The 57,671-nt window shown below is 38.7% G+C and carries 46 protein-coding genes (1 of these 46 only partly in view); 29 read left to right on the forward strand and 17 right to left on the reverse strand.

What is annotated here, in order from left to right:
* Nucleotides 1-139: 139 nt before the first annotated feature.
* Genes nrdR through ribBA form a run of 4 tightly spaced genes read left to right on the forward strand, consistent with a single transcriptional unit; the run spans nucleotide 140 to nucleotide 3,537 of the window.
* Nucleotides 140-595, forward strand: coding sequence for a transcriptional regulator NrdR (nrdR, locus tag Q4489_RS04855; protein ID WP_074500347.1), 456 nt, complete (start codon nucleotides 140-142; stop codon nucleotides 593-595).
* Between the two features lies 1 nt (nucleotide 596).
* The gene (ribD, locus tag Q4489_RS04860) at nucleotides 597-1,751 is read left to right on the forward strand and encodes a bifunctional diaminohydroxyphosphoribosylaminopyrimidine deaminase/5-amino-6-(5-phosphoribosylamino)uracil reductase RibD (protein ID WP_303477777.1); all 1,155 of its coding nucleotides are present in this window, start codon (nucleotides 597-599) and stop codon (nucleotides 1,749-1,751) included.
* Nucleotide 1,752: 1 nt separating this feature from the next.
* Nucleotides 1,753-2,415, forward strand: a complete 663-nt coding sequence (locus Q4489_RS04865) for a riboflavin synthase (protein WP_303477778.1) — start codon at nucleotides 1,753-1,755, stop codon at nucleotides 2,413-2,415.
* Between the two features lie 9 nt (nucleotides 2,416-2,424).
* Nucleotides 2,425-3,537 (forward strand): bifunctional 3,4-dihydroxy-2-butanone-4-phosphate synthase/GTP cyclohydrolase II, encoded by a 1,113-nt coding sequence (gene ribBA, locus Q4489_RS04870; RefSeq protein WP_303477780.1) that lies wholly within the window; start codon nucleotides 2,425-2,427, stop codon nucleotides 3,535-3,537.
* A gap of 50 nt (nucleotides 3,538-3,587) precedes the next feature.
* On the opposite strand, the gene Q4489_RS04875 is transcribed toward ribBA, so the two are convergent.
* The 5 genes from Q4489_RS04875 to xseB form a co-directional block, all read right to left on the reverse strand.
* A complete protein-coding gene (locus Q4489_RS04875; protein ID WP_303477782.1) occupies nucleotides 3,588-4,442 on the reverse strand; it encodes a hypothetical protein in 855 nt (284 codons plus the stop codon).
* A gap of 97 nt (nucleotides 4,443-4,539) precedes the next feature.
* Nucleotides 4,540-6,081 (reverse strand): amidase, encoded by a 1,542-nt coding sequence (locus Q4489_RS04880; protein ID WP_303477783.1) that lies wholly within the window; start codon nucleotides 6,079-6,081, stop codon nucleotides 4,540-4,542.
* 171 nt (nucleotides 6,082-6,252) lie between these two features.
* On the reverse strand, nucleotides 6,253-8,115 hold the full coding sequence (gene dxs / locus Q4489_RS04885; RefSeq protein WP_303477784.1) for a 1-deoxy-D-xylulose-5-phosphate synthase: 1,863 nt from the start codon (nucleotides 8,113-8,115) through the stop codon (nucleotides 6,253-6,255).
* Nucleotides 8,116-8,136: 21 nt separating this feature from the next.
* A complete protein-coding gene (gene ispA, locus Q4489_RS04890; protein ID WP_303477785.1) occupies nucleotides 8,137-9,027 on the reverse strand; it encodes a (2E,6E)-farnesyl diphosphate synthase in 891 nt (296 codons plus the stop codon).
* A 3-nt stretch (nucleotides 9,028-9,030) separates the two neighbouring features.
* Entirely contained in the window at nucleotides 9,031-9,273 is a 243-nt protein-coding gene (xseB, locus tag Q4489_RS04895) for an exodeoxyribonuclease VII small subunit (protein ID WP_303477786.1), read from the reverse strand.
* Between the two features lie 244 nt (nucleotides 9,274-9,517).
* On the opposite strand from xseB, the gene pomA reads away from it, so the two are divergent.
* From pomA to thiI, 3 genes are all read left to right on the forward strand, one after another.
* A complete protein-coding gene (gene pomA / locus Q4489_RS04900; RefSeq protein ID WP_074500368.1) occupies nucleotides 9,518-10,282 on the forward strand; it encodes a flagellar motor protein PomA in 765 nt (254 codons plus the stop codon).
* Nucleotides 10,283-10,293: 11 nt separating this feature from the next.
* Entirely contained in the window at nucleotides 10,294-11,250 is a 957-nt protein-coding gene (locus tag Q4489_RS04905; RefSeq protein ID WP_074500370.1) for a flagellar motor protein MotB, read from the forward strand.
* A 116-nt stretch (nucleotides 11,251-11,366) separates the two neighbouring features.
* Entirely contained in the window at nucleotides 11,367-12,821 is a 1,455-nt protein-coding gene (thiI, locus tag Q4489_RS04910) for a tRNA uracil 4-sulfurtransferase ThiI (RefSeq protein ID WP_303477789.1), read from the forward strand.
* An 18-nt stretch (nucleotides 12,822-12,839) separates the two neighbouring features.
* Here the strand turns inward: thiI and Q4489_RS04915 are convergent, their stop codons facing one another.
* The gene (locus Q4489_RS04915) at nucleotides 12,840-13,736 is read right to left on the reverse strand and encodes a ketopantoate reductase family protein (protein ID WP_303477791.1); all 897 of its coding nucleotides are present in this window, start codon (nucleotides 13,734-13,736) and stop codon (nucleotides 12,840-12,842) included.
* The gene (locus Q4489_RS04920) at nucleotides 13,736-14,089 is read right to left on the reverse strand and encodes a VanZ family protein (protein ID WP_303477793.1); all 354 of its coding nucleotides are present in this window, start codon (nucleotides 14,087-14,089) and stop codon (nucleotides 13,736-13,738) included. Before Q4489_RS04920 ends, Q4489_RS04915 begins: the two co-directional genes overlap by 1 nt.
* A gap of 137 nt (nucleotides 14,090-14,226) precedes the next feature.
* Between Q4489_RS04920 and Q4489_RS04925 the strand changes: the two genes are divergently transcribed.
* Together Q4489_RS04925 and Q4489_RS04930 are read left to right on the forward strand one after the other, a co-directional pair.
* On the forward strand, nucleotides 14,227-14,709 hold the full coding sequence (locus tag Q4489_RS04925; RefSeq protein WP_303477795.1) for a YajQ family cyclic di-GMP-binding protein: 483 nt from the start codon (nucleotides 14,227-14,229) through the stop codon (nucleotides 14,707-14,709).
* A gap of 482 nt (nucleotides 14,710-15,191) precedes the next feature.
* Complete coding sequence (locus tag Q4489_RS04930) at nucleotides 15,192-16,541, forward strand: sodium-dependent transporter (RefSeq protein ID WP_303477797.1); 1,350 nt, start codon at nucleotides 15,192-15,194, stop codon at nucleotides 16,539-16,541.
* A 22-nt stretch (nucleotides 16,542-16,563) separates the two neighbouring features.
* Here Q4489_RS04930 and trxA read toward each other — a convergent pair whose 3' ends face one another.
* Nucleotides 16,564-16,878 (reverse strand): thioredoxin, encoded by a 315-nt coding sequence (trxA, locus tag Q4489_RS04935; protein WP_303477799.1) that lies wholly within the window; start codon nucleotides 16,876-16,878, stop codon nucleotides 16,564-16,566.
* Between the two features lie 108 nt (nucleotides 16,879-16,986).
* On the opposite strand from trxA, the gene Q4489_RS04940 reads away from it, so the two are divergent.
* Nucleotides 16,987-17,877 carry a LysR family transcriptional regulator gene (locus Q4489_RS04940; RefSeq protein ID WP_303477801.1) on the forward strand — a complete coding sequence of 297 codons (891 nt, stop codon included), beginning with the start codon at nucleotides 16,987-16,989 and terminating at the stop codon, nucleotides 17,875-17,877.
* Between the two features lie 143 nt (nucleotides 17,878-18,020).
* Nucleotides 18,021-18,797, forward strand: coding sequence for an ABC transporter substrate-binding protein (locus Q4489_RS04945; RefSeq protein WP_303477803.1), 777 nt, complete (start codon nucleotides 18,021-18,023; stop codon nucleotides 18,795-18,797).
* Nucleotides 18,798-18,802: 5 nt separating this feature from the next.
* On the opposite strand, the gene Q4489_RS04950 is transcribed toward Q4489_RS04945, so the two are convergent.
* Both Q4489_RS04950 and Q4489_RS04955 read right to left on the reverse strand, forming a co-directional pair.
* The gene (locus Q4489_RS04950; RefSeq protein WP_303477805.1) at nucleotides 18,803-19,486 is read right to left on the reverse strand and encodes a TIGR01621 family pseudouridine synthase; all 684 of its coding nucleotides are present in this window, start codon (nucleotides 19,484-19,486) and stop codon (nucleotides 18,803-18,805) included.
* On the reverse strand, nucleotides 19,486-20,844 hold the full coding sequence (locus tag Q4489_RS04955; protein ID WP_303477806.1) for a Na+/H+ antiporter NhaC family protein: 1,359 nt from the start codon (nucleotides 20,842-20,844) through the stop codon (nucleotides 19,486-19,488). Before Q4489_RS04955 ends, Q4489_RS04950 begins: the two co-directional genes overlap by 1 nt.
* 293 nt (nucleotides 20,845-21,137) lie before the next feature.
* Here Q4489_RS04955 and gshA point away from each other — a divergent pair, with 293 nt between their 5' ends.
* Nucleotides 21,138-22,709, forward strand: coding sequence for a glutamate--cysteine ligase (gene gshA, locus Q4489_RS04960; protein ID WP_303477808.1), 1,572 nt, complete (start codon nucleotides 21,138-21,140; stop codon nucleotides 22,707-22,709).
* Nucleotides 22,710-23,342: 633 nt separating this feature from the next.
* A complete protein-coding gene (locus tag Q4489_RS04965) occupies nucleotides 23,343-23,963 on the forward strand; it encodes a hypothetical protein (RefSeq protein WP_303477809.1) in 621 nt (206 codons plus the stop codon).
* 747 nt (nucleotides 23,964-24,710) lie between these two features.
* On the opposite strand, the gene Q4489_RS04970 is transcribed toward Q4489_RS04965, so the two are convergent.
* Entirely contained in the window at nucleotides 24,711-26,000 is a 1,290-nt protein-coding gene (locus tag Q4489_RS04970; RefSeq protein ID WP_303477810.1) for an HlyC/CorC family transporter, read from the reverse strand.
* 65 nt (nucleotides 26,001-26,065) lie between these two features.
* Nucleotides 26,066-26,863 (reverse strand): inner membrane protein YpjD, encoded by a 798-nt coding sequence (gene ccsA / locus Q4489_RS04975; RefSeq protein WP_303477813.1) that lies wholly within the window; start codon nucleotides 26,861-26,863, stop codon nucleotides 26,066-26,068.
* Nucleotides 26,864-27,359: 496 nt separating this feature from the next.
* On the opposite strand from ccsA, the gene ffh reads away from it, so the two are divergent.
* From ffh to rplS, 5 genes are all read left to right on the forward strand, one after another.
* Nucleotides 27,360-28,754, forward strand: a complete 1,395-nt coding sequence (gene ffh, locus Q4489_RS04980) for a signal recognition particle protein (protein WP_303477814.1) — start codon at nucleotides 27,360-27,362, stop codon at nucleotides 28,752-28,754.
* Between the two features lie 318 nt (nucleotides 28,755-29,072).
* Nucleotides 29,073-29,321 carry a 30S ribosomal protein S16 gene (gene rpsP / locus Q4489_RS04985; protein WP_074497002.1) on the forward strand — a complete coding sequence of 83 codons (249 nt, stop codon included), beginning with the start codon at nucleotides 29,073-29,075 and terminating at the stop codon, nucleotides 29,319-29,321.
* A gap of 15 nt (nucleotides 29,322-29,336) precedes the next feature.
* The gene (rimM, locus tag Q4489_RS04990) at nucleotides 29,337-29,873 is read left to right on the forward strand and encodes a ribosome maturation factor RimM (protein WP_303477816.1); all 537 of its coding nucleotides are present in this window, start codon (nucleotides 29,337-29,339) and stop codon (nucleotides 29,871-29,873) included.
* A gap of 3 nt (nucleotides 29,874-29,876) precedes the next feature.
* Complete coding sequence (gene trmD, locus Q4489_RS04995; protein ID WP_303477818.1) at nucleotides 29,877-30,668, forward strand: tRNA (guanosine(37)-N1)-methyltransferase TrmD; 792 nt, start codon at nucleotides 29,877-29,879, stop codon at nucleotides 30,666-30,668.
* A 14-nt stretch (nucleotides 30,669-30,682) separates the two neighbouring features.
* Nucleotides 30,683-31,036 (forward strand): 50S ribosomal protein L19, encoded by a 354-nt coding sequence (rplS, locus tag Q4489_RS05000; protein WP_074497012.1) that lies wholly within the window; start codon nucleotides 30,683-30,685, stop codon nucleotides 31,034-31,036.
* Between the two features lie 131 nt (nucleotides 31,037-31,167).
* On the opposite strand, the gene Q4489_RS05005 is transcribed toward rplS, so the two are convergent.
* Entirely contained in the window at nucleotides 31,168-33,582 is a 2,415-nt protein-coding gene (locus Q4489_RS05005; RefSeq protein WP_303477821.1) for a S9 family peptidase, read from the reverse strand.
* A gap of 454 nt (nucleotides 33,583-34,036) precedes the next feature.
* Between Q4489_RS05005 and Q4489_RS05010 the strand changes: the two genes are divergently transcribed.
* The 4 genes from Q4489_RS05010 to Q4489_RS05025 all read left to right on the forward strand — a co-directional run bounded on the left by Q4489_RS05010 (nucleotide 34,037) and on the right by Q4489_RS05025 (nucleotide 37,564).
* Nucleotides 34,037-35,152, forward strand: a complete 1,116-nt coding sequence (locus tag Q4489_RS05010; protein WP_303477822.1) for a sensor histidine kinase — start codon at nucleotides 34,037-34,039, stop codon at nucleotides 35,150-35,152.
* Nucleotides 35,149-35,982: a LytTR family DNA-binding domain-containing protein gene (locus Q4489_RS05015; protein ID WP_303477823.1), complete on the forward strand. Its 834-nt coding sequence runs from the start codon at nucleotides 35,149-35,151 to the stop codon at nucleotides 35,980-35,982. Before Q4489_RS05010 ends, Q4489_RS05015 begins: the two co-directional genes overlap by 4 nt.
* 296 nt (nucleotides 35,983-36,278) lie before the next feature.
* Complete coding sequence (locus Q4489_RS05020) at nucleotides 36,279-36,641, forward strand: DUF4870 domain-containing protein (RefSeq protein WP_303477825.1); 363 nt, start codon at nucleotides 36,279-36,281, stop codon at nucleotides 36,639-36,641.
* Between the two features lie 248 nt (nucleotides 36,642-36,889).
* The gene (locus Q4489_RS05025) at nucleotides 36,890-37,564 is read left to right on the forward strand and encodes a hypothetical protein (protein WP_303477827.1); all 675 of its coding nucleotides are present in this window, start codon (nucleotides 36,890-36,892) and stop codon (nucleotides 37,562-37,564) included.
* A gap of 116 nt (nucleotides 37,565-37,680) precedes the next feature.
* On the opposite strand, the gene Q4489_RS05030 is transcribed toward Q4489_RS05025, so the two are convergent.
* Complete coding sequence (locus Q4489_RS05030; protein ID WP_303477829.1) at nucleotides 37,681-39,720, reverse strand: winged helix-turn-helix domain-containing protein; 2,040 nt, start codon at nucleotides 39,718-39,720, stop codon at nucleotides 37,681-37,683.
* 129 nt (nucleotides 39,721-39,849) lie between these two features.
* Between Q4489_RS05030 and Q4489_RS05035 the strand changes: the two genes are divergently transcribed.
* Nucleotides 39,850-41,676, forward strand: a complete 1,827-nt coding sequence (locus tag Q4489_RS05035; protein ID WP_303477831.1) for an alpha/beta hydrolase — start codon at nucleotides 39,850-39,852, stop codon at nucleotides 41,674-41,676.
* A 222-nt stretch (nucleotides 41,677-41,898) separates the two neighbouring features.
* On the opposite strand, the gene gdhA is transcribed toward Q4489_RS05035, so the two are convergent.
* From gdhA to Q4489_RS05050, 3 genes are all read right to left on the reverse strand, one after another.
* Complete coding sequence (gene gdhA / locus Q4489_RS05040; RefSeq protein WP_303477833.1) at nucleotides 41,899-43,251, reverse strand: NADP-specific glutamate dehydrogenase; 1,353 nt, start codon at nucleotides 43,249-43,251, stop codon at nucleotides 41,899-41,901.
* Between the two features lie 51 nt (nucleotides 43,252-43,302).
* Nucleotides 43,303-43,680, reverse strand: coding sequence for a GreA/GreB family elongation factor (locus tag Q4489_RS05045; protein WP_303477835.1), 378 nt, complete (start codon nucleotides 43,678-43,680; stop codon nucleotides 43,303-43,305).
* Nucleotides 43,681-43,749: 69 nt separating this feature from the next.
* Complete coding sequence (locus Q4489_RS05050) at nucleotides 43,750-44,046, reverse strand: GreA/GreB family elongation factor (protein WP_303477837.1); 297 nt, start codon at nucleotides 44,044-44,046, stop codon at nucleotides 43,750-43,752.
* A gap of 751 nt (nucleotides 44,047-44,797) precedes the next feature.
* Here Q4489_RS05050 and Q4489_RS05055 point away from each other — a divergent pair.
* The 6 genes from Q4489_RS05055 to Q4489_RS05080 all read left to right on the forward strand — a co-directional run.
* Nucleotides 44,798-47,689: a glycoside hydrolase family 16 protein gene (locus Q4489_RS05055; RefSeq protein WP_303477839.1), complete on the forward strand. Its 2,892-nt coding sequence runs from the start codon at nucleotides 44,798-44,800 to the stop codon at nucleotides 47,687-47,689.
* Nucleotides 47,690-47,761: 72 nt separating this feature from the next.
* Nucleotides 47,762-50,722: a TonB-dependent receptor gene (locus Q4489_RS05060; RefSeq protein WP_303477841.1), complete on the forward strand. Its 2,961-nt coding sequence runs from the start codon at nucleotides 47,762-47,764 to the stop codon at nucleotides 50,720-50,722.
* 120 nt (nucleotides 50,723-50,842) lie between these two features.
* A complete protein-coding gene (locus tag Q4489_RS05065) occupies nucleotides 50,843-52,087 on the forward strand; it encodes a sugar MFS transporter (protein WP_303477889.1) in 1,245 nt (414 codons plus the stop codon).
* Nucleotides 52,087-54,648 carry a glycoside hydrolase family 3 protein gene (locus Q4489_RS05070; RefSeq protein ID WP_303477843.1) on the forward strand — a complete coding sequence of 854 codons (2,562 nt, stop codon included), beginning with the start codon at nucleotides 52,087-52,089 and terminating at the stop codon, nucleotides 54,646-54,648. Before Q4489_RS05065 ends, Q4489_RS05070 begins: the two co-directional genes overlap by 1 nt.
* A gap of 334 nt (nucleotides 54,649-54,982) precedes the next feature.
* Nucleotides 54,983-56,926 carry an acetate--CoA ligase gene (acs, locus tag Q4489_RS05075; protein ID WP_303477846.1) on the forward strand — a complete coding sequence of 648 codons (1,944 nt, stop codon included), beginning with the start codon at nucleotides 54,983-54,985 and terminating at the stop codon, nucleotides 56,924-56,926.
* A 267-nt stretch (nucleotides 56,927-57,193) separates the two neighbouring features.
* Nucleotides 57,194-57,671, forward strand: partial view of a 3-deoxy-7-phosphoheptulonate synthase gene (locus Q4489_RS05080; RefSeq protein ID WP_303477848.1) — the beginning only. It continues 617 nt past the right edge of the window; only the first 478 of its 1,095 coding nucleotides appear in the window; the start codon lies at nucleotides 57,194-57,196; the stop codon falls past the right edge of the window.

A 57,671-nucleotide genomic window follows, 5' to 3' on the forward strand; every position in this document is an offset into this window, starting at 1 on the left:
AAAAGGTGAATAGATAAAAGCCTATTCACCTAAGTAGATTAAAGCCCAAAGGAAACTTTGGGCTTTTTAGTATTTGTCAGTTACTTCACGGATAAATTCCTTTAAAATAACCTCATCATTGTAAATAGTAGGAACAGGCATGTATTGCCCATTTTGTACGGCGACTGAAACTAAAGTGATAGATTCTCGTCTCGTGGCAGATGGCCACCAAATCAGACGACGTAGAGAATGTATTGCTTGCTTAGAACGCTTTACTACTTTTGAAATGGCTGAACTTGTTATGCCTCGTATTATCAAGCGAGATGGTTCGAGAGAACCGTATCATGAGGAAAAACTTCGCTCTGGTTTAATGCGTGCTTTAGAAAAGCGTCCTGTCAGTGTTGAACAAACTGAAAAAGCAATTAATCGATTAAAATCAAAATTGCGCGCAACTGGCGAACGAGAAGTTTCAAGTGAAATGCTGGGTAACCTAATTATGGAACAGTTGAAAAAGCTTGATAAGGTTGCTTATGTTCGTTTTGCATCTGTGTATCGTTCGTTTGAAGATATTCGCGAATTTGGCGAAGAAATTGCTCGTTTAGGTGATGATAACTAAGATGAGTTGTAACACCTTTACCCTTGATGATCACCGATATATGGCAAGAGCGATAGCACTTGCTAAAAAAGGGTTATATACCGTTTCACCTAATCCTCGCGTAGGTTGTGTGCTGGTGAAAAATGGAAAGGTGATTGGTGAAGGCTGGCATCAACAGGCCGGTTCTGCACATGCTGAAGTTAATGCACTGGCACAAGCCAAAAAACAGGCAAAAGGGGCAACAGCGTATGTAACCTTAGAGCCTTGTTCACACTACGGAAGAACTCCACCTTGTGCTAAAGGGTTAATAGACGCTGGTGTGGTAAAAGTAATTGCTGCCATGGTTGACCCAAATCCACAAGTTTCTGGTAATGGTTTAGCAATGTTAGCGCAAGCAGGCATAGAAACCGCCTATGGTTTACTTGAAGCTGATGCTCGAGCACTTAACGTGGGGTTTATCACGTTAATGACCCAACAAAAGCCCTATGTTCGTTGTAAACTTGCAGCCAGTTTAGATGGCAAAACAGCGATGTCTTCGGGTGAAAGTAAATGGATCACCTCAAATGACGCTCGTTGTGATGTACAGCAACTTAGAGCGCAGAGTTGCGCGGTAATTAGTGGTGCTGATTCCATCTTGCATGACAACGCACGCATGACTGTACGTTGGTCTGAGTTAGGCGAAATTAAACATCATTATGCAGACCAACAAGTTCGGCAACCTGTTCGCGTTGTTATCGATTCAAAAAACCGTTTAACTCCAGATTTAGCACTGTTTGACACTGCATCACCTGTGTTGATATTAACGACTAAACTTGAAAACAGGCATCAATGGCCGCATTTCGTAGAGCATATTTGTGTTAAACAATCACAATGTGGTCACTATGTTGATTTAAGCGCAGCGTTGAAAGTACTAGCGGATAAAGGTTTAAATGACGTTTTAATTGAGTCGGGTATGCAATTAGCGGGCGCATTCATTGAGCAAAATTTGGTTGATGAATTAGTTCTCTATCAAGCGCCCAAGTTACTTGGCCATGCTGGAAAAGGGTTGGTGAATTTTTCTCATATTGATAAGTTAACACAAGCAAAATCATTACATATTCAAGATGTTACTCGAGTAGGTTGCGATATAAAAATTGTCGCACACTTTATTCATGACAATGTAAAAATAGAGAACTAGCATGTTTACTGGAATTATTGAAGCTATCGGCACGATCAAGCAAATACAAGTAGGGTCGCATGGTGCTCGAATTGTTATCGCAACAGGCAAACTAGATATGTCAGATGTAAAGCTTGGCGATTCAATAGCAACCAATGGTATTTGTTTAACTGTGGTTGCTTTTGATAGCACAAGCTTCAGTGCCGATGTTTCTACAGAAACACTCTCACGTACCGGGTTTGCTCATTATCAAGCGAACCAACAGGTAAACTTAGAAAAGGCCATGTTACCTACAACACGATTTGGAGGCCATATTGTTTCTGGACATGTTGATGCCGTTGTTTGTATCACCCAGATCAATAAGGCTGGAAATAGTACTGATTATTGGCTTGAAATGACCGATGATGTTGCCCCCTATATTGCGGAAAAAGGTTCTATTACCATCGATGGTGTAAGTTTAACGGTCAACTCAGTAGATACAACATCGTTTAGATTGACGATTGTTCCTCATACGTCGGAGCAAACTATTATGCCAAACTATCAGGTAGGTAGTCAGGTAAATATTGAAGTAGATGTAATGGCACGTTACATCGAGCGTTTATTGTTGAAAAAACAAGACAACAACACACAAACACTTGGCGTGACTGAATCTTTGTTACGCCAAAGTGGTTTTATTAAAAATTAAGAGGCTGTCATGAATTTACATACTCCGCAGGAGCTAATTGACGATATTAAACAGGGCAAAATGGTCATCCTAATGGATGACGAAGATCGCGAAAATGAAGGTGACTTCATCATGGCAGCGGAGCTTGTCACGCCTGAAGCAATTAATTTTATGGCAACACACGGGCGTGGTTTAATTTGTATGCCTATGACCATCGAACGCTGTAAAAAATTAAACCTGCCTTTAATGGTCAGCAAAAATGATGCACAGTTTTCAACGAATTTTACGGTTTCAATTGAAGCTGCAGAAGGTGTTACAACAGGCATTTCAGCCGCAGATCGTGCTAAAACTGTATTAGCTGCAGTGTCTAAAGAAGCTAACCAACACTCTATCGTACAACCAGGGCATATTTTCCCTTTAATGGCGAAAGATGGTGGCGTACTGAATCGAGCAGGGCATACCGAAGCTGGTGTTGATTTGGCCAGGTTAGCAGGGTTAGAGCCTGCCTCTGTCATTGTTGAAATTCTAAATGAAGATGGCACCATGGCGCGCCGTCCGGATTTAGAGGTAATTGCTGAACGCCATGGCATTAAAATGGGGACGATTGCCGATCTAATAGAGTATCGTAATGCCAACGAAACAACGATTGAACGCGTTTCACAATGTAAATTACCTACTGCTTTCGGTGAGTTCGAACTTACTGTTTTTAAAGATACTATTGACGGCCAAGCACATTTTGCATTAACTAACGGAGTTATCGAACACGAAACCCCTACTTTAGTACGCGTGCACCTAGAGAATACCTTTAGAGATTTATTGTTTAGCCAACGAGAAAGCGTTGCTAAGTGGCCAATTGGTGATGCATTAGCACGAATAGGTAAAGAAGGTGGCGTATTAGTATTGCTGGGTAAGCATGAGTCGCCTGACGAGCTTATTACGCAAGTAAAAAAATACGCTAAGCTTGATGCTGGCGAAGAAGTTAAAGAAGTGCAGCGTCATATTGGCTCACGAAATGTTGGTGTTGGGTCACAAATTTTGGCTAACTTAGGAGTAGGTAAAATGCGCCTATTAAGCTCACAAGTAAAATATCATTCACTGTCAGGTTTTGGCCTAGAGGTTGTGGAATATATTAATGAAGAATAGCGTTAATTATTCTGTTTGTTAACACGTACTTAATGGACGCCTTTTGTCGCTCAGTTGTCAACAAAAGGCGTTTTTTTATCATCAAGATAGTGCGCGTGGTAATATTGCTTTAAGCGTATTTTTTCTTCCCCTTCGTACCAACGTAAACGCGGTGCTAAATAATTAGCTTGTTTTACTTCTTGTGCTAATAACTGATTAATGCGATGAATAACTTGTTTTCCCCAAGCATTATCTGAACATGCAAAGTGTACGGGTAAATAGTTGCTCGATGAGAGTTCGTCTAATGAGATTGTTGAATAATTACTTGAAAGTCCCAGCATATGTTTAGCGTAATTTACCACAGGCGGATATTCTATTAACATATCGAAACGTCGACGAAAAAACATACGTATCAAGCTGTTATAGTTGTTTTGCCAAACAACACGGTTATCTGTTAAATGCATAGCTAGAATATCATTAATGACTTTTGGATAGCGTTGCGTGGCGACACCTATCCTTGTATCACCCGCTTTGAGTATAGAGGCTAAGGAAGCAGAAGGCTGATACTTCAAACTGGGAAAATCATCTTGATGATAAATAAGTTGATGGGGTAATAAAAAACTATTTGTGTGTGATAGTAATGCGGGAGTATTAGACAGTGCGGAAGGTGAGCATACTTTGGTTTTTTTGGTAAATTCTCGACGTAAACGCTGTGTATTCATCACCACTTTTTTATGGTGGTACGATGGCATTTGCAAGATTATTTGATCAAGCAAACTATCGTAAATTCCTTGTCCTTTATCGGGCCCTTGTAAAATATAAAAGGGTGGCCAATCGACTATTCGCCATATAATGGTTTCTTTAGCTTGTGCGCAAGCATGAAAAAACGTTAATACGATGCCAGTCAGAAAAAGTTTATTAATCAATACAGCAACTTATTTGTTATAGATTATCGTAAAGGGTGTAACCATACGCTATCAGAGCGTTTGGTTACATTCAACATTTGAATAACAAAACGAGGCTTTATTTTAATTGCGCCGGATCACGTCTGTGCTGTGTTGCTTGTTCGTAACTGTATGCCGCTTCTATTAATGTACCTTCTTGTAAAAAACCTCCAATGAACGATATACCAACCGGTAAATGCTTAACAAAGCCCATAGGCACGGTGATATGTGGATAACCAGCTATTGCCGGAGCGCTTGAAGCAGCACCAAGATAATGGTCTCCGTTTACATGATCAATTTTCCAAGCAGGGCCTGTTGTTGGAGCAACTAACAGATCTAATTTGTGATCGTTTAATAACTTATCTATGCCATCTTTTTGTGTCGCTTGTTTAGCACTTTTTAATGCCGTGAGATAATCTTGAGCAGTTAATGCGGCTTTTGACTGGGCCATTTGCATTATTTCTTGGGCAAAATGTGGCATCACTTTTTCAGCATTTTTTTGGTTAAACTCAATGATCGCTTCCAGTGATTTGGGTAACCCTTCCGCTGTACTTGCTAAGTATGAGTTTAGATCTGCTTTAAATTCATAGAGTAATACTTCAAATTCATTGCCACCCCATGTATCTTTAGTCTCAAAAGTAACCTCATCGACAATGATTGCGCCTTGGGCACGAAGGTCTTTTATTGCTTGTTCGAAGGTATTATCTAATTGATTGTGATATCCCGTTAAATTTCTAACTACACCAATTCGTTTACCAGCCAAACCGTCTTTTTTAAGATGCTTTACATAATCAATTGTTGAATCAACAGGTGCTGGGTCGTGTTTATCAATAGCAGTCATAGCGCTTAGCATAATAACGGCATCGCTTACTGTTTGTGCCATAGGGCCTGCGGTATCTTGGCTATGTGCAATAGGAATAATGCCACTACGACTCACCGTACCGAGAGTAGGTTTGATGCCGACAATACCGTTAATTGCAGCCGGACAGGTAACTGAACCATCGGTTTCAGTTCCAACGGCTAAAACAGCAAAATCTGCAGCGATAGCAACACCAGAGCCTGAACTTGAGCCACATGGACTACGTGTTACATCGTGTGCATTTTTAGTCTGGCCATACATACTGCTCCAGCCACTAGATGAAGACGTAGAGCGGAAGTTTGCCCATTCGCTCAGGTTAGTTTTGCCAAGAATAATAGCACCAGCCTTGAGCAACTGTTTGACTAAGAATGCATTATTGGCTGGAAAATGTTCTTTAAGTGCTAATGAGCCTGCGCTATTTGACATATCATCTGTGGTATCAATATTATCTTTCAATAACACAGGAATACCGTGAAGTGGGCCGGTTAATCCTTTTTGTTTAAATTGTTCGTCTAAGTCTTTTGCACGGGCAAGGGCATGTGGATTAATTTGCGAAACAGCATTTAGTGCAAGGCCTTGTTTATCGTATTTTTTGATACGTGCTAAATACTGCTTAACCAATTGCTCGCTAGTAAGCGTTCCTTGTTTAAACTGTTGGTGTATGGTGGTAATTTTTGTTTCTGTGGCAGGTAGGGTATTTGTATTTGCTTGTGTAGAAAATATCTGAACTAACAAAAATAGTATAACAGTGAGTATGCGCATGGTGATCCTTAATTATTATTTTGTTTTTTATAACGTAGCGCATGGCTTATTGTCTAGAAAATTGAAAAAATAAGTGCACGACGGAAAGTGAGAATTGTGCAACTAGAGTTACAATAAAACGTTGTGCTTTCGTCTTGATACCAAGGGTATTAGCACAACGTTTTTAATTGATTAGGTGAGAAAGGCGTTGATTTTAGCGATAATTCCTTCGGAGTCTAAACCCAATTCCTGGTGGATTTCCTGTTGACTGCCGTGTTTAATAAATTTATCAGGTAACCCAATATTTAAGATACTGACTTGAATTTTATTTTTAAGTAAGTACTCATTAACTGCTGAACCGGCACCACCTGCTATTGCATTGTCTTCGACCGTCACAATCACATCATGTTGTTGTGCAATTGTTTCAAGTAATTGTTCATCAAGCGGTTTTACAAAGCGCATATCAACAAGTGTTGCATCAAAATGTGTTGCCGCAATGTTAGCTTCTTTGAGCATGGTACCAAAATTAAGAATAGCTACTTTATTGCCTTCGCTGATAAGTTTCGCTTTACCTATTTCAATTGTTTCGGTTAATGCAGGTAATTCAACACCAATAGCATTACCTCTAGGATAGCGAACTGCCGCAGGTTGATTGGCTTTATGACCGGTTGTTAGCATTAATTGGCATTCACGTTCATCTGAGGGTGTCATGATGATTAAATTAGGAATACAGCGCATAAAACTAAGATCAAAGGCCCCTTGATGTGTAGGACCATCTGCGCCAACAATACCTGCTCTATCTATTGCAAATAATACCGGCAAATTTTGTATAGCAATATCGTGAATTAATTGATCGTAACCCCGTTGAAGAAAACTTGAATAGATGGCGACAATCGCGTTATTCCCACCAATAGCAAGCCCCGCAGCAAAGGTGACAGCATGCTGCTCTGCAATGGCAACATCGTAATATTTGTCAGGAAAACGCTGACTAAACTCAACCATACCGGAACCTTCACGCATAGCTGGCGTTATAGCTGCTAGTTTTTCATCCACTTCAGCCATTTTACATAACCAATCACCAAAAATTTTCGAATAGGTAGGTAAGCTTGGTGGGCTTTTCGGTAAACCGGTTTCAGACGGGTTAAATTTTGGTACAGCATGATACTTAATTGGATCTTGCTCTGCTGCTTGGAAGCCTTTACCTTTTTTAGTGGCAATATGCAGTATTTGCGGCCCTTTAAGGTTGCGCATGTTACTAATGGTGTTGACTAAGCCGGTAACGTCGTGCCCGTCAATTGGGCCAATATAATTAAACCCTAATTCTTCAAAAAAGGTGCTGGGCACAACCATACCTTTTAAGTGCTCTTCAGCGCGACTTGCAAGTTCTTTAATCGGCGGAATATTATTTAATAAGCGTTTACTGCCTTCTCTAAATCCCGTGTAAAAGCTACCCGATAGCATTTTGGCTAAATGATTATTTAACGCGCCAACATTTTCAGAAATCGACATTTCGTTATCGTTTAAAATCACCAACATATCTTTGTGAATATCACCAGCATGGTTTAATGCTTCAAATGCCATTCCGGCAGTCATGGCACCATCACCTATTACAGCCACAACTTTTCTATTTTTTCCTTCCTTCTCTGCTGCTACGGCTAATCCTAGTGCTGCTGAAATTGAAGTACTTGAATGACCAACACTAAGCACATCATATTCACTTTCTTCACGCCAAGGAAATGGGTGAAGCCCCTCTTTTTGACGAATAGTATGGAGCTGATCACGCCTGCCGGTAAGAATTTTATGTGGGTATGCTTGATGGCCAACATCCCAAATTAAATGATCAAAAGGCGTATTGTAAACATAGTGCAAAGCAACCGTTAATTCTATTGTGCCGAGGCCAGAGGCAAAATGACCACTACTTTTGCTGACAGAGTTAAGCAAATAGCGACGTAACTCATCACTGGCATTTGGTAATTGATCGGGCGATAACTTACGCAAATTATCAGGCGTATCAATTTTTGAAAGTAGCGGGTAATCGTTTAGATTTATCGTCATAGTTGTTCGTTTTAATAGAACCTAGCTCGTTCGTTGAATTATAAATGTCGCAAAGTCTGACAAATTTTGGGTATTGTAAGGCAATCTACGCAAAGCTTGAAGTGATTGTTGAAACAAGTCGTCTGCTTTTTGTTGCGCACCTTGTAAACCCAACAATGAAGGATAGGTACTTTTGTTTGCTTCTAGGTCAGAACCTGTCGGCTTTCCTAGCTCTTCTTCACTAGACGTTATATCAATAATATCATCGCGAACTTGATAAGCTAAGCCAACATGTTGTGCATATTCTTTTAGTGCCAGTTTTTCATCAGTTGTCACATTAGGTGCACATTCTGCTGCCATTAACACTGAGGCTTGCAATAAAGCGCCTGTTTTTAAATGATGCAGTTGTTCAAGTGCTGCAAGCGTAATGCTGCTATCAGTTGCGGAAAGATCTAAAGCTTGGCCACCACACATGCCTTGATAGCCAGCTGCATCAACCAGTAATTTCATTAAGGTTAACTGTTTTGCTTTTACCTGTTCTGAAAAAGGGTGGTTTACCAAAATATCAAACGCAAGTGTTTGTAAACTATCACCGGCAAGAATCGCGGTAGCTTCATTGAACGCTTTATGACAGGTTGGTTTACCGCGACGTAAATCATCGTCATCCATGGCGGGTAAGTCATCATGTAATAATGAATAGGCGTGAATGCACTCAATTGCTGCTGCAATTCCATCAATATCTTCTATTGAAGCGCCAAGAGACTCACCTGTAATATAAGCAAGAAATGGCCGCATGCGCTTACCACCAATGAGTAAACCGTAGCGCATGGCATCATGTAATTGTTGGTCATTAACGGCAATATTATCTAATGCGTTTATAAGGTATTGATCAATACGTTGTTGGTATTGAGGTAATCCTAACAAGTGTTGCACTGGCTATAGCTCGTTTGATTCAAATGTTTCTAACGCTGACTTTTCTTGTCGTTGCATCAAAATCTGCACTTTTTGTTCTGCGTCTTTTAGTTTTTCTTGGCTAACTTGGCTTAATGCCAAGCCGCGTTCAAATATGGACATTGAGTCTTCTAGATTCAATTCGCCTTTTTCAAGTTGATCAACAATTGTTTCAAGCTCTTTTAACGCTTCTTCAAAACTTAAGTTCTCAATTTTTTTACGTGCCATGATCTCGCTCAAACCGCGCCTTTTTATAAGTAACGCGCAAGATACCTTAGCTGTGCGCTTTGTTCAACTGAGCAACTAAATTACTTTCAATGAAATAAAGTGAAAATATTTGTTAAGTTATTGACAATATGGGCGATAATATAAGTATTCTCGTGATAGATTATAATGCAGTCGCGAATTAATACGCCTTAGGTTATTATCTTTATTGGGCTAGCAATTTAGCAACATTTTTTCGGAGGCTTGTGTGGATTTAGCTACGCTACTAGGAATTTTAGGTGCCATTGGGTTCGTGGTCATGGCAATGGTATTGGGGGGTGACATCAATATGTTTATTGATACCCAATCCATACTTATCGTATTTTGTGGCTCTACTTTTGTTGTACTTGCAAATTATAACCTTGGCCAATTTTTTGGTATTGGCAAGATTATGGGCAAGGCCTTTATGTTTAAAATTGAAAAGCCTGATGAGTTAATTGAAAAGTCGGTTGAAATGGCTGATGCTGCTCGTAAAGGTGGCTTTTTAGCTTTAGAGGAAGCTGAAATATCCAATGCCTTTATGCAAAAAGGTGTTGATATGCTGGTTGATGGCCACGACGCTGATGTTGTAAGAGGCACACTGCAAAAAGATATTAACTTAACAACAGAACGACATGAAACCGGTATAGGAATGCTGTCGGCATTAGCCGAAATTGCACCAGCAATGGGTATGATCGGTACACTAATTGGTCTGGTTGCGATGCTTTCAAATATGGATGATCCTAAAGCGATTGGCCCCGCAATGGCGGTTGCATTATTAACCACTCTTTATGGTGCTTTTTTGGCAAATGTCATTGCTATACCTATCGCGAATAAATTAAAACTACGTATGGCAGAAGAAAAGCTCAACCAAGAACTTATTTTAGATGCAGTGCTTGGCATTCAAGATGGGCAAAATCCGCGCGTAATTGAAGGGTTGTTGAAAAACTACCTTGCTGAAAGTAAACGAGCCGTTAATACAACAGAAGAGTAGGGAGTTAGCAGATGGCAAATCCTCCTGAGTGTAAATGTCCACCACCTGGCCTACCGCCATGGATGGGTACCTTTGCCGATCTTATGTCATTATTGATGTGCTTTTTTGTGTTGTTGCTATCTTTTTCTGAAATGGACGTATTGAAATTTAAGCAAATTGCAGGGTCAATGAAGTTTGCTTTCGGTGTGCAAAATAAAATAGAAGTAAAAGATATTCCCAAGGGTACCAGTATTATTGCGCAAGAGTTTAGACCAGGTAAACCTGAGCCTACGCCTATTGAAGTGATCCAACAACAAACGGTCGAAATGACACAACAAATGTTAGAATTTCAGGCGGGGGATGAAACTTCCGCAGGTGGCCGCCAAGAGCAGCGTGGTACAGAGCGGGGTGGACAATCACAAAGTACGGCTGATGAAATGTCAGCGCAGGCGCGACAAAAAGCGAGTGATGAGTTAGAACAGGCATCGCAAGAACAAGTAAATGAATTGGTTAAAAAAATTGCAGATCAACTTGAACAGCAAATACAAGATGGCGCTATTGAGTTAGAGCAGTTAGGCCAACAAATTATTATTCGTATCAGAGAAAACGGTTCATTTCCCTCAGGCTCAGCTTTTTTACAGCCTCAATTTCGTCCGATCATTCAAGAAATTGGTGAGTTATTAAATACAGTGCCAGGTGAAATTATGGTGTCTGGCCATACAGATAATCGCGGTATTAGTTCTGAGTTATTCACCTCTAATTGGGATTTATCAAGCAAGCGTGCGGTAGCTATTGCACATGAGTTAGTTAACGTTGATGGCTTTGATCCTTCAAGAATGATTGTCGCAGGCCATGCTGATGCTAAACCGTTAGTACCGAATAATAATGCTCTTAATCGTCGTCGTAATCGCAGGGTTGAAATCGCTATTAATCAGGGTAAAGCTAAAGAAACAGAGCCTGTATCAATTATTTCTAGTGAGTCACAATAAGCAAAGAGCTAGGCCAACACACTCTATCTAAAAGGATCGCTAAGCGATCCTTTTTTTTCGCACATTTATCTTGCTTGATGTATAATCCGCGCCACCAAAATTCTGGATAAGTTGTTATGAGATTTATTATTAAGCTTCAGGCTGAAATTGCGATTAAAAGTAGACCTGTACGTAAACGTTTCACAAAGATTTTAGAATCGAATATAAAAAACGTTTTACGCCGAGTAGATGAGCAGGTTACGTCAAAAATTAATTGGGACAGTATTGAAGTAAATAGTAAAAATAACTCTGTAGAAAATCGCGAAAAGCTTGTGAACGCATTAACATGCATTCCTGGTGTAGCGATGATCATTGAAGTGCAACAACGTGAATTTACCGATTTACATGATATCTTTGAAAAAACACTTGAAATTCACGGCAAACATATTGAAAACAAAACTTTTTGTGTACGCGTGAAACGTACTGGAGAACATGATTTTTCTTCATTACAGGCTGAACAATATGTTGGTGGTGGGCTTAATCAAGCAGTTGATTCAGCAAAAGTACAACTGAAAAAACCTGATGTAACCGTTCGGTTAGAAATAAAGCATAAAGACTTGTTTATTGTCACTGAACGTCATAAAGGCTTGGGCGGATTTCCAATTGCCACTCAAGAAGATGTTCTTTCGTTAATGTCTGGTGGATTTGATTCAGGTGTTTCAAGTTATCAAATGATCAAAAAAGGCGCACGTACCCATTACTGCTTTTTTAATCTAGGTGGCTCAGCACACGAAGTAGGTGTGAAAGAAGTAAGCCACTTTCTGTGGAATAAATTCGGAGCATCACATCGGGTAAAGTTTTTTGCTGTTGATTTTGAACCCGTTGTTGCCGAAATCTTAGAAAACATTGAAAACGGCCAAATGGGCGTGATTTTAAAACGCATGATGATGCGCGCTGCGGCAAAAATTGCTGAAAAACGTGGTATACAAGCACTGGTTACTGGTGAAGCATTGGGCCAAGTATCTAGTCAAACTTTGACTAATTTAAATGTCATTGATCGTGTGACCGACACGTTAATATTACGTCCGTTAGCTGCTTACGATAAACAAGATATTATCGACATTGCACGCGCAATAGGCACCGAAGATTTTGCTAAAACTATTCCTGAATATTGTGGTGTGATCTCTAAAAAGCCAACAGTTAAAGCGGTACTTTCGAAAATAGAAGCGGAAGAAGAAAATTTTGATTTTTCCATTCTTGATCGTGTAGTTGAAGAAACTCGAATTTTTGATATTAAAGACATAGGCGAGCAAACCGAACAAGAAATTCGTGCCGTTGAAGAAGTATCTGAGCTAGGTGAAGGTGCTATTGTATTAGATATTCGAAGCCCTGAAGAAGAAGACGAACGCCCGCTTGAGATAGAGCATGTAACCGTGCAACATTTGCCGTTTTTTAAATTGGCCACCCAATTTGGAGATTTAGATCAAGCCAAACAATATTATTTGTATTGTGAACAAGGAGTAATGAGCAAGTTACAAGCTCTATATTTGATTGATATTGGTTTTGAAAACGTTAAAGTTTACCGACCATAATAAGAAAACGTTTTGTTATCAGCTATAATGCTGGTTAACTTGTTGATAAAGTAATGAGTTCTGCGGCACTTCTAATTGGTGTTGTGCTGCCAACTTAACAATATAGCCATTGATATGTTCAATTTCAGTGGCTTTATTTTGTTGAAAATCCGCCCGCATTGAAGAACAATTTTTAGCAGTAACCGATGCCACCTTAAAAACATTGTTGATCAGCTGCTGCAATTCTAGTTTGATATTTTCCGCTGCAGCGACCTGCGTAATTTCAAAACAAATTTTATGTATCAACTCTTGATACTGAGGTTTGAGTAATTCACCATTATCTATATTGTTAAGTGCGGTAATTGGATTGATCACGCAATTGATGGCTAATTTTATCCATTGATGATAACCAATATTATTGTGCCAAACGACACTCGGTAAGGCTTGATTCAATATAGTCGTGAGTGTTTTATGTTCTACTTCCGATGCCTGTTGCAATTTACCTAGTTGGCTTTGACCATTACCTGTATGAGTGATAGCAAAGTTATCTGTTTTTTTGCTGCCATGGGTAGTAAGCAAGGTAAGAACACTTTGCTTAGGTAGTACAGCATGAATATCGTTTGGTGCAATAATGCCGTTATGGCATAAAATGATCGTTGCTTTTTCATTTAAGTAAGCTTGATACTGCTTTAATGCAGGTAAAATATCGTAAGCCTTTAAACACAAGAGTACGACATCCGCAAGTTGAAGTTGTTCTTTGTTTATAATGTTAAGTGGTATCACCGATAACTGATTATCGTAGGTGGTCAGTGACATATTAGTATCAGTAGTCACTGCGCGTTGTGAACATAACAATGCCGGGGAATGCTCAGTGCTTACTAGGTGTGAATACCATAATAAGCCGATTGCACCTTGTCCTATTACGACTATTTTCATTAACGAACTCGCTGGAAATACATTAACTTGAGCCATTTCAATGTGATAAAGGTTAAAATCCCGACAGTATCGGCGATAAAATCACTTAACTCAGGGTTTCTGAAACCTAGATACCATTGCCCTATTTCTGTTAGCGCAGCATAAAAAATTAATGCGATAGATAATGTGATTAAAGGAAAGCGACAAGCGCTATGTAAAAACCAAGTTAATAGAAAAAATCCCAGCATATGACCAATAGAGTCAATATCAGTGCCTCGGCTAATAATAGCTTCTAAATCTTTAGCGAGTAAGCTAACACCAGTGATTATGAGAATAAAAACAAATAGAATAAGCAAAAGCTTTTGGCTGTTCATGTTGTATGATTATGATTTGTCGCACGAAAGTTACATCATATCATGAGAGATGAATAAAAAAATGCCATGGATATTGGTTTTTAGCAATTCTAGATTTTGTTATGATGTCATTAACGATGATTAAATGAGAAAATATTATGCCATCAATGGATATTGTATCTGAGATTAACATTGAAGAAGTACGTAATGCATCTGAGAATGCAACTAGAGAATTAAGTACACGTTTTGACTTTAGAGGGGTTGAAGCGAGCTTTGAATGGAAAAGCCCAAATGTGGTGGTAACTGCAGAAGGTGATTTTCAAATTAAACAATTAGTTGATATGTTACGTAATCAATTAACGAAACGTAACGTTGACCCACAATCAATGTCTGTGGGAACTCCTGAATTTTCAGGGAAAAAATGCTCGGCGACTTGTAGTTTTAAAGAAGGAATTGATCAGCCTACAGCGAAAAAAATCGTTAAAGCAATAAAAGATAGTAAGCTCAAAGTGCAGGCTGCAATTCAAGGTGAGCAGGTACGTGTTACCGGTAAAAAACGTGATGATTTGCAATCTGTAATGAAGTTAGTAAGAGAACAAGAATTAGAACAATCGTTTCAATTTACCAATTTCCGCGATTAATCCTGCTGCTCCTATGTATTAGCGCTTATTTTAAATCCGTTTAAAAAGCGCTAATAATCCACTGCTGTTGAAAAAACAATCTATTTGGTATCGTCTACTTTACAGCTGTTCCGAGATTCTGAAAAATAATCCTTATTATTGAACTTAAAAAGCTGTTTTTATTGGCTGAGATTAAGTAAATTAATCCGAAGTCTAGGGCTTATTAGTTTTAAGTGTATTTTTTACTGAAACAATCTTTGCATGATTTTACTTTTTTTACTGATTTTTTAAGTAGAAATTGAGAACTTAAGTACTGATTAGATAATAAGAACATTAACGAGCAGCTTGCATGTTTAACTGAATGCACTCAAATGTTTCGTTCTTTTAATTAAGCATGTAAGTTTTATTACGCAAACTGCATACTTAATTGATGTAAATTAATATCATCAATAGTTAACACGCCCTAATTATGAATATATAAATAACAATAAAGAAAGGTTTTCATGGCTACGTCTCGTGGAGAGTTCAGCTCTCGTATTGGTTTTATTATGGCTGCTGCTGGCTCAGCAGTAGGATTAGGGAATATTTGGGGATTTCCAACTCAAACAGCAAGTAATGGCGGCGCAGCTTTTGTTTTTGTGTATCTGATTTTAGCGTTTTGTTTAGCCTATCCTGCGTTTATGGCGGAATTATTAATTGGTCGGTATGGTCAAGCGAATGCAGTCACTTCTTTGCAAAAAATGTCGCGTACGAAAGGCCACAAACAGTTTGCTTTTCTTGTTGGTTTTGGTGGGGTTATTTGTGCAGCGCTTATTCTAAGCTTTTATGGCATTATTGCCGGCTGGATGATGTCTTATGCCATAGAGCCTGTCGCTCATTTTGTTGGTGCAGGAAATAGTGCTGAATGGGTGGTCTCGCAATCTTTGACACGAAATGTTCTGTTTACAGCTTGTTTCATGTTTTTAACCATTTTTGTTATCAGACGCGGCGTTGAAGACGGCATAGAGAAATGGTCAAAGCGCCTGATGCCATTATTAATCGGTTTACTGGTTTTACTGATAGGTTATGTTTTTACCTTAGAAGGCGCTAGTGAAGGACTCAATGCGTATTTAAATCCTGATTTTAGTCGCGTGTTAGATCCAGGGCTTTTGATCAGCGCAATGGGACAAGCCTTTTTCTCGTTATCACTTGGTACCAGTGTGATGGTTATTTATGGCTCATATATTTCTAAGAAAGAAAATTTAGTTTCGTTAGGAGCACAGGTAACGTTAATAGATGTGAGCATTGCGTTTTTAGCAGGGTTACTCATTATTCCAGCGATGTATGTTGCACAAGCACAAGGTGTTGCTATTTTTGCTGATGATGGCAGCCTAATATCAGGTTCAGGATTGGTGTTTGCTGTATTGCCGGCACTTTTTGATACGATGGGTAGTATGGGGTTAACGGTTGGTTTTGCTTTTTTTGTACTGATGTCAGTTGCTGCATTAACATCGAGCATTTCAATGCTAGAGGGGCCAGTATCATACGTTGTTGAGCGCCATAACATTGAACGTAAAAAAGCGACAACGTTTATTGGTATTCTGATTTTCTTAATGAGCGTTGGTATTATTAGCCAATTAAACGTAATGCTAGATTTTGTTGCAACCCTTGCCACAGAGTACGGTCAACCCATTATTGCGATGCTTTGTTGTATATTTGTCGGTTGGATTTGGCACCGAAATGATATACTTAAAGAAATTCAATCAGGCAATGAAAAAGTTGAGCACTCAATTTTTTGGAAAATTTGGCCTTGGTATACTAAATTTGTTTGTCCTACGGCGATTGCAATCGTATTTATTCATTCTTTACGTTAATAAAAGGCGCAATGCGCCTTTTTTATCCATCAACAAATTCAGTCACTTGCTGAACAGAGGCTGCACCTACTTTTCGATCAACAAGCTCACCATCATTTAATAAAAGTAAAGTAGGTATGCCTCTTACGCCATATTGCGCCATTAAATCTGGTGCTTCATCGGCGTTCACTTTTATCACTGTTAACGCTGAATTTTCATTCGCAACTTGTTCGAGTACTGGTGCAATCATTTTACATGGGCCGCACCAAGGCGCATAAAAATCTACTAGCACTTTACCTTTGGATGTTAGCACTTGTTGTTGAAAATCTTCTGATGTTATTTCTTTCACACTGCTCATGTTCTTCCCCGTTTATATAACAATAAATGAAGAGAAGATTATATTTTACTTGATATTGTTTTATTAGTCGGCTTAAATGGAATTTATTGTTCTATTTATGAGATAAAAGTGCAGAATAAACGGAATTCACTAGCACTCGATAACTATCGTTTTTTTGTCGCGATTGTTGAAGCTGGTTCATTAACGAAAGCGTCCGCGGATCTAGGTATTCCAAAATCAAAATTAAGCCGACGATTGGCTCAATTAGAACAGCAGTTGGGAAGCCAATTGTTGATCCGAACTACGCGCACAATAACACTCACAGAATCTGGTCATTTATTATATCAACAGTGCCAACCGCATGTAGCAGCGCTTACTGATGTAGAACAGTTTATTTATGACAGTCATCATCAGATCAAAGGCGAATTAAAGCTATTACTCCCATTAGAGTTTTTCAACCAAGTTATTGGTGAATTAATTACAACATTTGCAACGCAATATTCTGATTTACAAATCCAATGTCAGCATTATACGGGGACAACCCCACCATATGATCACCAATTCGATTTGGTGTTTGTTTTGCATGAGGGTTCCCTACCAAACTCAAATTGGATCAGCAAAAGTTTATTAAGTTTTTCTCAATCCATCTATGTCAGTGAACGGGATAGTTCTGTCTCGGTGAATGAGATTGCACAACTTAATAATATTGATGCTATTCTTGCTGACAGATCAGAAACATGGTTACTTCGAGAGCATGGAAAAGTGACTGAATTAAACCCGAAGCCTGTCATGATGCTAGCGAGCCCTGAAATGCGCGCAAAAGCCTGTGAGCAAGGAATTGGTGTTATTAAGCTGCCTGACTACATTGGTAAACAAATAAAAGGGATTAAAACGTTGAACGTTTCTGCACCAGTTGTTGCTCAACAATTATCAGTACTTTATCACAGTAGGAATATTCCTCTTAAAACGCGGATTTTTTTAGATTTTTTCCAAAGTAAAATTGGCTGTCTTTCTTCATGACTATGATTAATAACAATCGAAACTATTGTTTAAATACAATTTGATATTATCTTCGCTTTTGTTATTTATGATATACTTACACGTAGCTTGTATTTGCTCTTTTCTCTGCATTTAGAAGAATTCAAACAACCAAGGACGACTGCTTGAAAAACGTTTTTAAAATAGCTTTATTCATCTGTATCACCACTCACTTTTCTGCGCAAAGTCAGCAAACAGCCTTGTCTGTTGTAAACGTAGTCGGTGAAAACTTACCGCCGTTTACGTTGCCTGATGGCTCTGGGCAGCAATTTGATGTGGTTCGCGCTATTTTTGAACCATTAAATTTGTCAGTAGCGATTGAAGTGTATCCTTACAAACGGGCTGTTGCTTTAGTTGAGCGCGGTGATGCTGATATGATGATTGGTATGTTAAAAGATGATAATCATCAATTGAGTTATTCGGCATATCCTCATGATGTTGATATATTAATAGCAATATTTAAAGAAAATAATGTTGATAAATGGCAAGGTATTTCAAGTTTACATGGTAAAAATGTCACCATGGTAACGGGTTTATCTAAACCTATTAAAGCTTACCTTCCAGAGGTTGAATTTGATATGTCAGAAGTGGGAACACGTGAACAGGCAATCAGTAAACTAAAGCATTCCCGAACTGACTACATGATTGATTCTGAAGGTTCATATCTTACCGAAATGACTGAAAACGCTTCTGCCATTAATTTTATCACTAAACCAATCGGTGTTTTACAAATCCATGTTGCTTTTGCCACCACCGATCGTGGACAACGATTAAAGACGCTCTGGGATAAACACTTTATTGACTTTATTCAAAGTGATAAAGCAGAGGAAATATATCGAAAATGGCATCTATCGAGAGAGTATAACAATACCAAACGCTTTTTTGCCCAGCAGTTAAATTAGTACCGTTAATACTTTTTAGGCCATGGAAGTTGCCAAGGGTCTCGAATTGCATTAATAGCAGTTAAACAGCCAGTGGTTAAAAAATGTGCACCTGAGTTTGGTTGTACTTGATACTTGTATTGCTGTTCATTGAGAGTAAACGATAAACCAAAAGCATGAAGATAACCTCGATCCGCTGTAGATTTAGCGTAATAATTGTCACCTAGAATAGGGCTACCAATGCTTGAAAGTGCTACTCGAATTTGATGCGTTTTTCCTGTCAGTGGTTTTATCAAAAATAATCTCGATTGAGGTGTCAGTGAATAACTGAAAAATTGTGATTTGGCAGGGTTATGCATCGAGCGAGTTAATTTCCACATACCACGACGGCTTTTCTCCATATCGCCAGCGATTAACCCTTGTTTTTTCTTCGGTTTTTTATCGGAAATTGCAAGATAAAATTTAGTAATTTCTTTGCGCTCAAAACGCTGTTGGAACCTCTGCGCAGTTAATTTATTTTTTGCAAAAATAAGTAAACCTGAAGTTATTTTATCCAACCTATGCACAGGATAAAGATGTGCTAATTTCACATGCTGTTTTACAAGATTGTGTAAGCCTAATTCATTGCCTTCATCGTGAAAACTAACATTTGCAGCTTTATTAATGATAATAAAGTCTTGCTGCTCATCGACAATGGTAAACGGCTCCATTAGAAGTTTAAGCCTATCAGTGTATAGATGATCAAAGTGAGGCTACCTGCCGTTAGTGCATAAGGTAATTGTGTTTTTACATGTTCGTAGTGGTCACAACCACTTGCAATAGAAGCAACCACGGTGGTGTCTGATATTGGTGAGGCGTGATCACCAAAAATACCGCCACCTAATACGGCCGCGACAAGAAACTCGATCGGTAAGCCAGTTTGTTGCGCTAAAGGAACCGCGATTGGCACTAAAATAGCAAATGTTCCCCAAGATGTTCCTGTCGCAAATGCCATAAACCCGGCAGCGAGGAATAGAATGGGGGCAATAAAATACAGCGGAACTTCAACGTTAAGCAATTGGCTAACATATATACCTGTGCCTAGCGATTTTATTGCATCGCCAAAGGCAAAAGAAAGTATCAAAATTGCTACGGCAGGAGCCATATGTTTGATGCCCAGTAAAGCATGTTTAGCGATATTTTTCCAAGACATCACACCGTAAACTTTGATCATGGTAATTAAAATAATCACCGCACTTACGATCGCCCAAAAAACAGAAAACGAACCTGATCCTTGTCGCATATCACCGTTACCGGTAAACCAAAGCAAAGATAGAGTAATGGTTAACAAAGATAACAGTGGTAACCACATAATAATGGCAGGAGATATTTTTTGTTTTTCTGCTGTTTTTTGATCAATAATGCGTGATTTAGCGTATTTAAGCGGGCCGAAAGTTCTACCACTTGCCGCTGTATAATAAGCAAATAATACCGCTATGATCGCGTAAAAATTATAACTAATCGTACCAACAAGTATACCAACAGGGTCGTTTAATTGGTGGCCATCAAGTAAACCAAGAACATACGCACCCCAACCATTAATTAAAAAAAGAATACTGATAGGGGCACAAGTTGAGTCAATAAGATAAGCTAACCTAGCACGACTAAGTTTATATTTATCAAATAACGTTTGGCTTGCCATTCCGGCGGTAAAAATACTTAAATTAGTATCGGTAAAAATACTAGTGCCAACAAAGGTAGGCAGTAATGCTGCTTGTTTTGAGTTTTTGACTAAATTAACTTTTGCTAAAGAATCAATAAAACCATTTACGGCTCCTGATTGGTTCATTAGTGTTACCAGAGCACCAATAAGCAAACTAAAGCTTATGATATATATGTTGCCAATTGAATCAAACACACCAGCTAAACCGAACGCTGTACTTGTGACGCCATTGATTGGGTGCCAGTTTTCAATCATGATAAAGCACAAAACAATACCGCAGAATAATGCCAATAAGGCATTTTTACGCCAGATTGCGATTACGATGGCGACAATGGGGGGAAGTAAGCTAAGTGGACTGTCTTGCATGAGATTACAACGATTATTATTTTGCGACCAACTTTACCTTATGTTGCTATTATTAGAAACAGTAGAAGGAATATTTGCGAGAAGTTTGCCGCCAATTGGAATTTTATGAGTAAACATGCGGTCATGGTATCTAGCATGAATAACTACTTTCGTATAAACGTTTTTACAAAAGCTATTACAGCAGAATATAACAAGCGGATTATTTTATTTAACAATTATTAAATAAGCATTGAAAAGCAATCTTTTAGCCATACATCTTTAAGCAGAAATCGCTCGATGCAATAGGACCCATTTTGACACTATCTTTTCAACAGAAAATTAACGTTCTTAGCGAGGAACGGAATAAAGCTGCGCTAACAGAAATAGGACGGGGCATCGAACGCGAAGGGTTAAGGGTACTCGCTGAAGGTAAGTTATCACAGCATGGTCATTATCAGGCATTAGGTTCAGCCCTAACTCATCCAAATATCACCACAGATTATGCAGAAAGCCTATTGGAATTTATTACTCCAGTAAGTCATTCTGTAGAACAAACAATTGCGCAATTAAAAGATATTCAGAAATATACTTTTACACATATAAATGGTGAACTTATTTGGCCGACGAGCATGCCGTGCTTTGTTGACGACGAAGACAATATCGCCTTAGCGTATTTTGGCCAATCTAACATCGGTAAAATGAAAACCATATATCGACAAGGTTTAAAAAACAGGTATGGTAGTATGATGCAAGTAATTGCAGGCATACATTTTAATTTTTCATTTCCTAAATCGTTTTGGCAATTATTTAAAGCGACAGAAAGCTCGTCAATGAATGATCAGGATTATATTTCAGCTGGTTATTTTTCTTTATTAAGAAATTATAAACGCTATTGTTGGTTGATCCCTTATCTGTACGGAAGTTCTCCGGCAATATGCCCGTCTTTTTTACAAGGCAAAAAAACAAAATTACCCTTTAAAACATCTGAGAGTGGTTACATTTATCTAGAGCATGCAACCAGTTTACGCATGAGTGATCTTGGTTATACCAATAGTGAACAGTCGGCATTAAGGATTTGTTACAACAATATTGATGATTATATTTCAGGCGTGCAAGAAGCGATAAGTTTAGGCTCAGATAAATTTGCAGAAATAGGCATAAAAGTTGATGGCATCTATCAGCAGTTAAATGCAAACGTATTGCAAATTGAAAACGAGCTATATGCGCCTGTGCGACCAAAACAAGTTGCTAAATCTGGCGAGAAACCTTCTCAAGCGTTAAGTCGCCGAGGAGTTGAGTATGTGGAAGTTCGGGCGCTTGATGTAAATCCTTTTGTCGATACTGGCATCAGTGAACAGCAAATTTATTTTCTTGATATATTTCTTACCTTTTGTGCGCTTAAAGAAAGCCCAGAGCCACTTTGTGAAATGCAAAAAATCTGTGATAAAAACATGGATGATGTAGTGATGCGTGGTAGAGATCCTGCGTTATTACTCGAAAATAACGGCGAAAAAGTATCGTTAAAGGCATGGGGTAGAGAACTTTTTGCTGAAATGCAGCACGTTGCAGCGTTACTTGATGATGCCAACAATACTGCTAAATATCAGCAAGCGTTAACGATTGAGCTCGATAAGATTAATGATCCTGAAAAAACGCCATCGGCTAAATTACTGAAAATTGTTCAAGGTAATCAGCAAAGTTTAACGGAGTTTACCCTACAGCAAGCAATCAGTTATCGTGAAGATGCGTTAAAACGTGATTATCAATATTATGATGAAGCTTATTTTAATGAACAAGCTGATAAATCAATTGCTCAACAAAAAAGTATTGAACAAAGTGATACTTTACCTTTTGATGAATTTTTAACACAGTATTTTGCGCAATAATTTTCAACACATCGATTTATAGATACAAAGGAGCTTAAATGCTCCTTTTTTTATGGCAAAAAAAAAGCGCGTTAGGGTAACGCGCCTTAAATACAAAGAAAGCAGTCCAGGGAGGTGTTTTGCTCTCATATCATGAGACATGCTCGTTCTTTTAAAGTTCAATTTTTATTCAATTAGTATTAATAAATATCTGTTGATGCGCTTATAAATTGAATAAGCCTTTAATAAACATAAAAAAACGCGTTAATAAAAAATTAACGCGCGAATCGTTCATGAAACATAAGGGAATAACACCTTCACCCTTTTTGAGTACTAAAAAATGGTTAAGTTCAAAAAACAAACAAAAAAAAGCGCATTTATATAAATGCGCAAACTAAACATGAAACACTAAGGGAATATCACTTCTTAATAGATTCGAGTGTAAAATAATAATAAAGTTCAAAATTTAAATAAAAAAAAGCGCATTAAAAAATGCGCTTATAAGATGTTCAAGGGAAACACAATATGAAAGTCTTGTAATATAAGAGTGGGTAGTTTTAAAAAAGTTCAAAGAAAAATAAATTTTTTTTCATTTTGGTAAAATAATGTTTTTCTGGCATTATAAAAGCGTGAAAAACGTAGTTATGTGGCCTTATGAATAAAATACCTGTTTTAATTTTTGTTATCCTTTCAACGTTGTTATTAAGTAGCTGCGCTACACCACCACCCAAAAATCCAGAAAACCTGTGTGAGATATTTAGAGAGCACCGTGATTGGTACTTTGCTGCTAAAGATGCTCGTGATCGATGGGGAACCCCAATTCATGTTCCTATGAGTATGATGTATCAAGAAAGTTCGTTTCGAAATGATGCATTGCCGCCTAGAGATTATTTACTTGGTTTTATACCTTGGGGCAGAGTAAGTACTGCTTACGGCTATTCACAGGCCAAAACGATGACTTGGAAAGATTATGTAAGAGAGACTGGTAATTCAGGTGCCGATCGTGATGACTTTGACGACGCTATTGATTTCATGGCGTGGTTTATTTTTAAAACAAACAAAATTAATCGCGTGTCAAAGTGGGATGGTTATAACCAGTATTTAAACTACCATGAAGGGTGGGGTGGTTTTCAAAGAAAATCTTATGTAAAAAAGCAGTGGTTAGTGAAAGTAGCAAGAAAGGTTGATAATCGTGCTCGACGTTACAGTGGCCAATTAAAATCATGCGAAGCTGAACTAAATGAAAGTAGTTTATGGCGTTGGTTGTTTGGTTAACAACGTGGCATAGCTCAACGTTTCACCGCCCTTTGGATAACTTTTAGACGAAGGGTGTGTTTTCTCAGCATCTGCGACTTTATTTAGCGAAAAACAGGTGGTTTTGACGTAAATAAATTAAGATGTTCTCTTGTTATATTTACAGGATTTAATACCTAGTTTTTCGTAGAAACGTACAAATATTTAACAATCTTATCACTTCCCTAAAACTGCAATGACTGTAGCATTTTTCTTGCCAAAGACGTTATTTTTATTGAAAATTGCTGCAAGTGCTCGTCGGGTATGGTTTTAAAAAAAATGTTAAAAAAACTTCATTTTTTTCATAAATAAATATTGCAAAAACGAAGTCCTCATTTCTTATGGCTTCGCATTTGTTTTCCACAGAAATTGTGGAAATGTTAATTACAGTAAATGTCTGTGGATAACTTTGTGTTTAACTTTATGCACAGTTTCTTTTGCTTGATACAAAGCAATATGAATGACGTTTGATTATTTCGACTAAATTTATTCAAATGTCGCGATCATGAACAATATTCGTTTAAGCGGTTTCTGCTATCATCAGAGTGATTAAATACAGGTAACAGCCCTTAACTAAAACCAATGAGGTTTATACCTTGTGTAGCGTTATGAGCAAGTCAGTATTGGATCACAATTCTACTTAGCTAATAGCTAACACACTGGTGATGATTAGGGGGGATTTTTCGCGTTTGGTTCGAACAACACTTAATCTCGAAAGAGCAACAGACCCTAATCTCTGTGATCAGATTTTTGCTGGTAGAATTCTGGCATAATACGAACTGTTTTGATCATATTATCGGTTACATCAACAATCTCGAGTGGATAGCCAGAAATTCTTACACTGAGTTTTGCTTCAGGAATATCTTCTAAATATTCTAACACTAAGCCGTTTAAGGTTTTCGGGCCGTCAGTAGGGAAGTGCCAATTCATTTCTTTATTTATATCTCTTACTGTAGCGCTACCGTCAACTAAATAACTACCATCAGGTTGAATATGCACTTCTTCTGAAGGGGCTGGTTCTTTAGTTGTCGTAAAGTCCCCTACAATTTCTTCAAGGATGTCTTCTAAGGTTACTAACCCTTGAATATCGCCGTATTCATCTACCACTAAACCAAGTCGCTCTTTGGCGTGTTGAAACTTTAAAATTTGCACGCTTAACGTAGTGCCTTCAGGAATAAAATAAAGTTCTCTGACTGCTCTTAGCAAAGTGGCTTTAGTAAATTGGTTTTTAGATAACAATTTTAATGCATCGCGCATGTGAATGTAGCCAACTACGTCGTCGATGGTATCTCTATATAATAAAACACGTGTGTGTGTGGCTTGAGTTAATTGCTTTTGAATTTTTTTCCAATCTTCATTTATGTCAATACCTACGAGCTCACTGCGTGGGATCATAATATCTTCAACGGTCACTTTTTCTAAATCTAAAATGCTGACCAACATGCTTTGATCGCGTTCAGCTAACAACGCACCTGATTCATTCACAACAGTGCGGAGCTCTTCAGAACTTAAGCTATGTAACTCTCGTTCTTCACGACTCACACCCAATAAAGTAAGTATGCCATTGGTGATCCAATTTACTGCGACTACGATGGGGTAAAAGATTTTCAATAAAAACGATAAGATAACAGAACTAGGAAACGCTACTTTTTCTGGATAAAGAGCGGCAAGTGTTTTTGGCGTAACTTCGGCAAAAATTAATACCACAAGTGTTAAGATAATGGTCGCTGCTAATACGCCTGCAACATCACCTAAAAAGCGAATTCCTATTATGGTGGCTATAGCAGAAGCAGCTATGTTAACTAAGTTGTTACCAATTAAAATTAGGCCAATCAGTTGATCTGGGCGCTTTAATAGCTTACCTACACGTTTAGCGCCTTTATGTTTTTGTTTTTCTAAATGCTTAAGCTTATATCTGTTTAAGGACATCATGCCTGTTTCTGAGCCAGAAAAGTATGCAGATATCAGAATAAGTAAGCCTAAAATGAGAAAGAGCGTACTGGTTGAGATGGTATCCAATTATGGGTCCTAAATTGCCAAAAACATGTGCTTTATCAAGCCGAATGCTAGTTATACCTTAAATATTAAGATAATAAAAATTCTTTCACAAAACGACTGCCAAAATACGCGAGTGTAAGTAGCGTTGTCGCTGAAATAATTAACATTAATACTCGGTGTCCTCGCCAGCCTTGTTTGAAATGACCCCACAAAGTAAAGCAGTAAAGAACTAACGCAAGTAATGACAATACTGTTTTATGTGCATTATTTGTTAAAAAGTCTTGTAAAAAGATAAAGCCGACAAGTTGACTTAATACTAATCCTAGTGTGCCAATCGCTAAAATTGCAAATAATTGTCCCTCAACTTGCATTAACGGTGGCAAGTGATTTACAGCAAGTAAATTTTTATCTTTTAATTTCATATTGATATAGGTAACTTGGAAGGCAAATAACATAGCAATAATTAAAATACAGTAGGCGATTAACGCTAAAATAACATGACTAGCAACCGCAAAATCTGTCGTGACTAAGGGCATATTACTTTCATGCGGAATGAATAATGAGGCTAATTGCCATAAGCCAGCGAATACATAGGCAACAGGTAGCAGTAAGTTTACTTTATATTTTAGCGCTAGTGCGGTGATCGACAAACAAATAATCAGCGTTACTAATGAAATAACATTTGGCAGTGCAAAATTGACACTTTGTGCTGAAAATAAAAAATGCCCTGTAGATAACGTATGACTAATAATCGCGATAGAACCAATAAACAATACTTTAACAATATTTGGTCCTTTGGGATGAAATAAACGAACAACTACTGCTATAGATGCCATGATATAGCAAACAAAAGCAGTTAAGCTGAAAATTGATGAAAAATCCAAATATCTATTCCTTTAAAAATAACACTGAATACGAGTGAATTAACCTTACGACAAATAAAACACAAGTTATTAATTTAGTCTTTACTTTTTAACCTAACACTGAATTATCAGCAATAAACTGTTGCAAAAAATAGGTTAAATTTCAACTGACTTTAGGCATTTTGCTGCAAAGTGTATACGTTATTGATGTAACCGGTATTGTTGATTTAGCCTATAAATAGTTAACGAAGCCATCATAATCAAATTAACCTTAGCATGCTACGTTTATCTAAGTATTTGGCATTTATATCTTAACTCGTTAAATCGTTTGCTTAATTCAGCCAATTATACCGATTATTAGTTTCGCCAATGGGCGCTTATAAATTAGTAGAAGCTAGGGAAACTCAGGTTAATATTGAAAAATAAATCCTTGCCTCCATTTTATACTTTCGCTTCTTAACCTCACAGGTATAATGTGGGTAAGTTTTCTCTTTATCGCAATTGGTCAGAGTAATACATGTTTGAGAATTTATCAGATCGCTTAACGAAATCCCTTAAGAACATTAGTGGTCGTGGCAGACTAACTGAAGACAACATTAAAGACACCTTACGAGAAGTACGTATGGCTCTTTTAGAGGCTGATGTTGCTTTACCCGTAGTTCGCGACTTTATTGCTAAAGTGAAAGAGAGTGCAGTAGGACAAGATGTTTCTAAAAGCTTAACCCCAGGGCAAGTATTCGTAAAAATTGTTCAAAAAGAACTTGAAAGTGCGATGGGTGAAGTCAATGAAACTCTCAATTTAAAAGCCACACCGCCTGCTGTCGTATTAATGGCTGGCTTACAAGGTGCGGGTAAAACAACCTCTGTTGCTAAGCTGTCGAAATATTTAAAGGAAAGAGAAAAGAAAAAGGTGCTTGTGGTCAGCGCTGATGTTTATCGCCCTGCGGCAATAAAACAATTGGAAACGCTTGCTGGCGAAGTAGGCGTTGAATTCTTTCCAAGTGATATCAAACAAAAGCCAATTGATATTGCAAATGCTGCGATAAACCATGCCAAAAAACATTATTTTGATGTATTAATTGTTGATACCGCAGGCCGTTTGCATATCGACAGTGACATGATGGATGAAATAAAAGCATTACATGCGGCCATTTCACCCGTTGAAACACTGTTTACTGTTGATGCGATGACAGGTCAAGACGCTGCAAACACTGCCAAAGCATTTAATGATGCATTAGCATTAACCGGTGTGATACTAACTAAAACTGACGGTGATGCTCGCGGTGGTGCTGCCTTATCAATTAGGCATATTACTGGTAAACCTATCAAGTTCATGGGTGTTGGTGAAAAAATTGAAGCCCTAGAGCCTTTTCATCCTGAACGTATCGCTTCACGTATTTTGGGTATGGGTGATGTTTTATCACTCATTGAAGAAGTAGAGCAAAAAGTTGATCGAAAGCAAGCTGAAAAACTGGCTAAAAAGGTTAAGTCAGGTAAAGGATTCTCTCTAGAAGACTTTCGTGACCAGCTTGTACAAATGAAAAGCATGGGCGGCATGATGGGCCTAGTAGATAAGCTACCTGGCATGGGAAACATGTCTGATCAAATGAAAGGCCAAATGGACGATAAAGTTACTGTGCGCATGGAAGCTATTATTAACTCCATGACACCGAAAGAGCGCGAACGTCCTGAGATTATTAAAGGTTCAAGAAAGCGTCGTATAGCTGCAGGCTCGGGTACTCAAATTCAAGATGTGAATAAATTGCTCAAACAGTTTACCCAAATGCAAAAAATGATGAAAAAAATGTCAGGTAAAGGTGGCATGCAAAAAATGATGCGTTCAATGAAAGGCATGATGCCTCCGGGAGGCGGAGGCGGTGGTATGGGCGGTTTCGGTGGTTTTGGCCGTTAACGATTATATAATTTTAACGCAAAAGGTAACTGTCGTTGCCTTTTGCGTAAACCAAATGTAATGGCTTATATTTCCGCACCATAATATAAGTTGAGCAACGATTTTATCAGTACTCTACACCGGTTGAATATTTCTACAAACTAACCTACTAAATTAACTATTAACGCTTCTAACATCTTTTCGTTAAAGATAAACCTAAAACCATTACTATTACTTGCTTTCTAAGTTAAAAAGCGTAGAATACGCGAGCTTTTCTGCCTCATTTTGTCGCAGAAAGTGTCTGGAAATTCGTTTTAACATTAATATATAGAGGACGATATGGTTACCATTCGTTTAGCCCGTGGCGGCGCAAAAAAGCGTCCATTCTATCAGATAGTTGTTGCAGATAGCCGTAACTCTCGCGATGGTCGTTTCATCGAGAAGATTGGTTTCTTCAACCCTTCAGCACAAGGTCAAGCGGAAAAATTACGCTTAGATCTTGATCGTATCAACCACTGGGTTGGTCAAGGCGCTGGTTTATCTGATCGTGTGGCAAAGCTTGTAAAAGATGCTCAAGCTGCAGCATAAGATAAGTGGATAGACATGACTGAAGTAACAAGTAATGAACAAATCGTTGTTGGCAAAATAGGCGCTGTCTATGGTGTTAAAGGCTGGTTGAAAGTTCATTCTTTTACCGAAGAACAAGAAGCTATCCTCGACTATTTTCCTTGGTCGTTAAAATTAGGAAATAAAGTACAAACAGTCGAAGTGACTGATTGGCGAAAGCACAATAAAGGCTTAGTAGTTAAAATTGACAATATTGATGATCGCGATGTTGCACAAACATTAGTGAGTTCAGAAATATTTGTTGATAAAACTATGTTGCCAGAGCTGCCTGAAGGGGAGTTTTATTGGCGTGATCTAATCGGCATGACCGTTGTTACTGACAAAGGTTATGATTTAGGTGAAGTTTCTGATTTATTGGAAACTGGCTCTAACGATGTACTGGTTGTAAAAGCAAACCGAAATGATGGTTTTGGTAAGAAAGAGCGGTTAATTCCGTACCTTGAAGATCAAGTTGTTAAGTCGGTATGCGCTGAAAATAAACAAATTTGTGTTGACTGGGATCCAGGTTTTTAACTCGTGAGTAACAGCAAATTATGGATTGGGGTGATAAGCCTTTTTCCAGAAATGTTTGATGCAATAACCGAGTATGGGGTGACAGGCCGCGCGATACGTAATGGGTTAATTGAATTTCATACGTGGAATCCAAGAGACTTTACCCATGATAAACATCGTACTGTTGATGACCGACCATATGGCGGTGGTCCAGGCATGTTGATGATGGTTGAACCATTACGTGAAGCTATTGAAGCCGCGAAAGCTGAAGCAGATAAATCTATTTCAGAAAGTGGCGGAAGCCGCGCAAAGGTTATTTATTTGTCACCGCAAGGGCGTAAGCTTGACCAAACTGGTGTAAGTGAATTAGCACAACATGACCGACTGATTTTTATTGCAGGACGTTATGAAGGCATAGATGAGCGACTTATTGAATCACATGTTGATGAAGAATGGTCGGTCGGCGATTATGTATTAAGTGGCGGTGAATTACCCGCGATGAACATGATCGATGCCATAGCACGCTTTGTGCCGGGTGTATTAGGACATCAGCAATCTGCAGAACAAGACTCGTTTTCAGATGGCTTACTTGATTGTCCACATTATACAAGGCCTGAAGTACTCGACGGTAAGTCGGTACCTAAAGTGTTGCTTAGCGGTAATCACGAACACATAAGACAGTGGCGTCAGTTAATGTCTTTAGAAAGAACTTGGCACAGACGACCAGAACTTTTAACTGGCCTAGCTCTGACGGCTGAACAGAAGAAATTGCTTGAAAAAATTAAGCAAACCTCTGTTGAAGACCGTGAACTCTAGGAAAAGGTATGATTATGAGCAATATTATTAAAGCTCTTGAACAAGAGCAAATGAAGCAAGATGTACCAGCATACGCACCAGGCGATACTGTTGTAGTACAAGTAAAAGTTAAAGAAGGTGATAAAGAGCGTCTTCAAGCGTTTGAAGGTGTTGTTATCGCTGTTAAAAACCGTGGCTTACATTCTGCCTTCACCGTACGTAAAATCTCTAGCGGTGTAGGTGTTGAGCGTGTATTCCAGACACATAGCCCGTTAATCGATTCAATCGAAGTTAAACGTCGCGGTGATGTTCGTCAAGCTAAACTTTACTACTTACGTGAGCGCTCAGGCCGTTCAGCACGTATTAAAGAGAAGTTGGCTAAGAAGTAATGATTGCGTAAGCAATACCTTCTTCAGCTTGACTGAAATAAAGAAAACCCGCTTGGTACGCCAAGCGGGTTTTTTCTTGTCTGCTTATAGTTGGGTGAAAACAGCGTTATGTCGTTAACGCTGTTTTATGATTATTCAACGATTAGTTTATTCTCTAACCAGCGTTCCTGCTCCCAAAGTACATGTAAAATACTTTCACGAGCTCTGTAGCCGTGTCCTTCGTATGGTAGCATCACTAATCTAGCATCTTTACCTAGGCCTTTTAGCGCGTTATACATACGTTCTGATTGCATCGGAAATGTTCCTGAATTTGGGTCTTCTTTTCCGTGGATCATCAGCATAGGCTCGTTAATTTTTTCAGCATGAAAAAACGGCGACATCGTGGCATAAACATTTTGTCCTTCCCAGAAGTTGCGTTCTTCGCCTTGGAAACCAAACGGTGTAAGTGAGCGGTTATAGGCACCACTACGAGCAATACCTGTTTTAAATAAATCGCTATGTGCTAGCAAATTAGCAACCATGAAAGCACCGTAGGAATGACCAGCAATAGCAATGTTCTCTTTGTCAGCAACGCCTTTTTCAACTAGAACATCAACCGCTGCTTTTGCGCTTGAAACCAATTGTTTACGGAAGGTGTCGTTTGGCTCTTTGCCATCGATTCCGACAATAGGCATTTTTGGGTCATCAAATATTGCGATACCTTTTGCTAAGTAAGGCATTGGGCCCCAATAGCCAATGTAAGTAAACTCATAAGGAGATTCACGTACTTGGGATGCAACGGTTTTATCTTTGTACTCTAGCGGGTATGCCCACATCAATACGGGTAGCGTACCATCAGATTTTTTATAACCTGGTGGAAGGTAAAGCGTACCGCTAAGTTCAACGCCATCATCACGGGTATATTTTACCAGTTCTTTTTTGACACTCGTAAAGGTTGGGTATGGATGCGGAAAATCAGAGAACTGCGTAATAGACTTTTTAGTTAAATCTCGAATAAAAAAGTTTGGCTGTTCGGTTTTAGACTCTCTAATAGTGATGAGCTTTGTACCAGTATCGTCTAACACACCACGAACTCGTTCATAGTAGGGCGCTTCACTGTGCCATAAACGTTCTTTTTTCTGGGTAGTAATATCGTATTTATCTAGAAAAGGAATATTACCTTGATCAGATGCGCCAATGCCAGTAAGTAATAAGTAACGATCGTCTTGAATAGATAGTGTGTATCGACCAAAGGCATTTTGTTTTTGAACAACGTTACCTGGGTCATTATAAGCATCATTATAAGAGCGATCTTCGAAAATAATACGGTCTTTATCGGCGTTATTTGGATTGATGATAAACGTACGTACTTTACGGTCACTAAAGCGCCAATCAGAAAGCATAGCTACCTGATCATTGCCCCAAGTAATACCGCTGTAACGGCGATCTAATTTTGCAAATAACGTAGGAGATTCAGTAAAAGGTGCCGCTTGTGTGTAGATAAAGTCATGAAATTCAACTTCGGTTTTCATTGAGCCTTTATCTTGCGCTTCAGCCCACACTAATGTTGCCGGCTTATCATCGCGCCATGAAAGTGAGCGCTTGCCGGTACGAACACTGTCGAAGCCTTGTGGAATATTTTCAGCAAGTGGCTGGCGAACAATCTCTTTAACTAACTTGCCATTAGTGTCAATCACTTGCCAAGAGGTTGCAAAGCGAGAATAGGGTACTAAATATGAAAACGGTTGTTGAATGTGTCCAACAAGTAAATGCTTGGCATCAGGGGATGATCTAAACGCTCGAATTAAAGCGGGTTCACCTACCTTAGTAATGTCACCTTTGAGTGACACTTTAACTAACTGGCCTAACCCATAATATTTAAACAGAGCTTTGTCATGTGGTGTTGCCAATAAGTTTTGATAGGTTCGAGCTGGCGCTTTTTCACCTGTTGTTTGCGACACAATTGGGATCGCGCTAGCTGCACTGTCTTGAGGGGCATCAACTGTAATGTTGACCGCTTTATTGGCAATAATAGCTGAACTATCAGGTAGCCAACGATAAGGTCTTGAAGTAATAACTGAATTTAAAGCTAAATTTTTAACTTTTTGTAGCGTGTCAGTGTTGATGGAGTAAATAAACAAGTTTGCTTCTTTAGCCTGTTCAACGAAAAAAGCGAGGTGCTCACTATTAGGGGACCATGACGGTGATAAAATTCTTCCCTTAGGTAGATTGTCTATTGTGATCTTTTTATCTGTTTTTAAATGCTGAAATGCAATAGATAGATACTTTGAGCGAGGCCGAGCTCGTGAAAAATTATCAGGATTTAGTTTAATACCGGCTAACTTTAACTCTGGTTTAGCTAACTCATCTAATGATGCGATTCGTTGCCTTTCAAAAAATGCCATCCATTGCTTATCAGGAGATAATCTTGTACTCGGCGCGAGCTTAGCATCAACGATTGAAGCAATAGATTTAGAAGGCGTTTGGTAGCCATCATCCGCGAACGCTGATGTTGCTATAGGGAGTATTATACTACCTGCAATAAAAGCGATTATTTTGTTATTCATTGTTATTGTCCTTGTTGAATAGGTCATGTGTATGTAGGTTAGTAACCGAAAAACACTGCTATGGTAGTGTCGCGAAAAATCCTGAAGGTTGCAAAAGCTACACGAGTAAAAGTGTTAAAAGATATGTATCAATATGTAAGAATATTAAAAAATGTTTAGGATCTGCTGATCTTTAGAAATTAAATTTAGTTGAACCCGAAGGGCTGCGTTTTTATCCTTTAAACGTCGTTATTGCTTTTTCATGTGGAATAACCACACATTAATCGCAATGCCTTAGTCTAAATACCATTAAACTGCTGCAAAAATAAACGCGAAAGTTCTATAGACGCTATATTAATACGGCGAATTAGCTGATGTTCTTGAACGAATAACTTTTATTATGTGAATTAAATTACTTGATTAATGGTAGGGTTTAATTAGACACTAAGTACTAAAAATTAGTGCTAGGTACCTTATGCAAACAGTGATGCAAGATGCTACCCTTCAAATTGAGCCTCAAGGATTTTCTAAGCAAAGTCAGCAATTTTGGATGTTACAGCTAAGTGGCTGGGTGGGGTATGCGATAGTGGTTTTTATTGCCATTATTCGACCGCAATTTGACGATCCACACTTTAACTTATCTGGGCAGATTTTAAATTTAGGTATCGAAATACTGAGTGGTTTTGTACTAAGTTATGTTTCTTGGTTAGTGATACAGCGTACGGTTCACTTGCCGTTAAAGAAAACCTTAACAATCAGCTTTGGCAGTGCTGCATTGCTCGGCATTATTTATAATGTCATAAAGCTTGCCTCTTATAAAACCGTGGTATATCACCAAGTATGGTATGAAAAATGGAACATGCTTGAATTTGGTGGCTGGTTTTTATTTTCACTTTCTACGATGTTTATTTGGACAGCAATATTTTTCATTATGCTGTACAACAATAAGCTACAAAAAGAACACGAAATGTTGCTACGTGCACAAACCTCAGCGAAAGAATCACAATTACAAATGCTGCGTTATCAGTTAAACCCACACTTTATGTTTAATACTATGAATGCCATTTCTACGTTGATTTATAAAAAAGATAACGATACTGCTGGAGAGATGTTGGATAAACTTTGCACATTTTTTCGTTACTCTTTAGATCAAAAAGCACAAGTAGAAAGTACCTTATTTAAGGAAGTTGAATTATTAGCATTGTATCTTTCCATTGAAAAAGTTCGTTTTGGTGATCGATTAAGTGTGAATTTTGATGTTGATAATGATGCAAATAATGCCAGAGTGCCCGCTTTATTTCTTCAGCCGATTGTAGAGAATGCCATTAAATATGGCATCGAAAGTCAAAAAGAACACGGTATTATTACTATTAAAGCGAATGTCGATGAAGCTAAACTCATTGTTTGTGTTGAAGATCAAGGTAGCGGTGATACGCGTGAATCAACACCAGGTTTTGGTATTGGTCTACCTAATACAAAAGAGCGGTTAGCGACAATGTTCAATGAAGAATGCCAAATTACCATTAAGCAAAGCTCTGCTGGTACGAGTGTAAAAATCGTTATGCCTTTTGAAAAAAGTAACATCAAATGACTCACAATCACATTACCGCATTAATTGTTGATGACGAACCTTTAGCGATAGAAGGGCTGAGGCTACGGTTAGAAGCTATTGAAGACATTGTTGTAATAGGCGAAGCAACTGACGGAGACGAAGCGATAAAGCTTTGCCAACGTTGCCAACCTGATGTGTTATTTATCGATCTTAGGCTCCCAGGGATCAATGGTTTAGAAGTTGTGCAACTTATACAAGCCGATATTATGCCTCTTGTCGTTTTTGTCAGTGCTTACAGTGAATATGCGCTTGATGCATTTGAATTAAATGCCATAGATTACATTTTGAAACCGGTGAATATCGGCCGTTTGCAAAAAACGGTTGAGCGCATTCGCGAACGTCTTACCCCACAACAACGTGATTTAGAAAAATTTAGGCTATTAAAAGCATTAGGTGAAACATCTGGGCTGGAGATTTCTGAACTCGAGGAGTGGCTAGAAGGCAGCAGCGCGAAGTTACCTTCTCAATTTCGTCAGGAATTAGTGATTAAAAACGATAAAAACGAAAAAGTCTTTGTACCTGTAAAAAATATTCGATGGATAGATGCTGCGGGCGATTACATGTGTATTCACACCACCGAAGAAAACTATATTGTACGTATCACCATGAAGAAACTTGAAAGTGAATTAGATAGCAGTATGTTTCAGCGCATTCATAAATCAACGTTAATTAATATAAATTGTGTTAAAAGCATTCAAGCACTGAAAAATAATGAAAGCTTATTAGACATGGGCGATGAAGTTAAGTTAAAGGTTAGCCGCAATTTTAACGAGGCAGTTGGTAATATTATCAACTCAAGAGCAAATTGATAAACACTCAATATTTAATGGCAGATGTTTAAAACATGACGTGTTTGTGTGACACCTGTTGCATCTAGGTAAATGTTTATTAAAATCAAGGGTCTTGTTGTTAAGCTTGCCTTTGAGATACACTGTGTTGCGTAGACGTTTCAGCGATACGTAACTATCGTTTTGAGCACGCATTATTTGCTGATAGTGTGCGAAAATAATGGGTATAGGCATTTAATTACCAGGTTTTTCCAACTTTGCAGGTAGAGCAGCGCTCTCTATCACAATTTTTAAAGAACATGACATGGAGAACATTTATGGATAATAACAGAGAAGAATACTGGGGCATGCCTTTAAACACTTATTGCATGCTAATTCATTTAAGTCAGCTAACAAGTATCATTATTCCAGGGCTTGGGTTTATCTTGCCTATTGTCATGTGGGCTACGAATAAAGATAAAAGTAGTGCGATTGATAATCACGGTAAAGTAACGGTTAATTGGTTGATTAGTTTGTTTATTTACTCAATTGTCTGTGGCATTTTAGTGTTTGTTGTTATTGGTATTGCTGGCTTTCTTGTCTTGGCCATCTTAAATTTTGTTTTTGCGATTATTGCGGCATTGAAAGCAAATAATGGTCAATTGTGGGTTTATCCGTTTAGTATAAAATTTTTAAAGTAATAAGCACTTTTCAAGAAGAAAAATAATTTGCACGACGACATGTTTGTCGGCTATTGCCTTTGTTCGTGAAAAATACCTGTCAAAGGCTCTGCTTTGTGAAAATTATCACTGATCTTTGCATACTAAATGCGGTTTAGATTTGTTGAAGTATTAACCAAGCGCTATCGGTTCAACCTATTTGCATTCAGCTTATATTAATTTTTGAGACGTTATTTTAAGTAATACACGACTATTGATGAGGGATAATCATGAAAATAAACACCATTTTGTTCATTCTAGCTACGTCATTGCCTTTTACTGCGTTAGGCGAACTTATCGATAAAAATGGCAACGTTCTTTCACAGCCCGACTTGGCAAAACTATCTAATATTTTGGGTGTGTCGATGATGAGCACAAAAAGCGACATCGATAACATGATCGCCACCAAAGGTAAAAATTGGCAATGTAAGCGATTGGATATACCTGAAAATACAAGAGGACACTCAACTACCTTTGCTCGTTGGAGTAGAACATGTACCTATCAGAACCCATCTAACCTTATGCAATCACAGAGATTTGTGGTTAAAGCTGTTGGTGATACGATTTATCATTTATCGTTTGAAGATCGTATCTTCGATGTTGTCAGTATTGATGAGTGGAAAGAGCAACCTGCAAAACTAAAAGCAGCTTATGGTGCAGATATTGACCAAGCGCATATAGAAGTACTAAAAATACAAGATAGTTCATCGAAGCTAGCATATAAAGAAATTGATTCTGGTTTGAAAGTGTCAAGCAAAAGCTATTGTTTCGGTAGACCGTTTAATGTTGTTGCCTCTACTAATGTCATTAAGCAAACGAATGTTACCACAGCACAGTTTATCGCTGAATATACTGGTTATGAGAACATGTGCTTTGAAAAGTTTCGAAAAAGAAATAAACGGTAAATAAGATAGTAAAGGGGCGGTAACTTTAATTGGAGTTACCTCCTTTACTCTGATCTATCACTTTAAAAGGGGGAGCTAAATAAAAATATCAGTAAAATCTTTTTAGGTTTTTAGCGTTATGGCGAAAGTGTCAGCTGATACTGATAAATATCGCCTTCAACGGGTCGGAGTTTCACCCATAAAATAACGTTTTCATTGGGAATTACGGTGTATTGGTGAACAAAATTATCTGGCTTTGTCATCAGTAGCTTTTCATCTTTGTTGGTGATTGAATATTGCCAAATACCAGAGTCTGCACGATAAAAATAAATATGATCACCTACAAGCTGCCAGTTTAACCAATTTAATAAACTAAAATCTTTGAGTAGCAATTGTTCTTCCTGGCCGCTAAGGTTTTTTGTCCACAAACCATCACGAGAATATTTAGTGAAATAGAGCGTGTTATTGATAACACGACCACTATAACCGCCATTTTGCGTAATTTGTTGATGTTTTTTACTTGCACGATCAAATAGCCACAATTGCCACTGGCCAGATTTATTACTGCTATAGATAATGTTATCTGCTTGGTCTGAAAAATAATTACTGACATAGCTTTTATGTTGCTTCGAAAATAATTGAGTAATTGATTTTTTATAAAGGTCTATTTCATAACTAGCGCCTAAATTAGTTAATAAAATATTATTGCCGTTGGGCGATAATTCATAACGCGTAAACTGCAATTCAAAGGGAAGTTCAATATCTAGTAATACGGGTTCGTTGTTTTCAATTTGCCAGAAATGGTGGTTTTTGTAACGAGTTGATAATATGAGATCATTACCGTTTGCGCTTCTCGGAAGTAATTCTACTCCGGCACTTTGTTGCCAAATATGATCAGTATTATCATCAATGTTGTGACTCATGATGTCGCTAGTGACTTGCTTGCTGCTTAACAATAAATAGTGACTTTGGTGTTTAGAAGCGACTGCTAACGAATTTATATCGATTTCAAGTTGTTTAATTATGTTAAGCGTTTGAGCATCAGGGGAGTAATGATAAAGCGTTGAGCGATCAGCTAGAATGATACTGTTAGTTTGCGGTGACCACGCTAGGCTTGTTATTCGTTTATTTAGTGTGTGCTTTTCTTCTGATGAGTCAGGCTGCTGTATAATTAATTCGGTTTGATTTTCATTTAAATATCTTAATATCGCTAATTGTTGAGTCTTATGATTATGGGCAAAATTAAAGTCCCCCTTCAGGTTGTTGTTGCTTTTTGGGTTGCTAATTTGCATTAATCTATGAGTGGCTACATCAAAACTGAATACTTGATACGGATGTGATTTACTTAATCGTTTATTGAAATAAAAGTGCGTACTGTCTTTCCATACTAATTTACTGGGAATTTCATCACAGTTGAATAGATGTTTAATTTGCTGACTTGCTACATTGAAAATATTAAATGAGCACATCTCAGTATTTTTTTGAGCAAAAATAACGGCATCACCCTTGGCATTGATTGCCGCCCGAGCATTTTTAAGAATCGCTTGCTTTTTATGTGTATCGGTATTGTATAAATACACTCGTTGAACGCCATCTTCCGCTTGATGGTGGAAGAGTACTTTATTGCCTGTCGTCGTAGTAGAAATATCATATTCCCATCCTTTCAAACCCACCAAAGGATCGTTAATTAAGGTGGTATTTAAGTCAGCATGTTGTTGGTTTTTAGCAGAGAAAAACCAGCTTAATAACCCGATAATTATCGTTAACAATATAAGTGTCGCTAGCTTTATCGATAGTGCAACCTTGTTTTTATTAGGGCGCTGACGGTTATCGCCGGTAGCGTTTTTAATGCTGTTGCTGCTTGTGCTTTCAATTAATTCGGTTTGAGCGACTAGACGATAACCCTGAGTTGGCACCGTTTCAATGACATCTTCTGAGGTGAGCGCTAAAAAATGATTTCTTAATAACGAAACAGTACGGTTAATCGCACCGTCACCAACAACGCGATTATTCCATACAAGAGCAATTAATTGATCCCGAGTAACTATCTCACCAGATGCATTTAACAACGAAGTAAGTAGGGTAAACACCTTCGGTTCTAATTTTCGGCTGCCATTTATGTGTGAAAGTGTACGTTGTTTAGCGTCAAAGACAACGTCAGCAATTCTAACCTTCATTCTCTATCATCTTGAAATAACGATATATTTTTAAACATAACATAAAAGTAATGAAAACATAAGCTACTTATGTGTTGTTGTTTTTACTTCAATGGTTAGCTATGGGCAACATTAACGAGGAGAAAAACAATGCAACCTAAGTTTGTACTATCAATCAGTATAATTTTCATTAGCTTAATGATGATTGGCTGTAATGGAACCAACAAAAATAATAACGATAATGACCTTTTACCACCAGTTGATAATAATGGTGTTGTTAAAACATCAATTAATGGGCGAGATTATTACTTATCTCAGCCTACAAATGGAGTAGATCCTAATAAAGCATATAAGTTACTGTTAGCATTTCATGGCTCTGGTGGTAATGCCATGGGGATGCAGGCAATGACCCAGTTAGCGTCATTTTCAAAAGATTATATTGTTGTTTATCCGCAATCAAAAGTTGAAGAATGGAACGAAGGCTGTGACTGTAATAAACCTCACCGCCTAGGTATAAATGACCTAGCTTTTGTTGAAGATGTAGTCACCGATGTTAAACAAAAATTTAGTATTATTAACGAAGAATTATATGCCGTTGGTTATTCTCAAGGTGGATTATTTACGCAAAATTTAATGTGTAACAGTAACCTATCGTTCAAAGGTGTAGCTTCAGTTGCTTCTCCCATGTCAGAGCAATTATCATTGTCGTGTCAGGTTCAACACCCCACTAATTATATGATGGTTCATGGAACGGCTGACAAAACGCTGCCATATCAAGGCTTGTCGCATAGTAATTTTGGGCTGATTGCTAGTGAAGTAGCAATCGATTTGATTGCAAAGCAAAATAGTATTGATACCGAGAAAGAAATCGTTGAACAAGACGGCATTCAAAAACACGTATACCAGAACGAAACCAATATTAATCAATTGATCGCTATACAGTCAGGACAGCATTCATGGCAGTTCAGCGATTTTGATACTTCGGCTGAAATCATTGAATTTTTTGATTCAGTCAGTGATAAGAAGTTAGATAATTTTTCAAGCTTATATCGTGTTGAGCAGTCTCAGCAAGAAGAGCTAGTACATGTGCGTAGCATGGGGTTAGAGCATAGCGGCCCCGCAGTTATTTTACTATCAGGGTTTAATAAAAATTATCATAGCGACAGTGCTTGGTTTGCATTACTACAACCATTAATTGCTAAAACACATCGAGTACACGTTATCGAGCGTTTTGGTAATGGTTTTAGTAGCGATATAGCACAACCTTCTTATTCATCATTTGTTGATGCGTTAGATAAAACGTTGCTCGCGTTAAATGAAGATCGCATTGTGATGTTGAGCTTTGCTAGCAGTAATATTCTTTCTCACTTGTGGCAACAAATGCCGGATAAAGTCAGCCAAAGTGAATTAATGGGGATGCTATGGGTAGATCCTGATATTTTACTGCCACACTCAATAAGCTTCTATCAAGATTGGCCTGTCACTTGGTATCGTGGCCTTGGTGATGAATTGCTCAATTACATCAGTGCAGGAAAAATGACGGCGAGTTCAGCAGACAAACTCAGCAAAGAAAGACTAACAGTTGAAGCGTTAATACCTGAAAAGTATAACGAACTTATGGATTGGCAGTATTTTGATTTAATTAGCCAAAACCGTTTAATGATTAATAAGCAGCTAACGCGAGCTAAAGAGATTATGAATTATCATGATGATCTTGAGCTTGTTAGACAAAGCAATATATCAACAGCTGTTCCTATTAGTGTGATTGATACTGATTTTGAGCAAAATGAAATCGATAATGCTGAACCTGAGTATCTTGATGGTTTAATAAAGTGGCAAACAGAAGGAAGCCAATGGAGCAAGCAGGTGAGTGAGCAATCATTAGGACAGTATATTCCGTTATCAAATAGTGATCATATGGCGGTGTTTCAACGCCCAGATGAAATTGTTAATGCGATTAATTTTTTAATCCAATAAGGGAAATATGATTACTTCATTTCTTAGCTAAGAATTATGAACTTTGTGCAATACATAAGTGATGTTTACGGTTGAATATGATTTCATGAAATAAATACAACGAAAATAGTGACCATAAATAAACAAATGTTTATGGGTATATCTATAAAACCCTCAACGCCGATTTAACAGAATAAACGGTTAGCGGTAGTTGAGGGTTTTATCATTGTTTATCTTGTAACCTTAAACAACACCTTGTTCAATCATGGCATCAGCAACGCGGCGAAAACCAGCGATATTAGCCCCAAGAATTAGGTTACCGGGTTGGCCGAATTCTTTACTGACTTCATTTGAATTGTTAAAGATATTTTTCATTATGCGTTGTAATTGTTCATCAACGGCATTAAAAGTCCACCTTTGCATACTCGCATTTTGTGCCATTTCTAGCTGACTTGTTGCAACGCCGCCAGCATTAGCAGCTTTCCCCGGTCCGTATGCAATGTTTGCCTCAAGGAGAATATTAATAGCTTCGCGCGTTGTTGGCATGTTTGCACCTTCACTAATCAAAGTGCAGCCATTATTAATTAAGGTAATCGCATCTTGTTCAGTTAATTCATTTTGAGTCGCGCATGGAAATGCAGCATCAGCCTTGTAGCGCCAAATGGCATGGCCATCTTTTGGATAATCAGAGATCGGTGTGTATTTCGCATTTGGGTAAGTGTCTAAATAATGGATTAAGCTGTCACGTTTAACTTCTTTTAATCTTTTTAATAGCTTAAGGTCGATACCTTCATCATGATATATAGTGCCACGTGAGTCGCTACAACTTAAAGGAATAGCTCCTAATTGATATAACTTTTCTATTGCATAAATTGCAACGTTACCTGCCCCCGAAACTAAACACTTCTTACCTTGTAGGCTGTCTCCCTTATCATTAAGCATATAATTAGCGAAATACACAGTTCCATAACCTGTTGCTTCTTTTCTCACTAATGAGCCGCCCCAAAGCAAGCTTTTACCGGTTAATGCACCGTCGTACCGACCGGTTAGCCTTTTATATTGACCAAACATATAGCCAATTTCACGAGCCCCTACACCTATATCTCCAGCGGGAACATCAACGTGAGGACCAATATGGCGATAAAGTTCGCTCATAAAAGATTGGCAAAACCTCATAATTTCACCATCAGACTTCCCGCTTGGAATAAAGTTGGCTCCACCTTTTCCTCCACCAATGGGGAGCCCAGTCAATGCATTTTTAAATATTTGTTCAAAACCAAGAAATTTGATAATACTTGCATTGACTGATGGGTGAAATCGCAAGCCGCCTTTATAAGGGCCTAAAGCTGAGTTAAATTCGACCCTATAACCTTTATTGACTTGAATGTCACCTTGATCATCAACCCATGGTACGCGAAACATAATTTGCCTTTCAGGCTCAACAATTCGTTGAATTATCGCTTCTTCTCTATATTTACTATTGCTTTCTAATATAGGGGCTAATGATGTTAAAACCTCTTCAACAGCTTGATAAAACTCTGCTTGTGCAGGGCTACTTCGCTTTAGATGTGATATGGTCTCGTGAGTGTAATTCATCTATGTTTCCTTTGTTATTTCAATGTCTAATCAATAAAAAATGTTGTAAAGCTATTGAGCAACACTGATTATTTCAACGGTTTGATTTGCGCGCTGAACTTGCCAGTTAATCCGTTGGCCAACACGTAAACCAATAATTGCGGAGCCGATAGGAGCAAAAATTGAAATTGCATCTTCATACTTATTTATATCGGTGGGTAAACATAGTGTTTTTGTAAAAACATTATTCGTTTCAAGTACTTTAAAGGTAACTTGAGAGCCTATCGCCACAACATCTTTGGGTAATGCGTTATTAGCGACTAATGTTGCTCTACTTATCTCATCTTCTAATGCCGATGTCAGCTCTTCTGGTAAACCTTGTTGAGTAATTTGATATTCAATTTCAGCAACGTCGGATCGAGATATGGTAATTTCTGGTTTATTTTCCATAATAATACTCTTTGGTTAATGAGTGTTAATGTAAACGTTTAAGGATAATTGCTTATGTTTTTGTTGATATTAATCTCCTACTTTTAATACTTGCCATAACTCTTGTCCATTTGGTGTATCTATTGTAAATATGGCACCTTGTTGTTGACCTAATAATTCTGCCCCAATGATTGATAAACATGATATTTCTCCCTTCTGTGGTCGAGCTTTTTCAGCGCTGACAATTTTTAAGGTGAATGTTTTTTGGTTTGCTAAATTTTTCAATACCACTCGAGTGCCAATGGTAATTAGGCTATTAAATCGAGATGCTTTCGATTGACTTATTGCTAAACGAGCGAGAAAAGCATTTAACCTCGTTGGGTTCATTAAAATTTGAAAACTTATATCTTTAAAAGCGGGGTTTGTGCTGCAGTCGACTGACCTGCAAAGACCACTAAAATATTTGAGCACGGTAGTATCTCCAACCGAACTAGAGCGTATTGTTTCAGCGATTAATCAACGCTTGTTGAATAATTTCTTCGCTATCATTGATGTATTACACAAGAAGAAGCAATACGCCCTTATGACTATAAATAAAATTCAGAAAATAAAGTGCCAGCCGAACGTAAAGGGTACGTTCGGCTTAAATTGGGAAGGTGAGTGCGTTACTCTTGATGATGTTAATACTATCTTTTTTAGACATATCTACCTCAAAGTCGACATTCTAGTATAGACCTAGAAAATTTTAAAACAAGCTTTTCATGTTTACTGAAACACTAAATATGAGCAAGCAATGTGGATACACTTCTACATGTTGTCGTAAAAATATCTCCTTTTGTCGCAACGGCCTAATTAACTCGCATATTATTCCCGTGATGGCGCATTTCTATTGTGGCAATTCCTTGCATATTCCACTATTAGTGCGTACTTGGGTCTGTTGACCTTTCGCGTTTAGTTCGAACAAAGTTTAATCACGAAAGTTCAACAGACCCAAGTCAAAAGCCTAAATTAGCAAAGTCATGTGACTGCAAGATAAATAAAAACTAAGTCACAAAATTGGTGGGGGAGACGCTCGGTTTACTATGCTAAATAGAAACACGAACGAAAAGCCTGCTTTGTCTAACGTGGAAATGACAATATGAATACAACAATTAGAATATTAAAAACATTACTTGCAAGTACTGCAACTGTAGCCCTCATTGGTTGCGGTGGTGGTGCAGAAACAAGTACAACATCAACAAGTGTTGAACCAACACAACCAGTGTCAGACTGGGAAATGGTCTGGAATGATGAATTTGATACCGATGCCATTGATAGTCAAAAATGGAATCATGAAATTAACTGTGTTGGCGGGGGGAATAACGAAAAACAATGTTATACCGACAACCCAGAGAACTCTTACATTGAAGATGGTATTTTACATATCGTCGCGTTACCAGCCGAAGAAAGTGCTGATTTACCTTATACATCGGCACGATTAAATACTAAATACAAAGGCGATTTTAAATACGGTCGTTTTGAAGTGCGGGCAAAACTACCGAGTGGCCAAGGTAGTTGGCCAGCGTTTTGGATGCTACCCACAGATAACGTGTATGGAGGTTGGCCAAAGTCTGGTGAAATAGACATCTTGGAAGCGGTAAACTTAAACGTTATTAATGCTGATGGTGAAGTTGAAAATAATGTTCACGGTACACTACATTACGGAAAAGACTGGCCAAACAATGAATCTAGCGGTAGAGCATATCAATTACCAAGCGGTGCTAGCCCCGCAGACGATTTTCATACTTATGCCATAGAGTGGCAAGAAGGTGAAATTCGTTGGTATGTAGATGATTATTTATACCAAACACAACGACGATCAACGGTACGGTATAATAGTAAAGATGAGCCAGTTGGTTTATCTCATCGTGGTTGGTTTACTGAATTTTTCGATCAAGGTAGTGGTGAGTTAATTACGCATTGGGATAATTCGCCGTTTGATCAAGAATTTCATTTACTCCTTAACTTAGCTGTAGGCGGCGACTGGCCAGAGAATGTCAATAATTTAGGGATTGATGCCACCGCATTTGCCGAAGGGCAGCATTTCGAAATCGACTATGTACGTGTGTATCAATGTCAACAAAATCCAGATACAGGTAAAGGTTGTGAAACGGTTCGTGGCGGTTATGACAGCCTCGATGATGCATTAGAAGAAGGCAAAGCGCCGATTCCTTCCCCGCCTTCTACAGGGATACCACAAAATTTAACTATTTTTGATGGTAGTGAAAACCCAAATTGGCCAGCATGGGATTGTTGCGGCGGTTCAACCCCTACGGTTGTAGAAGATGCTCAACAAGGTGATGTGATGGAGTTCGTGGTAGGGGCAACTCCTACGGTTAATGGCTTTACTTCTCGGGAAGAATTTATTACCGACCCTGACGGAAAACCAACACCTTTTGATGCAAGCCCAATTGCAGAAACAGGCACACTTAGTTTTATGATGAATGCGGTTTCATTACCAAATACGGCTGATGCACCATGGATATTGAAAGTCGAAAGCCAAGGTGCTAGCACTGCGGCGGAAATTCCATTAACTGATAGTGTAGAGGGCGTTGCGCCTGTTGCAGGTCAGTGGCAAACCTTTACTTTTTCGCTGCAAACACTTGCTGATGCTGGTCTTGACCTTAGTGCTATTGATGTGGTGATGATATTTCCTGCATGGGGTAGTGGTGAAGGAGCGGTATATCGGGTTGCTGATTTAACAATAGGTGCTGATTTTGCTGCACCCTCATTCACCGTGTTTAGTGATGAAGCAAAAGCGAGCTGGCCGTTATGGGATTGCTGCGGAGGCTCAACGCCTATGGTAGTGATTGATGAAGATGATGCTCACGGCGCAGTAGCTGAGTTTTCTATTGGAGCATCGCCTACAGTAATGGGGTTTGCGTCGCGCGCTGAGTTTATAACCACACCTGATGTACAACCTGAACCGTTTGATGCGAGCGCTATTTTAGCAAATGGTGTTATTCAATTTGATATGAAAATAACATCAGCTCCAAATGTGGCTGATGCTGCTTGGCTGTTCAAAGTAGAAAGTGACAACGCATCTTCAGCAGCAGAAGTTGAATTAACTGCAAGTGTCGAAGGTGTTGCACCAGTTGTAGGTCAGTGGCAAACCTATACTTTTAACCTTGCTGATTTAGCCGATGCGGGTTTAGATGTTAGCGCCTTAGATGTTGTGATGATTTTTCCTGCTTGGGGCAGTGGTGAAGGTGCTACTTACCGAGTAGATAACGTAAAAATCTATGATCCGAATGCTTCGTCAGGCTTCAATGGTCATGTACTTTTCGCTGACCAAGCGCTAGAGCAGTGGTCAATTTGGGATTGCTGTGGCGGTTCAACACCAACGATTGAGAATGATGATACTGAACATGGCTTAACAGCAGAGTTCATTATTGGTTCAACACCAACCGTAATGGGCATTATGGCTGACGATGATGTTTATTTAGATGCCTCAAACCTGTTGTTAAACGGTGTTGTACAGTTTGAAATGAAAGTTGAATCGGCGCCAAATGATAGTAGCGCTGCGTGGTTGTTTAAAATAGAAGCCGGTGATACCACCACTGCTGTTGAACTTGAGCTAACCGCAAGTAAAGAAGGTATTGCGCCAGTTGTGGGTCAATGGCAAACCTATACTTATTCACTACAAGATTTATTTGATGCAGGCCTTGATATTAGCCAAATTGACGTGCTCATGGTGTTTCCTGCCTGGGGCAGTGGAGAAGGTGCCGTGTATCGTTTAGATAATGTCATGATCTATGACCCTAGCAGTGTACCGCAAGCACAAACGCAAACAATATCACTGACATCAAATGGTTTTTATAACCGTGCAACAAAGGAGCATAATTTGTTGTCTTCATTTACCTTTCCGTTACCTGACGTTCTTAGCGTAACCCCAGTTGTTTTCGCTAAGAACACAATGTTGTTATCGCTAGATATAGCAAGAGCAACAAGTAATGAACAGCACTTACAACGAGCTGTGAAAACGTCGTAACACTTGGACATTAACGATTTGATTGCTCAAGCATGATCAAATCAATAAAAATTATTGAATAAGTAGGTAAAAATGAACATGACAAATTTTACAAAGTCACCAATCGCGCTTGCATTAACCGCTATGTTAACGACAATAACTAGCCCCATTGTATTCGCGCAAGATGCTGCTTCAAAAAGTAATGAAGTAGAAATTATTGAAGTTAAAGGCATTAAAGGCAGTTTAACACGTGCAATGAATGTTAAGCGTGATATGTCAGGCGTAGTGGACGCAATTTCCGCAGAAGAAATGGGTAAATTTCCAGACACCAACCTTGCTGAATCATTGCAACGTATTACTGGGGTTTCGGTAAGCCGAAGTAATGGTGAAGGTAGTCAAATTACGGTACGGGGCTTTGGTCCAGATTTTAACTTGATCACCTTAAATGGCCGTCAAATGCCAGGCACTGGTAACACGCGCTCTTATAGTTTAGAAAATCTCGCCTCAGACGGTGTATCAGCACTTGAAGTTTACAAAACCGCTCGGGCTGAGAACCCCAGTGGTGGCTTAGGTGCAACGGTAAATATTGTCACTCGCAAGCCGTTGGCAAGTCCTGGAGAGCGTTATAGTCTCTCGGCGAAAGCAATTCACGATAGTTCAAATGAAGAAGGCAGTGATGTTACGCCTGAGTTTTCAGCGCTATATTCCAATACGTTTTTAGATGACACCTTAGGGGTTGCATTTTCATTTACTCATCATGAACGCGATTTTCAAAAACAATTGGCGAATATCCAAGGTTGGCAAGCTAATGTTGCACTGCCAACTAATTTAGCTGACGACAAGGTGGTCGATCCGCGTGCGATTGATGATGAAGGAAATCGCATTGGAAATCATTTCTTCCCGCGCGATATGAATTACGGTATTGAAAACATAGAACGCGATAGAACCAATAGTCATGTCGTTGTGCAATATATGCCAATCGATGCATTGATTGTTTCATTAGATTATACGCGCACAGAAGCCACAACGGGTATAAATTCAATTGGTTGGGGGCTGTGGAACGATTACGGTGGTAACATTAATGCCTACGAAATTGATGACAACGGTACGGTTGTTTACGCCGATATTAGCGGTAATGACGGCTCTTATACTGCATCGCGAGGCACAACTGATGTTGAAGAAGAATCTATTGGCCTGAACCTAGATTGGCAAGTCACTGATACGTTCAATTTAGTGCTTGATTATCATGACTCTTCTAGCGATATCGACAATGGTGGTGATGAAGGAATGGGCAGTTTTGGCTCGTTGGTATTAGGGTCAGATCAACTTACAACGAAAACCTATGATTATCGCCAAGGTGATATTCCACTTGCTGAGATATATTGGAATAATGGCACAACAGAATTAGCGCCAGGTGAAATTGACTCACATTTTAGCCAATTTATACACTCACCAGGTAAGTCTGAAATAGAACAGGTGCAATTACATGGTACTTGGGAAAATGACCTATTTGATATTCCACTTGTTCAAGTGAAGTTTGGTGGTGCTTATACAGATCAAACCATGGGAGGGTCAAATGCGTGGAGTGGACTCATTGGTGGCTTCTTGTTTAATCCTTCTTGGCCTGAAATGTTTCCAGATGGCATGTTTGTTCGCAATAGTACCGATAATTTCCTTGATGCATTTAGTAGTGGCGGCGCTAATTTAACCCCTAACTATTATTACACCTTTGATTTTGATGAAGTGGTTGCTCGTTCAGAAGCCTTTTTAACCAATGAAGTGCTTGGGGGTGATGATTATTTTGCCACTACCGCTTACCATGATATGGGCACGCTTACCCAAGGTTCAGTACAAGAAGAAACCCAGAGTATTTATTTGCAATCTCAATGGGAATTTGATGTTGCTGAGTTGCCAGTGCAAGTAAATATTGGTGTTCGCTATGAAGAAACAGAAGTTACCAGCCATGTGTTACAACCAGTGCCAACTACTGTTTGGTGGAAAGGTGGTAGTGAATGGCACACGCAGTATTTACCAGGTGATGCAAACTTTTTAGAACAAACAGGCGAACATGATGTGTTCTTGCCTATGATTGATGTAAAAGTTGATTTAACTGATGAATTGGTTGGCCGTGTATCATGGGGTAAAACAATCACGCGTGCACCATTAGGTGATTTAGCTGGTGGCAGAAGTTTATCTGGCAGTCCTAAAATTGGTTCTCGAAATGGTGGCGAAGGTAATACAAACTTAATGCCGTTTGAGTCCACCAATTTTGATCTGAGTCTTGAGTATTACTATGGCGATGCCAGTTACGCATCTGTAGGTTACTTTCGAAAAGACGTTGAAAATTTTATCGGTAGCCAAATTGTTTCAACAACCATTGAAGGCTTTCACGATATTTATTTGGGGCCTCGCTGGAATCAAGCGGTAGCTAACATTGAAGGACGAGGTGAGCAAGCGACTAATGATGCAATATTTGCTGAAATACAAGCCAATGGTTCACCGTTAAATGAACAAGGTTATTTAACTCCCTCATCTGATGACCCGTTAATTTCGTGGGATATTCGACGACCATTTAACGCACCTGATACGAAAACGGTAGATGGAATTGAAGTTGCTTTTCAGCACTTATTTGGCGAAAGCGGATTTGGTTTGGGCATCAATGGCACGATTGTAGATGGCGATGTTGAGTTTGACGTTGACAGCTTAGCACAGCAAACACCGTTAACCGGTTTGAGTGATTCTGCAAATTTTCAGGCTTTCTACGAGAAACATGGGCTGTCTGTCAAGGCAACGTATGCTTGGCGAGATGAGTATTTAATTGGTGTAGGACAAAATGAAGGTTCTTCTGATAATCCTCCGCAGTTTGCAAAAGCTTTTGGCCAATGGGACTTAAGCGTCAATTATGACATCGATGAGCAAACAACAGTCTTTTTCGAAGGTATCAATATCAATAACGAAACGGAACAAGGTTTTGGGAGGTATGAAGAGCAGTTCTTATTTGCTCGCCAATATGGTCCTCGTTACGTTGTAGGAGTTCGATATAGCTTTCAATAAGGTGGTGGTTGTTCGGCGGTAAGTCACCGCCGAACTTTTTTATTGTACGAGAAATTCTCGTGAATTTTTGAAATTTTTTGATAACAACAGATGAAGGAGCGCTTTATGGCTGAGTTTTCGATGTCAGCAAAGCCTGTAACAGAGCCATTACCACCAAAAGGTACTAGTAACAACACATGGGCATTGTGTTCTCTTACTACGCTATTTTTTATGTGGGGTTTTATAACCTGTTTAAATGATATTTTAATTCCTTACTTAAAAGGCGCATTTGAACTGTCTTATACCCAAGCCATGCTGATCCAGTTTTGTTTTTTTAGTGCCTATTTCATTGTGTCGATACCTGCGGGCAATTTAGTGGCAAAGATTGGTTATCAAAAAGGGATTGTTACCGGGTTAAGTATTGCTGCGTTTGGCTGTGTATTATTTTATCCTGCGGCAGCAATGGAAGTGTATTTATTATTTTTAATTGCGCTATTTGTGTTAGCGGCTGGGATCACCATTTTACAAGTGTCAGCGAATCCTTTTGTTAGTGTATTAGGGCCTGTTAAAACGGCGCCTTCACGCTTAACAATGACCCAAGCGTTTAATTCATTGGGTACAACCTTAGCACCATTCTTTGGGGCGTATCTTATTTTTTCAGGCGTAGAAACAACGGCTGAGTCTGGGGCATCTGCTGTTCAGTTGCCTTATTTATTACTTGCAGCTGCGTTACTTTTACTCGCTGGTATTTTTGCGAAATTAACCTTGCCTAAACTAGGTACTGTCGAACAACGTAGTGCAAATTATGCTGATGCACTTAAATTTTCACATTTAAAACTCGGTGCAATTGCTATTTTTCTTTATGTCGGTGCTGAAGTGGCGATTGGAAGCTTTTTAGTGAGTTACTTAAATGATCCTAATATTGCCGGTTTAACAGAAGCCGAAGCATCTCGGTTAATTGCGTATTACTGGGGCGGAGCCATGATAGGTCGCTTTGTTGGGGCTATTGTGATGCAACACATTAGCGCGGGTAAAGTCCTTGCCTTTAATGCTGTTGCCGCCATTGTACTTTTACTATTAACTATTTTTTCTTCTGGTGACATTGCCAAATGGTCGGTGCTGGCAATTGGGCTGTTTAATTCCATTATGTTTCCAACCATTTTTAGTCTTGCTATTAGCGGATTAGGACAGCATGCAAGTCGAGGTTCAGGTGTGTTGTGTCTAGCGATTGTTGGCGGTGCAATTGTACCGCTACTGCAAGGGGTAATGGCTGATGCTATAGGTTTACAGTTAGCATTTTTCTTACCATTACTTTGTTATATTTATATTGCTTTTTATGGCATTAAGGGCTCAGTGCCTACTCAAGTTGAAGGAGTTAAGGAATAATGATGAATGTGTTATTAAAAAATTGTCTGGCGCTGTCATGCATTAGTTTGCTTGGTGCTTGCCAACAAACACACAACACTGAGCAGCAGTACTATGCTGAGAAAGATAAAGCAGCTGAAATATGGCCCAAAATTGTTTCTGATGTAAAAAAAGATCCTGCTATAGAAGAAAAAGTTAACGCGCTATTGTCAAAAATGACACTCGAGCAAAAAGTCGCGCAAATGATCCAACCTGAAATAAGAGATATTAGTGTTGAAGATATGCGTCGTTATGGCTTTGGATCGTATTTAAATGGTGGTGGCTCTTTTCCTAATAATGAAAAACACTCTACTGCGCAAGATTGGATTACTTTAGCGGAACAGATGTACCAAGCTTCTGTTGACGATAGCCTTGATGGCACTTCGATACCAACAATGTGGGGTACTGATGCAGTACATGGACATAACAATGTTATTGGTGCGACATTATTCCCCCATAATATTGGTCTTGGTGCGGCAAACAATCCTACACTGATCGAAAAGATCGCAAAAATAACGGCCACGGAGGTGATGGTCACGGGGATTGATTGGGTATTTGCACCAACAGTTGCGACCGTGAGAGACGACAGATGGGGGAGAACTTATGAAGGATATTCTGAAGATCCTGACATTGTTAAAAAGTATGCCAATGCGATTGTAAAAGGGTTACAAGGTCATGCAGATAAAGATTTTTTGGGTGATGATCGTGTGATCAGTACTGTAAAACACTTTATTGGTGACGGTGGTACGGTGGGCGGAGATGATCAAGGTGATAATATTGCTACTGAACAAGAGCTCTTTGATATTCATGGCCAAGGCTATGTTGGTGGGCTTACTGCTGGTGCTCAATCAGTCATGGCATCATTCAACAGCTGGCATGGAAAAAAACTCCATGGTCATAAATACTTACTCACCAATGTGTTAAAAGAGCAAATGGGCTTTGATGGTTTTGTGGTGGGAGATTGGAATGGTCATGGACAGATTGAAGGTTGTACTAATGATAACTGTCCCCAAGCCGTGAATGCTGGTTTAGATATATATATGGTGCCAACGGATGCTTGGAAACCGTTAATGGAAAATACCATTAAACAAGTCAATCAAGGTGTTATTGCCCAATCAAGAATTGACGATGCAGTGCGTAGAATTTTACGGGTGAAATTTCGAGCAGGTTTATTTAATAAGCCTAGCCCTAAAAATCGTTTATTTTCTGGTAAAACAGCATTAATTGGTCAGCCGTCACATCGCCTTGTGGCTCAGCAAGCAGTTAGAGAGTCATTGGTATTACTTAAAAATAAAGGGAATATTTTACCGCTTAACCCAAACCAACATATTTTAGTTGCAGGCGATGGCGCCGATAATATAGGCAAGCAATCAGGTGGTTGGACAATCACTTGGCAGGGAACAAACAACACCAATGAAGACTTTCCAGGCGGCAGTTCGATTTATCAAGGAATAAAATCGCAGGTGACAAAAGCTGGTGGAAGCGTTGAGTTACATGTTCAAGGTGAATTTAATCAAAAACCAGATGTTGCCGTTGTTGTGTTCGGCGAGGAACCTTATGCAGAAGGGCATGGTGATCGATCAAACTTAGATTATCAACGTGGCATAAAAAGTGACTTAGCGTTATTGAAAAAGTTAAAAGCACAAAACATTCCTGTTGTTTCTTTGTTTATTAGTGGTCGCCCGATGTGGGTAAACGCAGAGCTTAATGCAAGTGATGCTTTTGTCGCCGTATGGTTACCAGGTTCAGAAGGTAAAGCGGTTGCTGATGTGTTGTTAACCGATGAAGAAGGGCAAGTTCAGCATGATTTTAAAGGCAAACTTTCGTTTTCTTGGCCGAAATCGGCTGATCAGCTAGTTAATCGTTTTGATGAAGATAACGAACCATTACTACCTTATGGATTTGGTTTAAGCTATGGCGATAAAAACATACTTTCAGATCAGTTAAATGAACAAACTGCTAAGCTCAGTGAAGATCAAAGCCATGTGAATTTGTTTAATGGACAAATTTCTAAATTATGGCAATTCAATTTAATTGGTGGTGATGAGCAAAAAGTCGTGAATTCTAATACCACCGAACTACCACAAATATCTTACCGCACTATTGATCGCAATGTACAAGAAGATGCTTTTTCTCTAACGAGTAAAGCGGCGAAGCATGCGGGTATTTCAATGACAACCAGTAATGGCTTTCGAGAAGATTTAACTGCTGCGCATGAAGCAGATAATTATCTTGTCATGTCGATGCGTCGAAATAACGATAGGCTAAAAAGTGCTAAGGTCCAGCTAAGTTGTGAAAGCATTGGCGACAAGCCAGGCAGTTGTAGCGGTAGTGTTGCCATTGATACAGTACTTAATCGTTTACCGTTAAATACGTGGCAGAATATAGCCATTCCTTTAGAATGCTTTGCAACACAAGGGGTTAAATTTAGCCAGATTGTTTCCCCTTTCGCTTTATTTATGGCTGGTAGCGGCACTATTTCAGTTAGCGATATTGAATATCGCGCCAGAAAAGACACAGATCAAATGGTTATGTGTCAGTAATTACTACTCAAGCGCTTTATGCTAAAAAAGATAAAGCGCTAGTCTCTTCAAATTTCCCCACCCTCATGACTATCGTTATTATTTATTTTGTCATTTGAATACTCATACTAATAATGACAGCGTTGTCAATTATGTTCAACGGTGATAATGTAAATGTAGGCTAACCTATTTTGTTTATCGTGTAATAAACACTATTCGACTTTAGTTGAGTATGCGAAACGATTTACATGCTATATGATGTTGCCACTTATAAAAAATACAATTGTTGCTAATGGCGTATGCGGTTAGTAGATAAAGCAAGAATATCTCAAGTTATATTTATGAAGGACTTATCATGCAAGAACTAAAGAGTCGTTATCCAGTATCTGCGAGTGCTAAAGCACACACGCATATTGATACAGAAACTTACGAGAAAATGTATCAGCAATCAATCGAACAGCCTGAAAAATTTTGGGCAGAACAAGCTAATCAGTTTTTAGACTGGTCTAAACCGTTTGATACGGTAAGCAATGTTGATTTGAAATCTGGTGATATAAAATGGTTTGAAGGTGGCAAGCTTAATGTCAGCTATAACTGTATTGACAGGCATTTAGCCACAAAAGCAAACGATGTTGCCATTATTTGGGAAGGCGATAATCCAGAAGAAGATTTAAAAGTTACTTATCAAGAGCTGCATGATCATGTATGTCGTTTTGCCAATTTATTAAAGGCGCGTGGTGTTGAAAAAGGGGATCGTGTGTGTATTTATATGCCGATGATCCCTGAAGTTGGCTATGCAATGCTTGCATGTGCGCGCATTGGTGCTGTTCATTCTGTTGTTTTTGGCGGTTTTTCTACAGAATCTATTCGTGCTCGTGTGGACGATGCAGATTGTAAAGTGGTAATTACTGCTGATGAAAGTTTACGTGGCGGCCGTGTTATTCCATTAAAAGCTAACGTAGATGCCGCTGTTGCAGATTGCCCTAACGTACATTCAGTGATTGTTGTTGAGCGTACAGGCGGCGATGTTGCCTACAATGATGCGATTGATGTTAAATATGGCGCTGCCGTCGCTGATTTACCTGCTGTGTGTGAGCCTGAAGAAATGGATGCAGAAGATCCACTGTTTATTCTTTACACTTCAGGTTCAACAGGTACGCCAAAAGGGGTATTACATACCTGCGGTGGGTATTCATTGTATGCAGCAATGACACATAAATACGTGTTTGATTATAAAGATGGTGAAATTTATTGGTGTACTGCTGATGCCGGCTGGATCACTGGTCACTCCTATATTTTTTACGGACCTTTAGCAAACGGTGCAACCACACTTGTGTTCGAAGGGGTGCCAACCTATCCAGACGCTGGACGATTCTGGCAAGTATGTGAAAAACACAAGGTAAATATTTTTTATACTGCGCCAACGGCAATTCGCGCCTTAATGAGTGTAGGTGATGATTATGTCACTAAATATGATTTATCAGATTTGCGTTTGTTGGGCACCGTAGGTGAGCCAATCAACCCAGAAGCATGGCACTGGTATTATGAAGTGGTTGGAAAATTTAATTGTCCGATCGTTGATACTTGGTGGCAAACTGAAACCGGCGGAATATTGATCACTTCATTACCTGGCGCGGTTGATATGAAACCAGGTGCTGCAGGTAAGCCATTTTTTGGTGTTAAACCCGCTTTATTTGATAAAGACGGAAATACACTTGAGGGTGAAAACCAAGGCTTATTAGTAATGACGGGCAGTTGGCCGGGGCAATTACGTAGTGTTTATGGCAATCATGAGCGCTTCATTGATACCTATTTGAGCCAGTACCCAGGTAACTATTTTACTGGTGATGGTGCCAAACGTGATGCAGATGGCTTTTATTGGATCACTGGCCGTGTAGATGACGTATTGAATGTTTCTGGGCATCGTTTAGGTACAGCAGAAATTGAAAGTGCATTAGTACTTCACCCTGCAGTTGCAGAAGCCGCTGTTGTTGGTTATCCACATGAAGTGAAAGGGCAAGGGGTATATGCCTATGTAACACTTATGGCCAATGCTACTGAAACACCTGAACTTAACAAAGAGCTTATTGAATTTGTTGCTAAGGAATTAGGCCGTTTTGCTAAACCAGATTACATCCAATGGGCACCAGGTTTACCTAAGACTCGTTCAGGTAAAATTATGCGTCGAATTTTGCGTAAAATTGCCGAAAATGATATTGGAACGTTAGGCGATACGTCAACACTGGCAGATCCTACTGTTGTTGATAACCTAATAGATAACCGTATTGTTCATGGTTAATTGAGCAGACCAACAACTAAAGCGCCTTACGGCGCTTTTTTTTTGCTTAAAAATTGAGTTTGAGAGTAAGAAATAGATTGCCAGACAAAAAATAACGTGTAAGAATATCATTACAAATTGAGTAAATAAAACTTTACAGATGTACATATAATGATTTTTAATAAATGTTGCTTTTATTATTTCTTGTATTTCTGTTGCTAGGCGCTCTGTTTAGCACATATGTATTATTCTTATATAACTCGCTGTTAAAATTATCTGGAACATAAAATGTCTGAACTTAAATCAAAGGTGATAAGCCCTCAAGGGTCACTAAACAATATTCATGTTAATGCCGAAGAAGTGTTATTAACGCCTGAACAGTTACGCGAAGAGTTACCACTGTCGACTCAGGGCCGTGAATTTATCATTAATGCACGACAAGATATTTCTAATATCATTCATAAAAAAGATCATCGCTTTCTCGTGATCAGTGGTCCTTGTTCTATCCATGACGTAGAAGCAGCTAAAGAATATGCGCAACAGCTAAAAACACTTCATGACCAATATAAAGACACTTTATATATTGTGATGCGTGTTTATTTTGAAAAACCAAGAACAACGGTAGGCTGGAAAGGGCTAATTAATGATCCGCACATGAATGGTTCATTTGATGTAGAGAATGGTTTAAGAAAAGCACGTGAACTATTGTTATACCTAACCGATTTAGGTTTACCGTTGGCAACAGAAGCATTAGATCCGATAAGCC

Origin of the sequence: Thalassotalea sp. 1_MG-2023 (genome assembly GCF_030546745.1) — a bacterium.
In the GTDB taxonomy this organism is placed as follows: Bacteria; Pseudomonadota; Gammaproteobacteria; order Enterobacterales; family Alteromonadaceae; genus Thalassotalea_C.

What these genes read in the sequence shown, in the direction of transcription:
- nrdR (WP_074500347.1), top strand. Translation starts at nt 140, where the DNA reads ATGTATTGCCCATTTTGTACGGCGACTGAAACTAAAGTGATAGATTCT.
- ribD (WP_303477777.1), top strand. Translation starts at nt 597, where the DNA reads ATGAGTTGTAACACCTTTACCCTTGATGATCACCGATATATGGCAAGA.
- Q4489_RS04865 (WP_303477778.1), top strand. Translation starts at nt 1,753, where the DNA reads ATGTTTACTGGAATTATTGAAGCTATCGGCACGATCAAGCAAATACAA.
- ribBA (WP_303477780.1), top strand. Translation starts at nt 2,425, where the DNA reads ATGAATTTACATACTCCGCAGGAGCTAATTGACGATATTAAACAGGGC.
- Q4489_RS04880 (WP_303477783.1), bottom strand. Translation starts at nt 6,081, where the DNA reads ATGCGCATACTCACTGTTATACTATTTTTGTTAGTTCAGATATTTTCT.
- dxs (WP_303477784.1), bottom strand. Translation starts at nt 8,115, where the DNA reads ATGACGATAAATCTAAACGATTACCCGCTACTTTCAAAAATTGATACG.
- xseB (WP_303477786.1), bottom strand. Translation starts at nt 9,273, where the DNA reads ATGGCACGTAAAAAAATTGAGAACTTAAGTTTTGAAGAAGCGTTAAAA.
- Q4489_RS04905 (WP_074500370.1), top strand. Translation starts at nt 10,294, where the DNA reads ATGGCAAATCCTCCTGAGTGTAAATGTCCACCACCTGGCCTACCGCCA.
- thiI (WP_303477789.1), top strand. Translation starts at nt 11,367, where the DNA reads ATGAGATTTATTATTAAGCTTCAGGCTGAAATTGCGATTAAAAGTAGA.
- Q4489_RS04915 (WP_303477791.1), bottom strand. Translation starts at nt 13,736, where the DNA reads ATGAAAATAGTCGTAATAGGACAAGGTGCAATCGGCTTATTATGGTAT.
- Q4489_RS04920 (WP_303477793.1), bottom strand. Translation starts at nt 14,089, where the DNA reads ATGAACAGCCAAAAGCTTTTGCTTATTCTATTTGTTTTTATTCTCATA.
- Q4489_RS04925 (WP_303477795.1), top strand. Translation starts at nt 14,227, where the DNA reads ATGCCATCAATGGATATTGTATCTGAGATTAACATTGAAGAAGTACGT.
- Q4489_RS04930 (WP_303477797.1), top strand. Translation starts at nt 15,192, where the DNA reads ATGGCTACGTCTCGTGGAGAGTTCAGCTCTCGTATTGGTTTTATTATG.
- trxA (WP_303477799.1), bottom strand. Translation starts at nt 16,878, where the DNA reads ATGAGCAGTGTGAAAGAAATAACATCAGAAGATTTTCAACAACAAGTG.
- Q4489_RS04950 (WP_303477805.1), bottom strand. Translation starts at nt 19,486, where the DNA reads ATGGAGCCGTTTACCATTGTCGATGAGCAGCAAGACTTTATTATCATT.
- Q4489_RS04955 (WP_303477806.1), bottom strand. Translation starts at nt 20,844, where the DNA reads ATGCAAGACAGTCCACTTAGCTTACTTCCCCCCATTGTCGCCATCGTA.
- Q4489_RS04965 (WP_303477809.1), top strand. Translation starts at nt 23,343, where the DNA reads ATGAATAAAATACCTGTTTTAATTTTTGTTATCCTTTCAACGTTGTTA.
- ffh (WP_303477814.1), top strand. Translation starts at nt 27,360, where the DNA reads ATGTTTGAGAATTTATCAGATCGCTTAACGAAATCCCTTAAGAACATT.
- rpsP (WP_074497002.1), top strand. Translation starts at nt 29,073, where the DNA reads ATGGTTACCATTCGTTTAGCCCGTGGCGGCGCAAAAAAGCGTCCATTC.
- rimM (WP_303477816.1), top strand. Translation starts at nt 29,337, where the DNA reads ATGACTGAAGTAACAAGTAATGAACAAATCGTTGTTGGCAAAATAGGC.
- rplS (WP_074497012.1), top strand. Translation starts at nt 30,683, where the DNA reads ATGAGCAATATTATTAAAGCTCTTGAACAAGAGCAAATGAAGCAAGAT.
- Q4489_RS05005 (WP_303477821.1), bottom strand. Translation starts at nt 33,582, where the DNA reads ATGAATAACAAAATAATCGCTTTTATTGCAGGTAGTATAATACTCCCT.
- Q4489_RS05010 (WP_303477822.1), top strand. Translation starts at nt 34,037, where the DNA reads ATGCAAACAGTGATGCAAGATGCTACCCTTCAAATTGAGCCTCAAGGA.
- Q4489_RS05015 (WP_303477823.1), top strand. Translation starts at nt 35,149, where the DNA reads ATGACTCACAATCACATTACCGCATTAATTGTTGATGACGAACCTTTA.
- Q4489_RS05020 (WP_303477825.1), top strand. Translation starts at nt 36,279, where the DNA reads ATGGATAATAACAGAGAAGAATACTGGGGCATGCCTTTAAACACTTAT.
- Q4489_RS05025 (WP_303477827.1), top strand. Translation starts at nt 36,890, where the DNA reads ATGAAAATAAACACCATTTTGTTCATTCTAGCTACGTCATTGCCTTTT.
- Q4489_RS05030 (WP_303477829.1), bottom strand. Translation starts at nt 39,720, where the DNA reads ATGAAGGTTAGAATTGCTGACGTTGTCTTTGACGCTAAACAACGTACA.
- Q4489_RS05035 (WP_303477831.1), top strand. Translation starts at nt 39,850, where the DNA reads ATGCAACCTAAGTTTGTACTATCAATCAGTATAATTTTCATTAGCTTA.
- gdhA (WP_303477833.1), bottom strand. Translation starts at nt 43,251, where the DNA reads ATGAATTACACTCACGAGACCATATCACATCTAAAGCGAAGTAGCCCT.
- Q4489_RS05045 (WP_303477835.1), bottom strand. Translation starts at nt 43,680, where the DNA reads ATGGAAAATAAACCAGAAATTACCATATCTCGATCCGACGTTGCTGAA.
- Q4489_RS05050 (WP_303477837.1), bottom strand. Translation starts at nt 44,046, where the DNA reads ATGAACCCAACGAGGTTAAATGCTTTTCTCGCTCGTTTAGCAATAAGT.
- Q4489_RS05055 (WP_303477839.1), top strand. Translation starts at nt 44,798, where the DNA reads ATGAATACAACAATTAGAATATTAAAAACATTACTTGCAAGTACTGCA.
- Q4489_RS05060 (WP_303477841.1), top strand. Translation starts at nt 47,762, where the DNA reads ATGAACATGACAAATTTTACAAAGTCACCAATCGCGCTTGCATTAACC.
- Q4489_RS05065 (WP_303477889.1), top strand. Translation starts at nt 50,843, where the DNA reads ATGTCAGCAAAGCCTGTAACAGAGCCATTACCACCAAAAGGTACTAGT.
- Q4489_RS05070 (WP_303477843.1), top strand. Translation starts at nt 52,087, where the DNA reads ATGATGAATGTGTTATTAAAAAATTGTCTGGCGCTGTCATGCATTAGT.
- acs (WP_303477846.1), top strand. Translation starts at nt 54,983, where the DNA reads ATGCAAGAACTAAAGAGTCGTTATCCAGTATCTGCGAGTGCTAAAGCA.